Here is a 56,189-nt window from a genome sequence, read left to right on the forward strand (position 1 = left end):
CGGCATGGCAGGATTAGCCAAGAAGCTGGCCTAACCGGCACGGGGGGCGGTCGCCCGCCCCCCAGCCCGCCGTAGCAGGGGTGGCCCCCCACGTGGGGGATCACCGAGGCCACTCCCCGTATCCCGGGCGGATCGGGTCCATCCCGCGCGCGGGGAACTGACTGGGGCGTAGACGTGGCGACCGCGCTTGAGAGGGGGGCATCCCCGCGCGGGGAACTGACTTCCGTCGACGACGTCTAACAATCGGCCCCCGGGGCATCCCCGCGCGCGGGGAACTGACCTAGGGCACATGTTGCCCCTGTGCGAAGGGGAGGGGGCATCCCCGCGCGCGGGGAACTGACACTTCCCGAACAGCATATTTACCACTGGAAAGCGCCGAATTTCTTCACTTCTCGAAATTCCGACATAACGGACGCCCCTCGTATTCTCGGTTCGCTCCTCCAGCTTTGGTAGCCCCACGCAGCCCCACCGTACGAGACCCAGCCCTTCCCCCACGAAGAGCAACAGTGGGGGTGAACCGCGCGAGGCTATAGCCCCGGCAATCGCTCCGCGCGGGGAGTGGACTTCGTCGTACGTCGAAAGACTCGACGGGCTGAAGGACCACCCCGCGTGCGGGGGCCGGACGGGATCCTCGCCATCGTCGTCGTAGCCGGGAAGGGACCATCCCCGCGTGCGGGGACCGGACACTTCGCGACCAGCGAATTTACCGCTGACAAGCAGCGAATTTCTTCACGTCTCGAAATTCCGGCATAACGGACACATCCTCGATGGGGCGCCATCACACGGACCACAGTCCCACATTCGACCACACACCTGCCACAAAGCCACCCCCCTCGATTGACAACAGACAGTAGCGGGCATAACACACTGCGACGTCAACCGGGGGTCGGGGATGAGTGACGCGCTGTTGCGGACGGGTCGGTTCTTCACTCGGGTCGCCACGACTCCGGATCTGAGGGCGGAGTTCCGGACGGGTGGGCGGGAGGGGGACTCCTTCTACCGCAACCGGTGGAGCCACGACAAGGTCGTCCGCTCCACCCACGGCGTGAACTGCACCGGGTCCTGCTCGTGGAAGGTCTACGTCAAGGACGGCATCATCACCTGGGAGACCCAGGAGACCGACTACCCCTCCGTCGGGCCGGACCGTCCCGAGTACGAGCCGCGCGGGTGTCCGCGCGGCGCGGCGTTCTCCTGGTACACCTACTCGCCCACCCGCATCCGCTACCCCTACGCACGCGGCGTCCTGGTGGAGATGTTCCGCGAGGCACGACGACGCCTGGGCGACCCGGTGGCGGCCTGGGCCGACATCGTCGGCGACCCCGAGCGGCGCGCCCGCTACACCGCCCAACGCGGGCGAGGCGGCCTGGTGCGGATCGGGTGGGACGAAGCGGTCGACATGGTGGCCGCCGCGCACGTGCACACCATCAAGACCCACGGCCCCGACCGGATCGCCGGCTTCTCCCCGATCCCCGCCATGTCCATGGTGTCCTACGCCGCCGGGTCCCGGTTCCTCTCCATGCTCGGCGGCAGCATGCTGTCCTTCTACGACTGGTACGCCGACCTCCCGGTCGCCTCCCCGCAGGTGTTCGGCGACCAGACCGACGTCCCGGAGTCCGCCGACTGGTGGGACGCCGCCTACCTGATGCTGTGGGGCTCCAACGTCCCCGTCACCCGCACCCCCGACGCCCACTGGATGGCGGAGGCCCGGTATCGCGGCCAGAAGGTCGTCGTCATGTCCCCCGACTACGCCGACGCCACCAAGTTCGCCGATGACTGGGTCGCGCCCCACCCCGGGACGGACGGCGCCCTGGGGATGGCGATGGGCCACGTCATCCTCAAGGAGTGCTTCGTCGACCGCCAGGTCGACTACTTCACCCGCTACGCCAAACGCTTCACCGACCTGCCGTTCCTGGTCCGGTTGACCGAGCGGGACGGCGCATACGTCCCGGACCGGTTCCTGTCCGCGGCCGACGACGCACCCGGGCTGGGCGAGACCTCCGACGAGGCCCGGTGGCGGACCGTCGTCCTGGACTCCGCCTCCGACGCCCCGGTCGTCCCCAACGGGTCGATCGGCTTCCGTTGGGGCGAGGCCGACAAGGGCCGGTGGAACCTCGACCTCGGATCCACCGACCCCCAGCTCACCATGCTGCCCACCGAGGGCCACCCGGCCGAGACGGCGGAGGTGTTGTTGCCCCGGTTCGACGCCCCCGACGGCGCGGCCGGAACCCTCCGGCGGGGGGTACCCGTCCGCCGCCTCGGCTCCCACGTGGTCACCACCGTCTACGACCTGCTGCTGGCCCAGTACGGCGTCGGCCGCCCGGGGCTGCCCGGCGAGTGGCCGGAGTCCTACACCGACGTCTCCTCCCCCGCCACCCCCGCGTGGCAGGAGGAGATCACCTCCGTGCCCGCCGACACCGCCATCCGCATCGCCCGCGAGTTCGCCGACACCGCCGAACGCACCAACGGCCGCTGCATGATCATCATGGGCGCGGGGACCAACCACTGGTTCCACTCCGACACCATCTACCGCTCCTTCCTGGCCATGCTGATGCTCACCGGGTGCCAGGGCGTGAACGGCGGCGGCTGGGCCCACTACGTCGGACAGGAGAAGGTGCGGCCCTTCACCGGCTGGGCGCAGCTCGCCTTCGGCATGGACTGGACCCGCCCGCCCCGCCAGATCCCCGCCAGCCTGTACTTCTACCTGCACACCGGCCAGTGGCGCTACGACGGCTACCGGGCGGACGTCCTGTCGTCGCCCACCGGCCCCGGCATGTTCGAGGACCGCCACACCGCCGACCTGGCCCACGAGTCGGTCAGCCGGGGGTGGATGCCCTTCGCGCCCACCCTCAACCGCAACCCGTTGGACGTCGCCGACGCGATCCGCGAGTCGGGCGAGGACCCCACCGCCTTCGTCCAGCGAGGGCTGCAGGACGGCAGCCTGGGTTACGCCAGCGCCGACCCCGACGCGGAGGAGAACTGGCCCCGTGTGATGAGTGTGTGGCGGGCCAACCTCCTCGGCTCCTCCGCCAAGGGCAACGAGTACTTCCTCCGCCACTTCCTGGGCACCAACGCCACCCTGTCCGCCCAGGAGACACCGGAGGCGCAGCGCCCCGACGAGGTCCGATGGCGTAACGACGCCCCACACGGGAAACTCGACCTGCTGCTGTCGCTGGACTTCCGCATGACCTCCACGACCCTCATGTCCGACGTCGTGCTTCCCGCCGCCACCTGGTACGAGAAACACGACCTCTCCGCCACCGACATGCACCCCTTCGTGCACGCGTTCAACCCGGCGGTGGATCCCCCCTGGCAGACCCGCACCGACCTCCACGCCTTCCAGACCATCGCGCGGCGGTTCAGCGAACTCGCCCGCGACCACCTGGGCGTGCGCCACGACCTCGTCGCCACGGCGATGCAGCACGACACCCCCGGCGAGCTCGGGACCCCGCACGGCGCCGTCGGCTCCACCACACCGTCGTTCACGGTCGTGGAGCGCGACTACCCGGCCATCGCGGAGCGCATGACGTCCCTGGGCCCCAAGGCCGCGACCGCGGGACTCCCGGTGAAAGGGGTGACCTTCCATCCGGACCAGGAGGAGGAGTGGCTCCGCCAACGCTGCGGGGTGACGACCGAGGGCCGCCCGCTCCTGGACACCGACACCAAGTTCTGCGAGGCGATCCTCGCGCTGTCGGGAACCACCAACGGCCGGCTCGCCGCCCAGGGGTTCGCACAGCTCAGCGAACGCACCGGGCAGGACCTGAACAGCCTCGGGCAGACGGGGTTGGCGGCGGGTCGACTTCCCGACCACCCAGGCGCACCCCACTCCGGTCGGACCGTCGCCGGAGTGGTCGGGCATCGAGGCACCCAACCGCCGCTACTCCCCGTTCACCATCAACACCGAGCACCTGAAGCCCTGGCACACACTCACCGGGCGGATGCACTTCTTCGTGGACCACGTCTGGATGGCCGAGGTCGGTGAACAACTCCCGGTCTTCCGACCCCCGCTAGACATGCACCGCCTCTTCGGCGAACCCCGCATCGGCGAGAACGGGCAGGCGGAGCTGACGGTCCGCTACCTCACGCCGCACTCCAAGTGGTCCATCCACTCCGAGTACCAGGACAACCTCTTCATGCTCACGCTGTCCCGGGGCGGGCCGGTGGTGTGGATCAACGTCGACGACGCGGAGCGGATCGGCGTCCGGGACAACGAGTGGGTCGAGATGGCCAACCGCAACGGCGTCGTGCCGGCCCGCGCGGTCGTCTCCCACCGGATGCCGCGCGGCACCGTCTACTACCACCACGCCCAGGACCGACTCATCGACATGCCGCTCACCGAACGCACCCACCAGCGGGGCGGCATCCACAACTCCCTCACCCGGCTCCTGCTCAAGCCCACGCACCTCATCGGGGGTTACGCCCAGTTCTCCTATTTCTTCAACTACCTGGGCCCCACCGGTAACCAGCGCGACGAGGTCACCGTCATCCGCCGCCGTTCACAGGAAGTGACGTACTGACGATGAAGGTCATGGCGCAACTCGCGATGGTGATGAACCTCGACAAGTGCATCGGCTGCCACACCTGCTCGGTCACGTGCAAGCAGACGTGGACCAACCGGGAGGGCGTCGAGTACGTCTGGTTCAACAACGTGGAGACCCGTCCCGGGCAGGGCTACCCCCGCCGGTACGAGGACCAGGAACGGTGGCAGGGAGGCTGGGTCCGCACCCGTGGGGGACGGCTGCGCCCCCGGTCGGGCGGCCGGCTGCGCCGCCTGGCGTCCATCTTCGCCAACCCCCTGATGCCGAGCATCAAGGACTACTACGAACCCTGGACCTACGACTACGAGAACCTCACCTCCGCCCCCCTGTCGGAGGAGTTCCCGACCGCGAAGCCCTACTCCCTGATCACGGGGGAGCCCACCAAGGTGGAGTGGAGCGCGAACTGGGACGACGACCTCGGCGGCGGGCCGGAGCTGGCGCTCAACGACCCGGTGCTGTCGCGGGTCTCGGAGGACATCCGGCTGGAGTACGAACGCGCCTTCATGTTCTACCTGCCCCGGATCTGCGAGCACTGCCTCAACCCGAGCTGCGTCGCCGCCTGCCCTTCCGGCGCGATGTACAAGCGGGCCGAGGACGGGATCGTGCTCGTCGACCAGGACCGCTGCCGGGGCTGGCGCATGTGCGTCACGGGGTGCCCGTACAAGAAGGTGTACTTCAACCACAAGACCGGCAAGGCCGAGAAGTGCACGTTCTGCTATCCACGGGTCGAGGTCGGCATGCCCACCGTGTGCTCCGAGACCTGCGTGGGCCGGCTGCGCTACATCGGGGTGCTCCTCTACGACGTCGACCGCGTCTCCACCGCCGCCGCGACCGAGAACGAGAAGGACCTCTACGAGGCGCAGCTCGGGGTGTTCCTCGACCCGGACGACGACGAGGTCCGCGCGGCGGCGATCCGGGACGGCGTCCCCGAGAGCTGGGTCGACGCCGCGCGGCGCTCCCCCGTCCACGCGCTGGTCAACAAGTACCGGGTCGCCCTGCCCCTGCATCCGGAGTACCGCACCATGCCCATGGTCTGGTACATCCCGCCGCTGTCCCCCGTGGTGGACAAGCTGCGCGAGACCGGCCACGACGCCGAAGACTCCGGGAACCTGTTCGGCGCGATCGAGGCCCTGCGCATCCCCGTGTCCTACCTGGCCGGACTCTTCACGGCGGGGGACCCGAAGCCGGTCACCTGGGTACTGCGCCGCCTCGCGGCGATGCGCTCCTACATGCGCGACCAGACCCTCGGCGGCGAGCCCGATCCGGCGAAGCCGCGGGGCGTGGGGATGTCGCCGGAGGAGATGGAGGCGATGTACCGCCTGCTGGCGCTGGCCAAGTACGAGGACCGTTACGTCATCCCCGCGCAGGCCGAGGGGGACGCGGCGGCCCTGGAGGAGACGGCGTGCCCCGTGGACTACGGCGAGGGCGGCGACGAGTACTTCGGGGAGGCGTCCGGGGCGCCGCCCTCGGCCAGCGTGGAGGACTTCCACGCCCTCAAGGAGCGCCAGACCAGCCACGACGTGACCCACCCGACCAACCGCCGGGCCCGGGTCAATCTACTGAACTGGGACGGCAAGGGGCGCCCCGACGGGATGTTCCCGCCACGCGCCGAGGGGTCCACATGAGGAGCCGACGCAGGGCGGAGCGGCAACGCGTCACTTGGCAGGCGGTGTCGTTCCTGCTCTGCTACCCCGACGAACGGTTGTGGGAGCACCGGCCGCTGCTGCGTGACGCCCTGCCGTCCACCGTCCCGGCGAGCAGACCGCACCTCGCGGAGTTCCTCACCCACCTGGAGTCCACGGACCCCCGGTCGCTCGCGGAGCACTACGTCGCCACGTTCGACCTGCGGCGCCGCTGCTGCCTCTACCTCACCTACTACTCCGACGGGGACACCCGCCGCAGGGGCGAGGCACTCGCGGCGTTGAAGCAGCGCTACCGGGAGGCGGGCGTCGAGCTGAGTGAGGACGAGCTGCCGGACTTCCTGCCGGTGGTCGCCGAGTTCGCCGCCCTCCACGGCGGCGAGTCACTGCTGGTCGAGCATAGGGCCGGGATGGAGCTCCTGCGTATGGCGTTGGAGGACCGGGGCTCGCCCTACGCCGCCGTGGTGCGCGGGCTCTGCGCCAGCCTGCCGGGCAGCGCGCCACGCGACCAGGCCGAGGCCCGCCGTCTGGCCGCCGCCGGCCCGCCGGCCGAGAACGTGGGGCTGGAACCGTTCACCCCGGGAGGCGCCCGATGAGTGTGCTGGGTGTGATGCTGTGGGGCGTCGCCCCGTACCTGATGCTCCTACTGCTGGTGGGCGGGCTGATCTGGCGTCGCCGCTACGACCGCTTCGGCTGGACCACCCGCTCCTCCCAGCTCTATGAGTCCCGGCTGCTGCGGGTGGGCAGCCCGCTGTTCCACATCGGCATCCTCGTCGTCATCGTCGGGCACGTCATCGGGCTGGTGATCCCCGAGTCCTGGACCAGCGCCCTGGGGATGAGCAACGCGCAGTACCACGTGCTGGCGTTGGCGCTCGGCATCCCCGCCGGCGTCTGCACCCTGGGCGGCATCGCGCTGTTGATCTGGCGCCGCAGGTCCTCCGGGCCCGTCTTCAGCGCGACCACGGTGAACGACAAGGCCATGTACGTGGTGCTGGTGCTGGCGATCGCCACCGGGCTGGCCACCACGCTGGTCGCGGCGGGCGCGGCGTTCGGCGGAGCGTCGGAGACCAACTACCGCGAGACGGTCTCCCCCTGGTTCCGCAGCCTGTTCGTGCTGCGGCCCGACATCGACAGCATGGGCGCGGCGAGCCTCAACTACCAGATCCACACCCTGATCGGGATGGCCCTGATCGCCATCATGCCGTTCACCCGGCTCGTACACGCCTTCGCGGCGCCGTGGCAGTACCTGTTCCGGCCCTACGTCGTGTACCGCAGCCGAGCGCCGCGCGACTACCCACGCACCGCGGCGGAGCCCCGAGGCTGGGACCCGGTGTCGCGACGCCAGTGAGGCGACGGCGAATGATCAGGCGTGCTGGGGGTGCGCGCCGGAGCCCACCCGGATCCGGCCCACCACGTGCCGGAGCGCGCCGACCCCCACGACCGCCCAGACCACAAGCGCCGGCCAAACGAGCACGGCGCCGACGAGGCTGAGAAGCGGGAAACCGAGGACCGAACCGGCGATCATGCACGCGACCGCGGTCATCCCCAGCGGGAAGACGGTGGACCATCGCCGCACGTTGTAGCGCAGGCGCGGCCAGCGGATCTCGCACGCCACCAGCACCAGGTACCAGGCGAGAGCGACCGCGACCATCGCCCAGGTGAAGCCGGCGAGCACGGCGTGGGCGGGGACCGCGCCCCAGTAGTCCACGCGCTGCGCGCCCCACGCCACCCCGGTCAGTCGCGCCGCCGCCAGGGCGGAGATGGCGGTGGCGCCGCCCGCCACCCAGTGGTCGCCGGCCCCCACCCGGAGCTGGGCGAAGTCGAAACGCTGCAGCACCCAGACGTAGAGGACCAGGCCGAGCAGGAAGACCGCGATTCCGGGCCAGAGGACCCAGGGGGTTCCCCGGGCGGTCGCGAGCGCGGCGGCGAGGACCACGACGGACTGCGTCGACACGCATACCAGATAGGCCGCCCCCGGCAGCGCACGCCGCAGGTGGCCGAGCACGAGCACCAGCACCGGAACCCACAGCACGGCGGCGAGCGCCAACATCACCGCGCCGACCGGCAGCCAGCCCAGCATCACCACCCGCACGCCGAGGACCGCCGTACCCGCGACCCCGGTCAGCGCCGCCGGCGTCACCGCGTCGCGCAGCCACTTCTCCCAGTCCCGCCCCAGCCGAACGGCGAACACCGACGCGAGCCCCACCCACAGTGCCGCCGCGACCACCAACAGCACCAGCGACAGCCACTCGACGCCCACCAGGTGGAGCCCGATCGAGATGATCCCGGTCCCCATCACCTCCGCGCCCGACGCCGGGGTGACCGCCCGAACCTCCGCCACCGCCCGGCCCCGCGTGCCACCCGGTACATCTCCCATGGACGCCGCCCTTCGGACCAAAGCACTCGATGGCAGGTTCGTTACCGAACTCTGGTCAGCGCATTGCCAGGGCCGGGCAAAGAGCCCATCTCCACAGGCGGAGAGCGAAAACGCGTTCGACTTGCAAAAAACAAGTACATGATGGTTGAATGCAAGCATGCGAAGCTACGCGGACGCCTGCGGAATCACTCGGGCCCTCGACCTGGTCGGGGAGCGCTGGGCCATACCTGTGGTGCGCGAGCTGATGTTCGGCCCGCGTCGGTACTCGGACCTCGCCACCGCCCTCCCGGGGGTGAGTACGAACATCCTCGGGTCCCGCCTCAAGGAACTGACCGAGGCCGGCGTGGTCGAGAAGCGCCGGTTGCCCGCACCCGCGGCCTCCACCGTCTACGCGCTGACCCCCTGGGGCGAGGCTCTCGAACCCGTCCTGATCGCGCTGGGACGCTGGGCCGCCCACACACCGACCGACCTGGAGAACCACGCCTTCAGCGCCTCATCGTTCGCGCTGTCCCTGAAGACGACGTTCGACCCGGTCGCGGCCGCCGAGGTGAATGTCCGCCTGTGCCTGGAGATGGGGGAGGACGTGTTCGACGCCGAGGTCGGCGACGGAGCGTTCGCGATCCAGCGGTCCCCCGATCCGGCCCGGGCCTCCGCCTCCACGACGCGCGTCGTGGCCGAGCCGAAGACCCTCGCCGACCTCGTCTACGCGGATCTCGACCTGACCGAGGCGACGAGGAACGGCTCGCTACGCCTCGACGGGTCGGCCCGATCCGTCGACAGCTTCACCCGATGCTTCACCCTGCCCGAACGACAGAAGGAAGGAATTCGATGAGCGACGTCATCGCGGACATATCCATGTCCCTGGACGGCTACGTCACTGGTCCAGAACCAGGTCGTGAAAGCGGCCTCGGCCGCGACGGGGAGGCGATCCAGCGGTGGGTCTTCTCCTCCCACGAATCACCACAGGACCGCGCCATCCTCGAAGCGGCGGCCAAGGCACCCGGCGCGGTGATCATGGGCCGGAACACCTTCGACTTCGTCGACGGCCCGAACGGTTGGAACGCGGAGATCGGCTTCGGCTACGACCAGCCGACCCAGTCGTGGCCGCCGGTCTTCGTCGTCACGCACGCGGCCCCCGAAGCCCCCCGGCTCACGACGGGGTTCACCTTCGTCACCGACGGAATCGACGCGGCGCTGAAGGCGGCCCGTGACGCGGCCGGCGGACGCGAGGTCGTCGTCATGGGCGGAGCCAGCGTGATCGACCAGGCCCTCGCCGCCGGGCTCGTCAACCGCCTGCGCATCCACCTCTCGCCGGTCGTCATGGGGTCCGGCACCCGACTGTTCGACCTGGTCGACGAGCGAGTCCTCCTCAGCCAGAGCGACGTCGTCGTGACACCGAACGCCACCCACCTGACCTACGAGGTGAACTAATGGGACGCCTTATCGTCTACGAATTCTGCTCCATCGACGGCCGGTTCGACGGTCCCGCGGGCGAGGAGATGGACTGGGTCCAGCGGAACTTCAGCCTGGAGATCGAACAGGACCTGGCCAAGCAGTACACGCGGATCGGCGCCTTCCTGATGGGCCGGTCCACGTTCGACGCGCTCGCCTCGTACTGGCCGACGCCGGCCGCCGCGCACGAGCACCTCGTCGACGCGATGAACACCATTCCCAAGCTCGTCGTGTCCCACCGCCCCGACGTCGACGCCTGGCCCGGATCGCACCACCTCGGGCCCGACCCCCTGTCAGCGCTGCGCGAGGAGCTGGCGGCGCGTGGGGACATCATGCTCATCGGGAGCCACGACGTCGCGCGCCAGCTCGCCGACGCCGACCTCGTCGACGAGTACCGTCTCCTGGTTATCCCCGAGATCGTCGGTGGCGGCCGGGTGCTCTTCCCCGACTCCGGCCCGCCGAGTCGGTGGACCACGACGCGTTCGGAGCGGTTCGACACCGGCGCGGTCGCCCTGCACCTCTCGCGGCCACCGCGCGAGTGAGCGGCTCCCGCCGCGCGCCCTACTCGGGCAGCGCGAAGCGGGGCGACAGGGGCCCGTTGCCGGCGACGAGGTCGGCGGCGACTCCACCGATGAGGGGGGCGAACTTCGCGCCGTGGCCGGAACACGGCGAACATACGACGACGGGTCCCCGGCGGTCGAGGACGAAGTCCTCGTTGTCGGTGGAGGTGTACAGGCAGGTGGACTCGGCGAACGGTTGGCCGCTCAGGCCGGGGAGCCACTCCTCCACATAGTCGCGGACACGTTTGCGGGCCGCCGGGTTGACGACGCCGGTGCGTGAGTCGCCGGTCGTGGGGACCGCGTCCGGATCTCGGTACTCGGTGACCTTCCGGCCCCGGTCCGGGCCGCCGTCCCGACCGCCGGGGGTCGAGTAGTAGACCGGCGCGCCCCAGTGGATGGTGACCGGCCACTCCACTCGGGGATCCCGGCGCGGGAAGTGGAAGACGTTGTGCTGCGTCACCGTCATCCGTGGCAGCGGAACGAGGCCGCCAAGGAGGTCAGGGGCCCAGGGTCCGGCGGCGACCACCACACGTCGCGCCGTGAACGTGCCGCGGTCGGTCTCGATCCTCGCCCTGGCGTCCGGCCCGTCGTCGGGAACCGAGATCCGACGCACCTCCGTCTCGGCCTGGATCGTCACCCCCCGGTGGCGGGCACGGTCGAGGAACGCCGCCACCGCCGCGTCGGCGTCCACGGTTCCGGCGGCGGGGTGGAACAGCGCCGTGTGCTCGAAGCGGAGACCCGGCCACCGCTCGCCCGCGTCCCGGGGCGACAGCAGCTCGTGCTCCACGCCCTCGGCGCTGAGGGCTGCGGCGACGTCGCGGATCCGCTCCGGTGTTCCGTGGTCGACACCGCCGACCATCGACAGCAGCCGTTCCCCGGAGTCGTCCTCCAGCTCACGCCACAGGTCGATGGCCTTGGCGGCGAGCCGCACGTAGAAAGGATCCTCGTAGGCGTGGCGCACGATCCGCGCGCTGCCGTGCGAGCTGCCGTCGCGGTGCCCCAACTGGAAGCGTTCCAGGGCGAGAACCTCGTGTCCCCGCCGGGCGAGCTCCCACGCGGCCGCCGATCCCATGAGGCCGGTTCCGATGACCGCGACCTCGACGTCTCCCGACAGTCTCTGCGCGGACACGCCCCCACCCCACTCCCCGACTCGTCACCTCAGACTTATCACGACACATTGACCTGGCACGAGGCCAGGAAGGCAGGGAAAACCGTCCGGATCCGGCGCGGCTCGGGAGTTCGGCGACGAAATGCGACACAACGAGCGAGATGACCGACAATTTCCCCATGGACCTCGCTCTGCTACTGGCGTTCACCCTCGCGGTCCTGGTCGTGAGCGTCACTCCCGGGCCCGACCTCGTCTTCATCGGCGCGAACGCCCTCGCGTCCGGCCGGACCGTGGGAGTGGTCGCGGCGGCCGGAGTCAGTACGGGGCTCGCGGTGCACACGGTCGCCGTCGCGTTCGGGTTGGGGGCGCTCATCCACACGGCGCCGATGGTTCTGGACGCGGTGCGAATCGTTGGCGCCGGCGTCCTGATCGTCCTGGCCGTGGCGGCGCTCCGCTCGAGCAAGGAGGCGGACGGCGCGGCCTCCGAGGCGACGCCACCCGCGCGCTCGCTCACGCGGACGTTCGGCCTGGCGACCCTCACGAACCTGGCCAACCCGAAGGTGATCCTGTTCTTCCTCGCCTTCTTCCCCCAGTTCCTGACCGTCGGCCCGGGGAGCTGGCCGGTCACCGCGCAGCTCCTGGTGCTGGGAGCCGTCTACGTCGTTCTCTGCTTCGGGGTGACCGGGACGGTGGGGGCGCTGGTGGGCACGATGTCGGACCGGCTCACGCCGCGGACGGCGGCCCGACGCTGGCTCGGCCGCGCCGCCGCGGCGGTATTCGGTGGGCTCGCGGTCCGCCTCATCTGGGAAACCGCGTCCCCCTGACAATCGGGACCGCCCCCGGTACGGTCTTGCCCAAGAGTCCCGGCTCCCGCCGGCCTCGCCACACCCCACGGCTTGTCACCACAGCTCCGACGTTCGACCTGGGCCAGGAACAATGACTGACATCGCGCTGCACCCCAACGCACAGAACATCGCCGACATCCTCACGGTCAAGGGCCTGGCCGGGAGCCGTGTCCGCATGCTGCCCGAGCGGGCCGCGAGCGCGGCCGAGGCCGCCCGGCTGGTCGGCTGCGAGGTGGGTGCGATCGCCAACAGCCTCGTCTTCGACGCCGACGGCGAGGCCGTGCTCGTCCTGGCCAGCGGCGCGCACCGGGTCGACGCGGCGAAGGCGGCCAAGGCGCTGGAGGTCGCCGCGCTCCGGCGCGCCACCCCGGACTTCGTGCGGGAGGCGACCGGGCAGGTCATCGGTGGCGTCTCGCCAGTGGGTCACCCGGCACCACTGCGCACCCTCATCGACGAGGACCTCACCCAGTTCGAGCGGATCTGGGCCGCCGCCGGGCACCCGAACGCGGTCTTCTCGACGACCTACGCCGAACTCCTCGACATCACCGGCGCCACCCCCGCCGTCGTCGCCTGAGCGACCGCGCGGCCGACCCGAACGAGTACCGCCGGGGTGTCACACGGTAAGGCACCCCTCGACATGGGAATACTGCGAGGCATGAGCGAAGCCAACCGGGAACCGATCCTCTATGGACCCGAACACGTCCGTCGCTACCGGGAGACCAACGGCGCCGAGGGCCACCACTGGGTGCGCGGCACCACCGTCCTTCTCCTGACCACGACGGGCCGCAAGACCGGGGAGAAGCACACCACACCACTGATCTACCGCGAGATCGACGGGCGATACGTCATCGTCGCGTCCAACGGCGGCGCCGAGAATCACCCCGCGTGGTACCTGAACATCCAGGCCGACCCCGCGGTCGTGGCCCAGGTCGGGTCGGAGATGTTCCCCGCCCTGGCCAGCACGGCCAGCGACGCCGAACGCCCGATGCTCTGGTCGGAGATGACCGAGGTCTGGCCCGACTACGACGACTACCAGAAGACGACCGACCGGATCATCCCCGTCGTCGTCCTGGAGCCCAACACCTGACGGCGACCGCCGGCCGCGCGGGGGCGACGCCAGTCACCTGACCGATGTCTGGGCCCGGTGACGCTCCCTAGTCTGCCGTCATGACCACGAACAGCGGTGCGCCCCGAAAGACGCGCGTCGCCACCCAGCCACCGAACTTCGCCACTCCTAACGTGGGTGTGGTGATGTCCAGCGAGTGGCTGCTCGACACCCCGGAACGCCTGCGCGCTGCGGCCGACATGGTCGCGGCGTCGTGGCGTGCCGACGACTGGCCGGCGGGCGTCCTCTCCTACACCCTCCTGCTCGGCACCGACGGCTCCACATGCTCGACTCCCCCACCCCCGAAGAGGAACCCACCGGCGGTTCCGGCCTCGTCTCCGCCCACTTCCACATCAGCCCCGACGGCACCGAGCTCCTCAACCACGCCCAGTGGACCAACGACGCCGCCTACCGCACCGCCATGGGCCTCGCCGAAATCGACCCACTCCCGGACGGAGTCCAGCAGTTCACCCTGCACTCCACCCTGCTCCCCACACCCACCCCAAACGCGTGAACCCCACCAGCCGCCGCCGACACTGACCCACCCCCACCCGAGACCCTCGCCGAGGATCAACGCCGAACAAGAGCCCATCCCCGCATGCGGGGAGCGGACGCCGCCGACGAAGGGATGAAGCTGTACGACGGGCCATCCCGCGCGCGGGGAGCGGACGCCCGTGTGGGCGGAACGCCAGCACGAAGAGGAGGGACCATCCCCGTGTGCGGGGAGCGGACATGGGTGGTCTCGGCCGTGGTGCCTGGAGTGGGGGATCATCCCCGCGTGCGAGGAGCGGACCCCTGACCTATCCTGAGGGGGCGGGACCGGGGTACTGCTTTTACCCCGGTCCCTCCGCTAGCGGCGGCGGGATCATCCCCGCGCGCGGGGAGCAGACCTCCGGGGACAGCCCAGCGGCCCGTGCGACGCGGGATCATCCCCGCGCGCGGGGAGCAGACACTTGATGACCAGCGGACTTACCGCTGGCAAGCAGCGAAATTCTTCACTTCTCGAAACTCCGACATAACGGGCGCCATCCCGAACCCAATACACCGTTCACCGGATTGTCCCATCATGGTGCGGGGCACTAACGCCACACACCCATCCCCAGAACCACCACCCAACTAGCCCGAACCCCCCATGCGGCAAGCCGAGGGGAGCAGACATCCCGGAGGCGCTGAGGCGGGATGTTCCCCTCGCGGGGAGCGGACTACGGACCCAACGCCGAGGCGGCGATCGATGGGGGACCATCCCCGCGCGGGGAGCAGACTGCGCCACTGCGAAGACATCGGGACGGGGGTCAGGGTCATCCCCGCGCGCGGGCAGCGGACTCTGAGGCGGACGGTGACCTGAACGCGTGGGTGGGACCATCCCCGCGCGCGGGGCGTGGACACACTTGGTGACCAGCGGACTTACCGCTGGCAAGCAGCGAAATTCTTCACTTCTCGAACCTCTGACATAACGGACGCCACCACGAACCCAATAGACCGTTCACCGCATTGTCCCACCACCAGCGCCACACGACGAGCCGCGAGCGCTTCTCGGGCACCACTGTCACGGTCGGTGAACCCCGGTGCGGACGGCCGGACCACCTGCTGCTCCTGGGGAGGGTGCGTCCGGGCCATACCGTTCGGGACGGGCGCGGTCCACTGTTCGGTTGGGTGGATACGCTACGGAGACGGCCGCCCGGCGACATCGGTCATCTGACTGCGATCATCCACCGGGCACGGTGTGCGGTCGTCACCCCCAAAGGACCCCTCGGGCAGTGAGGAACCGACGATGGCTGAGCAGGGCCTGCCGGCGCGAACGGTGGAGCGGGCGATCGCGGAGGTCCTCGCCTGTCTCGATCCGAACGGGGCACCGACGTCCAGCCTGGGCCTCACCCCCGAGTTGGCGGAGTACCTGCGGCGGGCGGCCATGGACGCCTCGGGGTGGGGCCGGTTCACGGCGCGGGTGCTGGGGCGTCCCCGGTTCTCGCCCCAGGACCTCAAGGCCTGGCTGGGGCGGCTGGCGCGCGGAGGGACGGTGGACCTCGACGCGCGTGACGCCGAGAACGAATGGGACGTCGTCGCCACCATGTCCCCCCGAACCCGCACGGCGCTGCTCGACGGGATGGAGCCCGAGCGGTTCCACCAGGCCGTCCGGGTGGCGGCCGCGGTTCTGCAGAACACGTGGCTGGACGCGGACATGTACGCCCAGGACGAGTGGGGCGGACCCATGACCGAGGAGACCGAGCGGTCGCTGTTCGCCAACCTGCGCGCCCTGCGCGCGGTCGCGGGGGACCGTCTCGTCCAGCCGGAGGCCTGCGAACTGCTGCACTGGGTCGGCTACCACTACCGCGACTCGCCCCGCCACTCGCCCGCCGAGCACGTCGCCTACCTGGACGACCTGCTCACGACGACCGAGTCTCTCCTCGGCGCCGAGCACCACAGCACCCTGCGGATCCAGAGCGAGCTGGGCGAGGCGCACGGCCGCGCCGGAGACAACGAGGCCGCGAGCGCGCTGCACGAACGGGTCCTCACCAACCGCCGGACCACCTTGGGGCCCAACCACCCGGAGACCCTCGACGCGATGGGGCTCCTCGGTGGCTCCCGACGGGCCACCGGCCAACTCGACGAGGCGGCCGAGCTGCTCGAACGCGCCGTCAGCGGCCTGCGCGACAGCGCGGGGCCAACCGCGCTCGAACTCGACCGCCACCGCGACGCCCTGGTCGACACCTACCGCGACCTGGGACGGGCGGACGACGCCCTCGCCCTACGCCACGAGTACGTCGCCGCCGTCGAGAAGCGGTTCGGCGCCTCTCACCCCATGACGTTGGGGGCGCGCAACGAACTCGCGGCGACGTTCGCCGCGCTGCGACGCCGCCACGACGCGGAGCGCGAGTACCGAGCCGTCCTCGACATCGTGGCCGACCAGGATCGCCCCGCGACCAGCGCGGACCCGGAGCTCGTCACGGAGGCGCGGAAGGGTCTCGCCGAACTCGGCTGACGATAAGTTGATCACGTTCACGCGACGTCTCGTGCTTCGCGCTGGCCCCGGGCCGTACCGCGATGGCAGGGTGAACCCCTTGCCTGATCCGCCGGGACCGACGGGGGCGCGCGACGTGCCCTGACTGGCTCCGGGCGTGCCGGGCGACAGCGACGCCGAGGCGATCCAGGAGCACCATGAGCGTTAGCGACTCCGCCCCTCCCAAGGGCCCGATGCGCCTGCTACTCGGAACCCTGCAGGGCATCGAACGGGTGGGGAACAAACTCCCGCACCCCTTCTGGCTGTTCACCATCCTCGCCGGGTTCGTGGTCCTGCTCAGCGCGGTCCTGGAGTGGGCCGGCGCCTTCGCGGTCTCCCCGGAGGACGGGGAACGGATCGAGGTCCAGAGCCTCGTCTCCCGCGAGGGCGTCCACATGATGTTGACGGACGCGGTGGAGAACTTCGCGACCTTCCCCCCGTTCGCGCTCATCATCACGGTGATGTTGGGCGTCGCGGTGGCCGAGCGCGGTGGGCTGCTGAACGCGATGCTGCGGGGCAGTGTCGTCCGTGTGCCCCCGAAGTACCTGACGTTCATGCTGGCCTTCACCGGCGTCTCGGCGAGTGTCGCCTCGGACGCGGCGTACGTGGTGCTGCTGCCGCTGGGCGCGCTCGCGTTCCAGGCGGTGGGCCGTAGCCCGATCCTCGGACTGATCGTGGCGTTCGGCTCGGTGTCGGCCGGCTACGACGCGTCCATCTTCGTCACCGCGACCGACGTCATCTTCGCCGGGCTCAGCAGCGACGCGGCCCGGCTCATCACCGACGGCTACACGGTCTCGCCTCTGGCGAACTATTTCTTCAACGTGGTGTCCGCGATCGTCCTGGCCCTGATGATCACCCTGGTGACGGAGTTCGTGCTCACCCGCCGCACCCAGAACATGGTGGCCGACGGCGAGGGGGTGGACAACACCCTCGGGGAGATGCAACTCCGGCCGGAGGAACGGCGAGGTCTGCTCGTCACCGGCATCGTGTTCCTCGTCTTCGTCGGCGTGGTCGTCGCGCTGCTCGTCCCCTCGAACTCCTGGTTCCGCGGCGAGGACGGGGGTGTGATCTCCTCGCCCATCATCACCGGCATCGCTCCGGTACTGGGCCTGTTGTTCCTCGTGACCGGCTACGCCTACGGCCGCACGGTGGGCACCTTCACCCGCGCCCGCGAGGTCCCCGCCGCCATGGCCTCCGGTGTGCGGGAGCTCGCCCCCGTCATCGTGCTGTTCTTCGCCGCCGCCCAGTTCCTCGCCTACTTCGGCTGGAGCAACATGGGGACGGTGCTCGCGATCCGGGGCGCGGACGTACTGGGCTCGGCCGGCGTCCCGTCGTTGGTGTTGCTGCTGGCGTTCGTCCTGCTCGCCACCGTCATGAACATGTTCATCACCAGCGGATCGGCACAGTGGGCACTGATCGCTCCGGTGTTCGTGCCCATGTTCATGCTCCTGAACATCTCGCCGGAGACCACCCAGGCCGCCTACCGGATCGCGGACTCCAGCACCAACCTGATCAGCCCGATGAGCCCCTACTTCGTCATGGCCCTCGGCTTCCTACAGCGCTACCGCAAGGACGCCGGCATCGGGACCCTGATCTCCTTGACACTGCCCATCTCCATCACGGTGCTGTTGAGCTGGAGTGCCGTGTTCGTCTTGTGGTGGCTGTTCGGCCTCCCGCTCGGCCCCGGCGTGCCGATCCGCTGAGCCCGTTCCCGCGTCCGACCCCGACCCCACACACTCGGCACCGACTGGGCGGCGGCACACCGACCGCCCACCGAAGGAGAACCGGATGACCGCGACCGCGATCGCCAAGCTGGCCGAACGGGACCTCGCCCTGATCCTCGGGGACATCGCGTGGATCGTGAACCACGAGACGCCGAGCAAGAACAAACCGCTACTCGACACCGGACTGGCGGCGATCGAGTCCTGGATCCACAGCCGGCTCGGGGATCCCAGCCATCGGGAGCGGCACGACGGCGGCGAGGACGGCGACGTGCTCGAGCTGCGCTACCCGGGCACCGCGAACGGCTCGGTGCTGCTCCTCGGCCACTACGACACCGTGTGGCCCGAGGGAACCCTCGAGGAGTGGCCGGTCTCCACCGACGGCAAGCGGATGAGCGGTCCCGGTGTGTTGGACATGAAGGCCGGAGTGGTGCAGGGAGTATGGGCCGTGCACGCGCTGCGCGAGCTCGGCCTGCCACACCCGGAGATCCGGATCCTCCTCAACGGCGACGAGGAGGTGGGATCGCACGCCTCCCGCCCGCACATCGAGGCGGCGAGCGCCGACGTGGACGCCACGCTCGTCCTCGAGCCCAGCCGCGCCGGCCAGGTCAAGACCGGGCGCGCCGGGATGGGGTTCGTGGACGTCAGCGTCCACGGGGTGGAGTCCCACGCCGGCCTGGATCCGACGGCGGGCGCCAGCGCGGTGCACGCCCTCGCCGAGATCGTCCCCCAGCTCACGGCGATGGCAGCTCCAGAGCTGGGCACGACCGTGAACGTCGGGGTGCTCGACGGCGGCACCCAGCGCAACGTGATCGCCGGTCACGCGCGCTGCGCCGTCGACGTCCGGGTGAAGGTCCCCGAGGAGATGTCCCGCGTCGACGCCGCGCTCGGCACGCTCACGGTGTCGGACCCACGGGTGAAGGTGGTCGTGGACACCGAGTGGAACCGTCCCCCGATGACCCCGAACCCGCCGTCGGCGGCCCTGTTCGGCCAGGCGCGGGAGGTCGCCGAGGAGCTCGGCTTCACGCTGGGCGAGACGTTCGTCGGCGGGGCGAGCGACGCCAACTTCGTGTCCGCGCTGGGGCGCGGCGTCCTGTGCGGCCTGGGCGCGGTCGGCGAGGGCCCCCACGCCCGGACCGAGTACATCGTCCCGAAGAGCGTCCCCACCCAGATCGCCCTCGTCGCCGGACTCCTCAACCGGCTGGGTGAGTGACCCCCGTTACTCCGTTGGAGCAGGCCACCACGCGTGCTCCAGGTTCTCCCGGATCTTACGGTCCTTCGTCACCAACACGCTGGAAGTCGAGGCGGCGTGTGCGGCAAGCAGGCGGTCGAAAGGGTCCCTTGTCCACTGAAGCGAAAGCGCCTCAGAAAAAACGGACATGGATGAAGGGTCCGTGAATGTGAGTTCCAATCGGGGCGCCAGATAATTGATGATTTCCTGAGAAGGGACATTCAACCGTCCGATCTCGTATAGGTACTGCAGCTCGAGGTTCACCACCGGCGATAGGCCGATCTCCTCAACATCCAGGCGCTTGAGAACCGCGTCGGGAACGAGCACGAGTGGGTCCTTGTACAGCCAGACAACCACATGTGTATCGAGGAGGATCACGACTCGGGCTCCCATTCTCCGGACCAGTCGAGGTGCACGAAGTCTTCAGGATCCCCCGCGAACGCTCCAGGATGAGACTCAAGCCGATCGACCTTGGAACCGAAGTGCCCGGGGATTATGTAGAGGGTCTGACCACCGCGCTCGATTTCCAACGGGGCACCAGTCGTCAGGACCTCATCCAGTAACTGGTATACGTTGCGCCTCAGTTCCGATGCCGTCACTGCCATGGGACACTCCCTCTCCGCGTACGTACGTCAAGCATATCCGAACGTACGAGCCGGGCTCTCCCACTCGATGTGGTGGGTGTAGAGCCAGTGGTCCTCGCGGGCCTGGCCGCGGGCGACGAGGTTGAGGACGAAGGGGTAGGTGAGGTCGCGGACGATCCGACCGAAGGAGCCGACGGCTTTCTGGTCGCCGCTGCGCTTGCCGAAGGCGACGACCTTCTCGACACGGTCGCGCCGTGTGGCCTCATACGTGGTGAACGCGTCCTCGATGCTGGCGCTGTCCCGGAGGCACTGTGCCAGCACGACGGCGTCCTCCATCGCCATTGACGCGCCCTGGCCCGAGGCGGGGGACATGGCGTGGACGGAGTCGCCGACGAGGACGGTCCTACCGCTGTGCCACGTGGGCACGGTCGGAAGGTCGTAGGTGTTCCATCCGGCGAGCACGTCCTCGGTGGCCCTGATGATCCTCTTGGCCGGCGAGCGGTCCCGGGCGACGAGCCCGATCAGGTTTTCCCGCCACTCCTCCGAGGAGATGGCGGCCAGTTCCTCCCGGCTGAGTTCCCGGGGCGCCGGGGTGTTGGCGAACCACCACACCTCGCCGTTGGGGTTCTTGGTCCAACTGAAGAAGCAGTCGTGCCCGAACATCATCTGCATCACGCCGACCTCGCCGGGGACGTCGACGCCCTGGGCGAAGCCACCCGCGTTACCGAGGCCGAGGTAGCGGGGCTGGGGGGCCTCCGGGTCGATCAGTTCCCTGGTGCGCGACCGGACGCCGTCCGCGCCGACCAGCAGGTCACCGACCTCCTCGGTTCCGTCCGCGAAGATCGCCCGAACGCCGTCGGCCTCGGTGCGCGTGTCCACGAGTCGCTTGCCGTATTGGACGTTCACGCCCGCCTGGAGCGCGGCGTCGGCCAGCGCCGCGTAGAGGTCGGAGCGACGCATGGTCTGGGTGGTGGTGCCGCCGCGCCCGTTCCCCAGTGGCAGCCGGCCCCAGTGTCGACCGGTCCCCGAGTAGAAGTCCATGGCGGGGGTCGCGAACCCGAGCCCGTCCACCACGTGTCCGAGGTCAACCGCGCGTAGGGCGTCGACGCCGTTCGCGGCGAGCCCCAGGAACGCCCCGACGCCGTGGGCTCCGCGGGGGAACGACTCGGAGAGCGTCACGTCCATGCCCAGGCGGCGCAGCGCCACCGCCGTGACCGGTCCGGCGATTCCGCCTCCGACGATGAGTGCCTTCGTCATCTCGCACCTCCATGCGCTTAGTTATTTTATAACTATATATATAATGACTAAGACGTCAAGCTGGTTTCCTGGGAAGGATCCCGGCGGTCGGGACGCGGAGAGGGGGCGACCATGGGCGCGGCCACGCGTGGGCGGAAGCGTTCCGGGCTGGCGGTGCAGCTACTGCTGCTCCTCGTGGAGGCGCCGATGCACGCCTATCGGATGCAACAGCTCATCCGGGAACGAAACAAGGACGAGGTCGTCAACATCGCCCAGCGCAACAGCATCTACCAGACGCTGGACCGCCTGGCGCGAGACGAGCTGATCACGGTGCTCGACACCGAACGCCAACACAACCGCCCGGACCGCACCATCTACTCGATCACCCCCGAGGGGCGCGACGTCCTCCACGACTGGCTGGGCACCATGCTGTCCACCCCGGCGCGCGAGTTCCCCGAGTTCCCGGTCGCGCTGGCCTCCTTGCCAGCCCTGGAGCCACGCGAGGTCGAGGACTTCCTGCGGACGCGAGTCGAGCACCTGGACGGCGAACTCGCCCGGTTCGACGCCGAGCGCGCGGCCACCCAGACCATGGGCCTCCCACGCCTGTTCACGCTGGAGGACGAGTACCGTCGGGCCGTGCTCGAGACCGAACGGCACTGGGTGGCCGGCGTCCTCGAGGACCTCGCCGAAGGGCGGCTCACCTGGAGCGGCGAGTGGCTCCGGGCGGTCGCCGAGGCCCAGGACGCCTCCCACCCGCAGGGCACCCCGAACGCTCCGGACGACACCAGCGTCACCGACGGCCGCTGACGGCCCCACCACGCTCCCCACCCCGGACACCACTGCGAGCGTCATCACAGTGCGGGCCGGACCGCGCGCGAAACCCCGACGGGAGAGGAAAATCGGGAAAAGGTCCGGTCCACCCACACCCGACGCTGTGCGTCCCATGACCGAGTCGCAACATTTCTCTGTCATGCTCTCGCTGCAGAATTGAGACGGTGGCCAGGGGCACCGAGAGCAGGGTGGACATGACGTCAGACAAGGCAGCATCCTCGCGGTCGTTTCCCGCACGGATAGCGATCGGCACCGACAACTTCTTCCGGATCAGCGAACGCGGTTCCTCCGTCAGCCGCGAGATCCGTGGTGGTGTGGTCACCTTCTTCGCGATGGCCTACATCATCGTGCTCAACCCGCTCATCCTCGGCACCGTCCCGGACGCGGAGGGGCAGTTCCTCGGCGGCGGGACCGAGCCCAACCTCGGCATGATCGCGGCGGCGACGGCACTCGTGGCCGGCGTCGTCACCATCCTCATGGGGATCGTGGCGAACTTCCCCATCGCGCTCGCCACCGGGCTGGGGCTGAACGCGTTCGTCGCGTTCGGCGTCGCGAGCCACATGACCTGGGCGGACGCCATGGGTCTCGTGGTCCTCGAGGGCGTGCTCATGCTCATCCTCGTCCTCACCGGGTTCCGGCGCGCCGTCTTCAACGCGGTCCCCCGGGGTCTGAAGACCGGCATCAGTGTCGGCATCGGCCTTTTCATCGCCTTCATCGGGCTGAGCAACGGCGGGTTCATCAACTCGACCCTCATCCCCAGTCCGCCCGTGGAACTCGGCACGGGCGGATCGCTGGCCGGCTGGCCGGTCGCGGTCTTCACCCTGGGCCTGATCGCGATGATCGTCCTGTACACGCTGAAGGTCCGTGGCGCCATCCTGTGGGCGATCATCGGCACCACCGTCCTCGCCGTCACCCTGGAACAGGTCCTGAAGATCGGTCCGGCGAGCGACGACAACCCGCTCGGCTGGAACCTGAACGCCCCCCAGCTACCGGACACCCTCTTCACCGTTCCGGACTTCTCACTGCTCGGGCACTTCAACCTGCTCGGTTCCTGGGAGAACGTCGGCCTCATCCTCGTCATCCTGCTGGTCTTCACGCTGCTGCTGAGCGACTTCTTCGACACCATGGGGACGATGGTGGCGGTCGGCGCCGAGGGGAACCTGCTGGACCAGCACGGCAACCCGATCAACGCGCAGCGGATCCTCGTCGTGGACTCCATCGGCACCCTCGCCGGCGGCGCCGGTGGCGTCTCCACCGCCACGTCATACATCGAGTCCGCGACCGGGGTCGGCGACGGCGCCCGCACCGGCCTGGCCAGCGTCGTCACGGGGCTGTGCTTCCTGCTCGCGACACTGCTGTCCCCCATCGTGCAGATGGTCCCCAACGAGGCCGCCGCCCCCGCCCTGGTGTTGGTCGGGTTCCTCATGATGACGCAGGTGGGCGGGATCGACTGGCGGGACCCGGAGATCGCGCTGCCGGCGTTCCTGACCATGGCGTTGATGCCGCTCGCCTACTCCATCAGCGTCGGCCTCGGGGCCGGATTCATCGCCTACACCGTGATGAAGGTCGCCCGCCGCAAGTGGCGCGAGATCCACCCCCTGATGTGGGTGGTCGCCCTCGCCTTCGTGGTCTACTTTGCGCACGGACCCCTGCAACAGCTCATCGGCGGCTAGGCCGAAATCGGCGCGTGCCGGCGGATGTCGACCGACGGCGGTGTGGACCGTGCCCCCCTCTCCCATATGCCTGGAGGGGAGAGGGGGGACACGGCGTTTCCTAGCGGACGAACCGCGCGATGGGGTTGGTGAGTTCGCCGTGGAACTGCAACGACGCCGAGGGGTCGGGGTCGTCCAGGTCCACCATCTGGCGGTTGTCGCGCAGTTGCAGCCGGTTCAGGCACGAGAGCTGGAAGGTGGCGGCGAAGAGGTCGTCCCGGACGAACCGGTCCGCGAGCTGCGGCATGGAGTCCTGGTAGTCCCGGACGCACTCGGCGACGGTCCGCCAGAAGGTGTCCTCGTCCAACAGCTCCTCCTCGCACAGGATCGCGTTCAGGAACCGCAGGAAGCAGTCGAACACGTCGGTGAGGATTGACAGCGTCCGCAGGTGGGCGGGCACGTCGATGGCGATCCGCTCAACACCCGACGGGAGCACGGCGTCGGGGTCCAGCACGCCGACCTCCTCCCCGATGTCCTTCATGAACACCCGGGCGGGGACGCCGTCCCGCAGGACCAGCACCAGGTTCTCGCCGTGCGGCATGAACACGAGGTCGTGGGCGTAGAAGCAGTGCAGGACCGGGACCAGGTAGGCGTCGAGGTAGCGCCGGATCCACTCCCCGGGCTCCAGGCCCGACTCGGCGACGTATGCGCCGACGACGGAACGACCCTCCGGGTCGACGTGCAGCAGTGACGCCATCGTCGCCAGCCGCTCCCCGTCGCGCGTGAAGGAGAGCGGGCTCTCCCGCCACAGCGCGGCGAGCATTTTGCGGTACGGGGACCCCTTCCCCGTGGCCGCGAGGTACTGACGGTGGTGGTACCCGATCGCCGCCCGTTCCCGCAGGACGGAGAACCCGCGTTCGCGCAGGAACCCGTCCTCCGACACCACCGAGGCCACCCAGTCGTTGATCGCCGGGGTGTCGCGCATGTACTCGGCGGACAGGCCGCGCAGGAACCCCATGTTGAGCACGGACATGGCGGTCTTCACGTAGTGCCGGCGCGGGTTCGCGACGTTGAACAGGGTGCGCACGGACTGCTGGGGCTGGTACTCGTCGTCTCCCTCCCCCAGGTACACGAGGTCCTGGCGCGCCACCTCCCCGGCGAAGGCCACCGCGAGCTTGTTGGACCACTGCCAGGGGTGGACGGGGATGAGGTGGTAGTCCACCGGGTCGACCCCCAGCGCCGTCAACCGACGGAGGAACCGGCGCCGCGTCGCCTCGTCCAGCTCGGCCCGGATCAGCTCGCCGTGGTCCACGCCCGCGCCGACCGCGACGGTGCACCGTTCCCGCCGCGCCGCCAGCCAGGCCAGCCGCATCCGGGGAGCGGCCTCCGGCGCGTAGGCGTGGTACTCCGAGGCGTCGATCCCGATCCGCCCGTTGTTGGCGACGAAGCAGGGATGGCCCTCGGTCATCCCCGCCTCGATGGTCTGGAAGTCCGCCGCCGCGAGCTCCGCGCTCGGCCGGGCCCGGGTGAGCTTGTAGGCGTAGCCGGCGAGGGTCGCGGTGATCTCCTCCAGGTAGACGGGCAGCACGTCGTCACTCAGCCCCAGTGCCTCGCGGAGGTCCAGCACGAGGTCCACCGCGTCCGGGGCCTCGGTGCTCCCTCCACGCACCCGGGTGACGCTCGCGGCGTCCACGCTCCAGTGGTCCAGCGCCAGGACCCGCGCCGCGTAACGGTACTCGGTCACTCCGTCGTCTCCACGGAGGACGTACTGGCCCGGTGCCGCGGCTTCGGGCGTGACCAGCCGCTCGTGCGCGAACTCGGCCAGCATCTTGCGGACCAGGTGCCGGTTGGCGCGCTCCCAGTTCCTGGGGGTGAGGTGGGCGGTCGCCTGGTGGACGGTCGAGCCCAGGAGGTCGGCGTCGGGTGCGGTGCGAATGCTCATGCGTTGGTTCCTCGCCAGTCGCGGGCGGCCCGGTACTGCTCGCGGGTGCAGAAGCTGAGCAGGGCCGTCTTCGTGGGCAGGGTGAGGGCGCGGTCGACCTCGAAGCCGACGGCGGCGTTGAGGACGCGGACACGGTGGTTCCGGGCGTCGGGTTCGACGACGACGCGGTGGACCGAGGCGTCGGCGAAGAGGAAGTCCATCACCGTGGTGATGACGGCGCGGGTGAAGCCGGTGCGTGGGTCGCTGGTGGGTGCGACGAGGAAGTGCATACCGACGTCCCCCGGTCGCGCGTCGTACCAGCCGACGAGTTCCCGGTGCGCGGGGTCGTAGCGCTCGGTCAGGAACGCCGGGTACTCCGTTCCGTCCGCCGTGTGCAGACCGAGGTAGGCGGCTCGGTGGGGGTCCGCGGCGATGGCGTGGTACTCGCGTTCGACGTCCGCCAGGGTCGCGGATCCCATCTCCCAGAAGGCGGATTTCGGATGGGTGAGCCACCGGTGCAGGGTCCGGAGGTCGTGCTCGAGGTCCACCGGTCGCAGCGTGAAGGCGCCCAGGGAGGGGTCGACGGTGGTGTGCCGGGTGGGTGTCATCGGATCGGCACCTCCCGGTGTGGGTGGGCCGGCGCGGGCTCCGCCTGGGGCGGTTGGGGCGGGGGGACCCCCGGAGCGGCCTCCTCGGGAACACCGAACTCCTGGAACGCGATCGCCCGCTCCACCGGGTAGACCTCGCGGCCCGCCAGCGCGCGGATGATCCAGGAGTTGCGGTGGGCGCCCATCCCCAGGTCAGGCGCGACGAGGCCGTGCGTGTGCAGCTCCGCGTTCTGCACGAAGATCTCCCCACCGCCGTGGTCGACGGTGTGGTCGCGCGCCACGTCGAACCGGCCGGAGGAGTCCCACCGGATCCGGTCCGCGATCGGGGCGAGGAACTCGGGGACCGTGTGGCGGTAGCCCGTCGCCAGGATCAGGCCCTGGGTGTCGTGGGTGAACCGCCGCTCCTGCTCCCGTTGACGCAGCGCCAGCCGGAACCGGCCGGGCTGGGTATCGGTGTCGACGCCGGTGACCTCGCTGTTCGTCATCAACCGCGCCGTGCGGCCGGAACCACGACTCTTCACGTAGAGGGTCTCGAAGATCTCGTCGATGAGGGTGGAGTCGATGCCCTTGTACAGCGACGCCTGGGCGGCGATCAGCGCGTCCCGCTGGGCGGGGGCGAGGGCGTGGAAGTAGTCGGTGTACTCCGGGGAGGTCATCTCCAGCGTGAGCTTGGTGTACTCCAACGGGTAGAAGCGCGGCGCGCGGGTCACCCAGGTCAGCGCGTAGCCGTGGTCGTCGACCCCTCGGAGCAGGTCCAGGAAGATCTCGGCCGCGCTCTGGCCGCTGCCGACGACGGTGAGGCTGTCGGCGGCACGCAGCTCGTCCCTGCGCCCCAGGTACTGGCCGCTGTGGACGGCGAGCCCCTCCAGTCCGCGGCAGGCCTCGGGGACGTAGGGCGGGGTTCCGGTGCCGAGCACCAACCGGTGTGCTCGGTGGGTGTGGGTCTCCCCGGTGTGGAGATGACGGCTGTGCACCGAGTAGGCATCGCCGTCGTGGGTGATCTCCGTGACGCGGTGTCCGAACCGGACGGCGGGGAGCTGGTCGGCCACCCAGCGGCAGTACTCGTTGTACTCCACGCGCAGGGGGAAGAAGGACTCGCGGATGTAGAAGGAGTACAGGCGCCCGGTGTGCTTGAGGAAGTTGAGGAAGCTGTACCGCGAGGTCGGGTCGGCCAGGGTGACGAGGTCCGCGAGGAAGGGCGTCTGAAGGTGGGTTCCCTCCAGCAGCATGCCGGGATGCCAGTCGAAGGTGGGGTTCTCGTCGAGGAAGACGCCGTCGAGGTCGTCGATGGGGTCGGTGAGAGCGGCGAGGCCGAGGTTGAAGGGGCCAACCCCGACCGCGACGAAGTCATGCGGTGTGGACACGTCCGGGCTCTTTCGTGTGGTCGGCCTTGCTCAGGGGGTCGTGGTGAGTTCCGCGTACTCGGCGGCACGCGCGTGCTCGGCGACGAGGTCCAGTACCGCGGCCACGTCCTGGACGGTGGTCTCCGGGTTGAGCAGGGTGAGTTTCAGGAAGCGGCGCCCGTCCACCGTGGTCGCGGCCACCATGGCGCGGCCGGAGGAGAGCAGGGAGTCCCGCGCGCCGTCGTTGACGCGGTCCCACAGCCAGGGCTCGCTGTCGTCGTTGAGCCGGTAGCGGAAGACGAGGGTGCTGAGCCGTGGCTGGTTCACGACCTCGAAGCGCGGGTCGGCGGCCAGGAGCTCCCACGCCTCGGCCGCGCGGTCCACGACCTCGTCGAACAGGGCACCGACCCCGTCCGCGCCGAGTACCCGCAGCGTCAGCCACAGTTTCAGGGCGTCGAAGCGTCGGGTGGTCTGGATGCTGTTGTCGACCAGGTTGGGGGTGTGGTCCCGGGCGGTGTGGGCCGGGTTCAGGTAGTCGGCGTGGTGGGTGACGTGCCGCAGGGTGGCGCGGTCCCGTACGAGGACGGCGCTGGAGCTGACGGGCTGGAAGAACGACTTGTGGAAGTCGATCGTCACCGAGTCCGCGCTCTCCACCCCGGCGAGCAGGTGTGACCGGCGCGAGACCAGCAGCCCGCAGCCGTAGGCGGCGTCGACGTGGAGCCACACCATTCGGGACCGGCAGAGGTCCGCGATCTCCCCCAGGGGGTCGATGGAGCCGAAGTCGGTGGTGCCCGCCGTCGCGACCACGGCCATCGGGATGAGCCCCGCCTCGCGGCAGCGGGCGATCTCCCCGGCCAGGTGGTCTACGCGCATTCGACGCTCGTCGTCGCAGGGCACCGCGATGACGGAGTCCGGCGCGAGCCCCAGCAGCGAGGCCGACGTCCGCACGCTGAAGTGGGCGCACTCCGAGGCGAACACCCGAAGGCGCGGGAGCGGATCGTCGCCGGGTCCGAGGTGGCGCGCGCGGGCCTCCTCCCGGGCCAACAGCAGCGCCTGCAGGTTGGACTGGGTGCCGCCGCTGGTGAAGACACCGTCCGCGTTCGCTCCGAAACCGACCCGGCGGGCGCTCCAGTCGATCAGACGCCGCTCGATGAGCGTCGCTCCCACACTCTGGTCCCAGGTGTCCAGGGACGAGTTGACCGTACTCAGCAGGGTTTCCGCCGCCACGGCCGGAATGACGACGGGGCAGTTGAGGTGGGCCATGTAGCGCGGATGGTGGAAGTACACGGCGTCGCGGAGGTAGAGGCTCTCCACCTCGTCCAGGGCCTCGGACATGTCGCCGAGGGGGCGTTCGAGGTCGACCCGGTTGACGTCCGCGGCGAGGTCGGGTGCCGTGATCCCCGAGGTGGGTTGGTCGACCTTGGGGATCCACTGGGCCAGACGCCCCACGACCTCGGTGACCGACGTCTGGTAGCTGTCGGCGGTTCGTTCGTTGAGCAGGTGTCCTCGCGGGGACGGCCGCTGCGGTGCTGGTGCCTCGTCCACATGCCTGAGGGGGCTCATCGATGTCCTAACTAAGGAAAGGCTAACCAAACCCAAGTGAGGCTAACCTATCTCCACGCTCGGTGTACAGAGGGGCGCCGAGAGTTCTCCAGCGAGCGTGTGACGGCCTGTCCCGCCGCGCGCGGCTCGGTACCGGCCGGGCTGCCGATTACGTTCGTGCATCGGTGCGCGGGCCTAGACCCATCGGATTCCGGGAGCGTTACGCTGTTGCCGCATCGGGTCCACCGCGACGGAGGAGAGCCCATGGCCGACTCGCACGAGCTGACGTTCGCCGGCACCCGGGAGACCATCACGGCCCGCAATTGGCCGAATCCCGAGGCGCGGTACACCGTCGTGCTGGTGCACGGATACGGCGAACACATCGGCCGCTACGAGCACGTGGCCGACGCCCTGGCGACGCACGGTGCCGTGGTCTACGGCCTGGACCACATGGGCCACGGCAAGTCGGGCGGGGACCGTGTGGTGATCAAGGACTTCGAGGACGTGGTCACCGACGTGCACACCCTCGTGGAGACCACTCGGGCGGAGTACCCCGATCTCCCCACGGTGGTGATCGGCCACTCGATGGGCGGGATGATCGCCGCCCGCTACGCGCAGCGCTACGGCGACGGTCTCGCGGCGCTCGTCCTCTCCGGACCGGTCATCGGCTCGTGGTCCGTCGTGGACCAGCTAAGCCGCCTGCCCGAGATCCCCGACACCCCGATCGACCCGTCGACGCTGTCCCGGGACACCGCCGTCGGCACGGCCTACGCCGCGGACCCCCTCGTCTGGCACGGCCCGTTCAAGCGGCCGACGGTGGACGCCTTCCTCGCCATGATGGCCACGATCACCGCCGGGGGCTCACTCGGCGAGCTGCCCACCCTCTGGGTGCACGGCGACGCCGACGAGGTCGTCCCCCTCTCGGGCAGTCGCCCAGGGGTCGAGGCGATCGAGGGCTCCAACCTCACCGAGATCATCGTCCCGGGCGCCCGGCACGAGGTCTTCAACGAGACCAACAAGGACGAGGTCCTCGCCGACGTCACCCACTTCCTCGACCGCGTCCTGCGCTCCACCTAACCCCCCGCCCCACCCCGCCTCTTCCCCCACGAGGATTTCTCCACTTCCATCAGGTGGGTGTGCACATTCACCTGTTACAGCAGGGGCAACTCCACCCATGCCGGGGGCCAGGATCGCGGCTACGCGTTCTCCCGGTGGAACCGTCGCACGGAGATCGTGACCAGCAGGGCGGCTACGACGAGGGTGACCGAGGTCCCGACCAGGGCGTCGGCCCCGAGGAACTCGCCCGCGGTGAGGGCGCGGGCCGCGTTCACGGTGTAGGTGACCGGGTTGAGGTGGCTGAGGAACTCCAGCCATCCGGGGGCCAGCTCCATCGGCAGGAGGATCCCGGCCAGCAGCATCAGGGGCAGGTTGAGGCTGTTGGTGATGGCGGAGACGCCGTTCTCGTTGCGGACCGCCAGCCCCAGGGCCACGCAGATCGAGGCGACTCCCACGGTGAACACGCCGACCAGGACCAGGGTGAGTGCCAGTCCCACCCAGTCGGGTCGTATCCCGAGCAGCCAGCCGAGCGCCACGACGATCACACCCTGCGCGGACACGGCGGCGCCCTCGGGCAGGACCCGCCCCAGCAGCAGGGAGGCCCTCGGCGCCGGAGTGACGCGATGTCGTTCCACAGCCCCGGCACGTAGCTCGGCGACGATGCCGAAGCCCGCACTCATGCCGGAGAACAAGCCGAGCAGGACCAGGATGCCGGGCACGAACATCAGCCAGGGGTCGATCCCGAACGGCTCGGAGAACCGCTCGACGATCGGTCCGAAGAAGAGCAGGTAGAGAGCCGGCTGGGCCAGCGCGATGAAGAGCCAGCCGGGGACACGGACGGCCCGGGCCACGTTGTGCCGCATGAGGAGCGGAGTGGTCAGGTACATGGGAGGTTCCCTTCGGTTCAGGCCACGACGGGGTCGGTGGAGCCGACGCCATGGCCGGTCTCTCGCAGGCTGCGCCCGGTGACCTGGAGGAAGACGTCGTCGAGGCTGGGGGTCTTGATCGACAGGGACTTCGGGGGGACCTGCGCGGCCTCCAGCGCGCGGAGCACCGGAAGGATCACCGCCTCGCCGGACTCGACGGCGAGGATCACCTGGTCGCCGTCGATCCAGGTCTCCCGAGGAGCCGCCTCCCGCGCCGCGACGTCGCGCGCGAACCCGGCGTCGCCATCGACCGTGAACGTCACCATGTCGCCGGCCAGTCGCCCCTTGAGCTCGGCTGGTGTCCCGGAGACCGCGAGCGTCCCGTGGTCCATGATCATCACCCGGTCACACAGGGCGTCGGCCTCCTCCAGGTAGTGCGTCGTGAGCACCACGCTGGTCCCGGCTGCGCGCAGCCCACGAACGTGCTGCCACAGGTTCGCCCGACTCTGCGGGTCCAGACCCGTGGTCGGTTCGTCCAGGAACAACAGGGTGGGTCCGTGGACAAGACCGGCGGCGATGTCCACGCGACGCCGCTGGCCGCCGGACAGGGATCCGTACGTCCGCCGGTCGAGCCCTTCCAGCTCCATCCGCCTCAGCAGATCCGCGACCCGCGCGTGGGCATCGGCCCTACCGATCCCGAACAGGCGCGCCTGCAGCACCAGCTCCTCGCCGACCAGCGACTCATCCAGCGCACTGCCGTCCTGTCCCACGTAGCCGATCCGGCGCCGGATCTCCGCCGGGTCCTTCCGGAGGTCACGCCCCAGCACGCTCCCGGACCCACCTGTGGGTCGCAGCAGGGTGGTGAGCATCCGCATCGTCGTGCTCTTGCCGGCGCCGTTTGGCCCCAACAGCCCGACGATCTCCCCGGCGGGCACCGTGAGATCCAGCTCTCGAACGGCCTCGACCGCCCCGGACCTGGTGCGAAACGTACGACTCAGCCCCTGAGTCTCGATCACTGCGCTGTGGTTCATGTCCTTGATTATTCTAACTAGAATAATCAACGTCAACCTTAGTCAAGAGCGCCACGGAGTCGGTCTCCATTGAGGCCCCGCCTTGGGTGATGGCCCAGGTGCGACGGGAGAAACGATGGCCGGCGTGACGCGTTCGGCTGACTGGGGCGGTCCGCCACAGAGCCCCAGGCACTGGTGGGCCTACGCACGCCACGCCGGGACGGCTCGCGAGATGAGGCGGTTACGCCGGGTGCACGGCGGGGTGGATCACGTTCGTGGGGTCCCAACGCGCCGGGGAACCCCTCTCAGCCGACACCCCGCACACGGTCGATGGCGTCGGCAGTCCGGCCCGGACCACCCCGACCCGCCACGCACGGGCGGAGAGTCACCCGCCCACGACACCGTTGCACGCGCCCGTGGAAAGGGATCGCGGAAGCCGGACTCACGCGTCACCGGCACTCGACCCCGGGCCAGGTCACCCCCCGTCGACCAAGGACGAGCGGAGGGGACACACGCGGCGTGGCCACAGGTCCGACGTAGGCACTACCGAGCTACGACAAGGATTCGGAGGGGTCTACTTATCCCTGGGGAGGTAGCCGGACCACATCTTGTCGAGCTCCCCAGAGCTCACCCGCTCGAGCAGCCCATGTGTCCATTCCAGTTCTGCCTGGAGCAGCATCTTGGTCAGGCGCTTGCTCTCGGCGACGTGGAAGAGGACCGTGCCGTAGGTGGGGTCGGGCTTCTCCAGGACCTGGCGGATGCCCTCCTCGCAGAAGGCGACGTCGGCCTCCAGCTTGGAGATGCGACCACGCAGCGCGGACTCCAGTTCCTCCCGGGACAGGCCCGGCAGGAACGCGGTCCCCACCAGGATGGGGTGGTTCGGCATCTCACTGCGCCACAGGTTCTCCAGCAGCAGCTTGGTGAACTCGCCATCTCCGGTCTCCGTGACGCGATAGGTGGTGCGCTCCGGACGCCGGCCCTCACGGTCGGAACCGGAGACCTCGATCAGCCGGTCGTTCTCCAGGGTCTTCAACGCGTTGTAGATCGACCCGGGCGACACGTTCGCCCACTGGTCCGCTCCCCAGGACAGCAGTTCACGGCGAACGTCGTAGCCGTGCACCGGCTGGAGGAGGAGAACGACGCCGAGCACGAGGAGGCGAGTCGAGGAGCGGGCCATGGACGAGATTCTAGGCGTCGCGCTCCGGGGCACTCACGGACGCGCGACGCCGGTCGCGGGGCCCCTCACCCCTCGTTGGCACGGAGGAGGGCCGGGACGGCCTCAACGATGGGATCCCGAATCACGGCCACCGCGCGGTCGTCGTAGGGCGTGGGGTCGGCGTTGACGACGATCAGGTCGGCGCCGTGGTCCATCGCTACGTCGCACAGCCCCGCCGCGGGGTTGACGGTCAGCGTGGTGCCGATCGCGAGGAACACGTCGCACTCGGCGGCGGCCATCGCCGCCGCCTCCAGGACGTGGGTCTTCAGGGTCTGCCCGAAGGAGATCGTGTCCACTTTCTGGATGCCGCCGCACTCCGGACAGGCCGGGTCGGGCTCGGAGTCCAGGCGGGGCAACACGTCCCGTGTCGGCGTGCGCAGGCCACACGCCATGCACAGCACCCAATGCAGGGTTCCGTGCACCTCGATGACACGTTCCGCGGGCATACCGGCGGCCTGGTGGAGTCCGTCGATGTTCTGTGTGACCAGGCCGGACAGGCGCCCGGCGGCGTCCATGTCCGCGATCGCGCGGTGCGCGGCGTTGGGGGTGGCCTCCCACGCCGGGTTGTCCCGCCGCATCCGCCACACCTCACGCCGGACGTCCGGCTCGGACATGTAGGTGTCGTAGTCGAACAGGCGGGTGGCGTCGGGAGACCGCGTCCACACCCCGTTGGGGCCCCGGAAGTCGGGGATGCCGGAGTCGGTGGAGATCCCCGCCCCCGTGAGGATCCCCACTCGCCGCGCGGAACGAACCCGTGTCTCGACGTCCGTCGCCACGGTCCAACCTCCCAGCCGTCAGAGCCTACGATCGCGCGCCAGCCGTCGCTGCCGGCACGCCAGAGTGTGTCCGCCGGGAGTGACAACCGGCAACCCAATATCGCTCGACGGTACGGGTCACGGCGACGTGCCATCACCATCACCGCAGGCACCCGCACTAGAGTTCCTCGGGAGGCAATTCGCTGAAGAGGAGTCGACTGTGACCCACGCGCGCATCGGAGTCATCGGCCTGGCCGTCATGGGCAGCAACCTCGCCCGGAACCTGGCCCGGCACGGCCACCCGGTCGCCCTCTACAACCGCACGACGGAACGAACGCGGGAATTGGTGGCCCAGCACGGCGACGAGGGCACCTTCGTCCCGGCGGAGACTCCCGAGGAGTTCGTCGCCTCCCTGGAGCGGCCCCGACGCCTCGTGGTCATGGTGAAGGCGGGTGCGCCGACCGACGCCGTCATCGACCAGTTCGCCGCCCTGCTGGAGGAGGGCGACGTGATCATCGACGGCGGCAACGCCCACTTCGAGGACACCCGCCGCCGCGAGGCCGCGCTGACCGAACGTGGCCTGCACTTCGTCGGCACCGGGATCTCCGGCGGCGAGGAGGGCGCCCTGAACGGGCCGAGCATCATGCCGGGCGGGTCGCCCGAGGCCTACGCGTCGCTCGCCCCGATGCTGGAGGACATCGCCGCGAAGGCCGACGACGGCCAGCCGTGCGTCACGCACGTGGGCCCCGACGGCGCCGGACACTTCGTGAAGATGGTGCACAACGGCATCGAGTACGCCGACATGCAGCTCATCGCCGAAGCCTACGACCTGTTGCGCCAGGCCGGGGGGATGCGCCCCGCCGAGATCGCCGACGTGTTCTCCCAGTGGAACACCGGACGGCTGCGGTCCTACCTCGTCGAGATCACCGCCGAGGTGCTGCGGCACACCGACCCGGAGACGGGACAGCCGTTCGTGGAGATCGTCGCCGACCAGGCGGAGCAGAAGGGCACCGGCCGTTGGACGGTGGAGGTCGCTCTGGAGCTGGGTGTCCCCGTCACGGGGATCGCCGAGGCGGTGTTCTCCCGCTCCCTCTCCGCCCACACCGACCTGCGGTCCGCCGCCCGTGACTTCCCCGGCCCCACGCCCGAACCGTTCAGCGAGTCCGCCGCGCACGACCTCGCCCGCGCGGTCGAGGAGGCGCTGTACGCGTCGAAGATCGTGGCCTACGCCCAGGGATTCCACCAGGTCGCCGCCGGGAGCGCCGAGTACGGGTGGGACATCGACCTCGGGGCGGTCGCCGCGATCTGGCGGGCGGGCTGCATCATCCGGGCCGACTTCCTGGACGACATCCGCGCCGCCTACGCCGAGGACCCCCAACTCGCGACCCTGCTCGCCGCCCCCCGGTTCGCCGCCGCGGTGGAGGGCGCGCAGCGCGCCTGGCGTCTCGTGGTGAGCCTCGCCGCCGAGCACGGCATCCCCGCTCCCGGTTTCTCCGCCGCGCTCGCCTACTACGACGCCCTCCGCGCCGACCGCCTCCCCGCGGCCCTCATCCAGGCCCAACGCGACTTCTTCGGCGCCCACACCTACCGCCGCACCGACCGCCCCGGCGTCTTCCACACCCTGTGGAGCGAGGGACGCACGGAGGAACTCATGGGGGAGTGAGGGCCCGTCGAGGCGTGCCCTCACGGCGACGCCCAGGGATCGTTCAGTCCGGCCATTCCGCCCGCAGATTGAGCAGGTAGTCCTCGGCGTAGACTCCGGGAAGGATTCCGGCGGTGCGCTCTACCGCCTCCCGACTCCCGGGCGCGGCCCCGTCGGAGACGTGACGTGGTCCGGGTGTTTCAGGCTCAGCACCCCACCCGTCACGGGTCAGCGCCATGAGCTCATCGGTGGTCAGTGCGATGTCACCCGAACCCGCGAGGCGGTCGACGTCGCGCTGTGACAGGCCGGGAGCCTTCGCCACAGGAACCAGCCGCGCCGCGGCACCGTCGAGCACGAATTCCACCTCGTCTCCCGCGCGCAGGCCGAGCTGGTCCCGCACATGGGCGGGAATCGTCACCCGCCCATCCCCACTTATCCGCATACGCTCACGGTAGACGTGACGGGCACTGGCCGTTCAGGATTTGTCGGAGCCCAACCGATTCACCCCTTCGCATCCACCCCCACGGTGGCCATGATCGCCGCGAGGAACTCCCGTAGTACCGCCCGGGCCCGCTCGGAGTTCATCTGCTCGGGGGTGTACACGAGCTGGGTGGACAGTCCGTCGACGAAGACGCCCAGGTGCTCGGCCCACGTCTCCAGCCACGGGTCGTCGCTGGGCTCGCCCAGGACCTCGGGGGGCTCGAGACCTCCGAGTCCCCCGACGAGTTGGCGGTAGAGGCCCCGGGTCTCGGCGTTGAGCCGGGTGGCCACCTCCCGGTCGCGGGCGGACTCTCCGCCGAAGGCCAACCACAACTGGAACTCCGCGTTGCGCTGGTCGTCCAGGGGGAGCAGCTCCTCCGCGAACCCCGCGACCCGCTCGATCACGGTCGACTCCGTCGCCGGACGCTCCGCGCGGGCGTGGACCCGCTCCCGGACCCGGATCGCCGACTGCTCGATCGCGAAGGTCAGGAGCTCCCCACGCGTGGCGAAGTAGTGCCGTAACGCGCCGGTGGACCAGCCGGCCTCCGCCGCCACGGTGCGGATCGACACCGCGGCGGGCCCCTGGTCCCCCACCACCCGCCACAGCGCGGCGGCGATGTCGTGCCTGCGCTGCTCATGGTCCACGATCTTCGGCATGTTCCCTTTATAGCACGACCGTGTTATTTTATTTAGCACAAGCGTGCTGAAAAGAGGTGTCCCATGACTCCCGGCCTGACACTCACCATCGGTGGGCTGGCGGTACTCGACATGCTGAGTCCCGCCACCATCGGCATCAGCCTGTACGTTCTCCTCAGCGGCAACCGGCGCCTCGCCGCGCCGATGTTCGTCTTCCTGGGCACGGTCGCGGGCTTCTACTTCACGGTGGGGGTCGCGCTGATGCTCGGCTTGGACATCGCGGTGCGATACCTCGGCGACGTCGTCAACAGTCCCGTCGGCCTGTGGGCCCAGCTCGCCCTCGGGGTCGGGATACTGGTCGCCGCCTTCGTCGTTCCCGGCCGACTGAGCAACGCGCCCCGGCGCCCCCGGAACCTTCGGCTGGGCGTGATGGCCGCGCTGGGGGTCACCACCGGCCTACTGGAGGTCGGTACGGCCCTGCCCTACCTGGGAGCCATCGGCATCATGACCTCGGCCGAGCTCTCCCCCGGCGTGTGGGTCCCGATACTGGCCGGCTACAACCTGCTGATGGTGCTCCCGCCGATCATTCTGTTCGCCGGCTACACCCTGTTCGGCGCCCGTATCCGCCCCCGCCTGGACCGCTGGCGCGACAAGATCGAGTCCTCCGGCCGAGAGGCCTTCGGCTGGATCCTCGGCATCGCCGGCTTCCTCCTCGCCCGCTACGCCGCCAACGAGCTCGGCCTGTTCACCTCACTCGACGGCCTGGGGATCAGCATCGGAATCTAGCGCCGGAGCACCTCCTCTTCTCCCCCGACCACCCCGTCACCCCCCATCAGGACTTCTCCATCGTCACCAGAATTTCCGCTGCTATAGCGGGGGAAGGTGCACACACCACTCTGCGGAACGCGAGCTTGAGTCGCGCCGTAGGGTCCCCACATGACCGGATTCGTCATCGTCGTCGTCCTCGGGTCCGCGCTGATCCACGCCGTGTGGAACGCCCTCCTGCACGCGATCACCGACCGGATGCTGGGGTTCGCCCTCGCGGGTCTGGGCGGCATCGTCACGGGCGCGCTCCTCATTCCCTTCGTCGGCCTGCCCAACCCCGCCGCGTGGCCCTACCTGATCACCTCGATCGTGTTGCACATCGCCTACATGAGCTTCCTGATGCTCTCGTTCCGGTTGGGCGACTTCGGACAGGTGTATCCCCTCGCCCGCGGGGTCGCTCCCTGGGCGGTCACGATCGCGGCCGCGATCCTCCTCAACGAATCCTTGGGCCTCGGCCAGCTCCTGGCCATCGGAATCATCTCCGCGGGTCTGCTGAGCCTCACGTTCTCTGGCGGTCTCCCCGGTAGGCACCAGCTGCCGGCGATCGGCGCCGCGTTGGTCACCGGCCTCCTGATCGCGACCTACACGATGGTCGACGGGGTGGGAATCCGGCTCGCCGACGGAGTCCTCGCCTACACCGCCTGGTTGATCTTCAGCCACTCGACCTGTTTCCTCACCATCGTGCTCCTCATCCGCAGGAGATCCCTCTTCACCCAGATGCGCACCGTCTGGTGGCGGGGAATGCTGGCCGGCGCGTTGTCGCTCACCGCCGCCGCGATGGTTCTGTGGGCCCAGTCCGTAACCGCGTTGGGGCCGATCGCCGCCCTTCGGGAAGCGAGCATCATCTTCGCCGCCCTGATCGGCACCGTGTGCTTCCACGAACCGTTCGGGCGGTTCCGGTTACTCGCCGCCGTCACCGTCACGGCCGGCATCGTCCTGCTCGCGGTATCGGGCTGATCCCACAAGGCGCGGACATTGCCCGCTGGTGAACGCCGGTCAACGCTGACCCGACGTTGGTGTTACCCCCGGTGGCCTACCGGCGACATCACAGGCGTAGGGTCTGCCGGGTGACTGGACTTGTCGTCGTCGCGGTACTGGCTTCCGCTGCCATTCACGCGTCCTGGAACGCCCTGCTGCATGCGATCACCGACCGGATGCTGGGGTTCGCTCTCGCGAGCCTTGGTGGCATCGTGGCCGGTGGGATCCTCATCCCCTTCGTCGGGCTCCCCCACGCCGACTCCCTGCCCTACCTGATCGCCTCGATCGTGCTGCATGTGGGCTACATGGCGTTCCTGATGCTGTCGTTCCGGCTGGGGGACTTCGGACAGGTGTATCCGATCGCCCGCGGGGTGGCCCCCTGGGCGGTAGCGCTCGCGGCGGCGTTCTTCCTCGGCGAGACGATGGGGCCCCTGCAGCTTCTGGCCATCGGGGTGGTCTCCGTCGGACTGCTCAGCCTCACCTTCGCGGGCGGACTCCCCACCAAAGCACAACTGCCCGCCATCGCCGCGGCCCTGGCCACCGGGCTGGTGATCGCGACCTACACCCTCGTCGACGGAGCGGGCGTCCGGTTGGCCGACGGATCGATGGCCTACGCGACCTGGCTGATCTTCGGCCACTCCGTCGGGTTCCTCGGCCTCGCGCTCCTGATCCGTCGCCGGAAACTCTTCCGCCAGATGCGCGGCGTGTGGTGGAAGGGAATGCTCGCCGGCGCCCTGTCCCTCGTCGCCTACGCGCTGGTGCTCTGGGCGCAGACCGTCTCCGCCCTCGGCGCGGTGGCCGCCCTGCGCGAGACGAGCATCATCTTCGGCGCCCTCATCGGCACGCTGTTCTTCCGCGAGTCCTTCGGCCGCTTCCGCGTCGTCGCCGCCGCCACCGTCACGGCCGGCATCATCCTGCTGACCGTGACGGGCTGACCACGCGCTAACCCCGCTGACCGCCATAGCGACGGAACTCGTCCGTCGCGAGCTGGATCTCGTCCAAAAGCGCGGGCAGCGGCACCACGTCGCCGAACCGGAACGGCCGTTGCTGCCGATACACCCCGGCCACCGGCTCGGTGTGCAGGATGATGTCCCCAGAGCGCGGATCGACCAGCAGGTAGACAGGAATCCGCCACTCGGCGTAGACCTCCGGCAACTCGCGGACGTCCTTGTTCGGGCAACTAACCGAGACGACCTCCGCCACCAGGTCGATCTCCGCCGCAGGAACCATCGGCCGGTCCTCATCGAGCGCCGCCTCAGTCGTGACGATGAGGTCGGGGATGACGTAGTCACCTTCGTGGATGTCGGGGGCAATGCCTGTGCCGCTCACTGAAGGTACTCGTTCCCCCGAAAGCCCGAGAAGTTGGTAACAGATACGGTCAGCGATTCTGTTGTGAATCGGCACTGGTGCAGGCGTCACGTGTATTTGTCCCCTGAGGATTTCAACTGCGGACCCTTCGGGAACCACAAGATCATCGGCGACTGACCTGAGGTCCGTCACCGTGGGACGCGAGTGTGTACGCACATCCATAAGCATAGGAGTTCCCTTCGACGGAGCACATACTCTGACAGGCCCCGATCCGCTCCGGCGGGAATTCCCGGATTCTGGGGATATCCGCCCCGGCCGGGCCGGCCGCTGGGGCCGGCCCGAAACGCCGGAGCTGAGGTCAGAACCTCCGCAGGAAGGTCTCGACGGAGGTGGCCAGGGCCACGGGGGTCTCGTCCATCGCGTAGTGGCCGGCGTTGCCCATGACCTCGATCTCCGCCTTCGGGTACCACTCCGCGAAGGTGCCGCGCATGACGGCCTCGCCGAGGGCCGGGTCGTGTTCACCGGCGATGGCCTTAACGGGGACCGTGCTTCCCACGACGCGTTCGTGGAAGTCGACGCGGGCCCAGGAGTGGAGGTAGGCGGCGAAGGCGGTGGGGTCGCTGTGCTCCAGGGAGTGGCGCACCATCGCGTCCAGCCACACGTCGGTGTGCCGGTTCCCGGTCGTGAGGTCGATGATGGCCCGCCGGTTCTCCGGCTTCTCCGCCGCGCCGGAGAACAGGGCCCACCCGTCGTCGTCGAAGGGGACCGGGCCCGCGGGCACCGGAGACACTCCCACCATCGCCCGGACGCGATCGGGCGCCGTGGCGTACACCTCCTGCATGAACTTGCCGCCCATCGAGTGTCCGAGCAGCGAGAACCGGGCGGTTCCTCGGCTGTCGGCCAGCTCGAGCACGTCCGCCGCGACCTCCGCCGGGCTGTACTCCCCGGCGACGCCCCGGCGCGATCCGTACCCCCGACAGTTCACGAACACGTAGGTGAACTCGTCCCCGTCCAGGTGCGGTTCCAGAGCGCCCCAGGCCTCGGCCGATCCGAACCAGCCGTGCAGCCCGAACACCACGTGCCCGCCGCCACCCACCTGCCGGTAGCTCTCACTCACCGCGCCTCCTGAGACGTAGGTAACAACAGGTCCGCATCGTCGCACAGACCGTCGGTCCAGAACAGGCCCCGGCCACGGCTCCCACGGCCTGAGGAGCGGTCACGCCGACCGGCCGAGGCCACATCCTGCCCGTATGTCATCATTGAAGGCGGCAAAACGACGGCGTGCCGAGGAAGCCGGTGTGACTCCGGCGCGGTCCCGCCACTGTGAGTTGGGGAGTCCTTCCCGACATGGCCACTGTCCCCTCGGGGGATGGGAAGGCCGGGAAGGGCAGCGACCCGCGAGCCAGGACACTCACCGCCGTCGTCCTCACGAGCCGGGGCGGATTTCCCCGAGAGAGGTCGGACTGACGCATGGCGTCGCACGGTGACATCCCGCGTCCGCCGACGCGAGCGTCACGCCGCACCACGATGGCGGCACTCTTTCGTTCCTCGGGAGCCCGTCGCGCAGATTCCACGGAGACACCCCGATGAAGCATGCCCGCCTTCCCCTGATCACTCTGTTCGGTCTCGCCGTGGTGGCGACCGGCTGTGGCGCGCCCACCGGGGACGACGCCGCAGAGGACACCACGTCCGCCGACTGCGTCGAGGACCACGACCCCGACACCGACTACTTCCCGGACAAGCTCTCCATCGACCACGCGGAGAACCTGTCCATCGAGTACGCCAACGACCACCAAGTCGTCACGATCGATGAGCCCTCTCCCGGCGCCGAGGCCGAGAGCTACGTGCTGCTGCGCTGTGGCGCGCCGGAGCCGGAGCTGGACGGCGAGCTCGCCGACGCCCCGGTGATCGAGGTACCGGTGCGGAGCGTCTTCAGCGCCTCGACCACGCACCTGTCGCTCTTCACCTACCTGGACCAGACCGACGTCGTCACGGGCGTCGCCGACGGTGGCGTGGTCAACGACGAGGAGATCCGCGAAGGTGTGGAGTCCGGCGACGTCGTCGACTACGCCGGCGGCGGTGCTCTCGACCAGGAACTGGTCATCGCCGAGGCCCCCGACCTGCTGATGACCGGGGGAGCCGAGGAAAGCGAGTACCAGACCCTGCGCGACGCCGACATCCCCGTCGTCGCCAACGCCGAGTGGCTGGAGAACTCCCCCCTGGGACGCGCGGAGTGGGTCAAGCTCGCCGCCGCGCTCACCGGCACGGAGGAGGAAGCCACCGAGCTCTTCGACCAGATCGCCACCGACTACGAGTCCGTCACCGACCAGGTGTCCGACGCCGACCCGGTGGACGTGGTGCCGGGCCAGATGTTCGACGGGGTGTGGAACGTCGTCGGCGGAGGCTCCTACGTCGGTCGGCTCCTGGCCGACGCGGGTGGCACCCACCCCTGGGACGACACCGAGGAGACCGGCAGCATCGAGATGGACCTGGAGGAGGTCCTGTCCGAGGTCCAGGACGCCGAGGTGTGGATCTCCAGCGAGCACTGGGACACCTACGACGACATGACCGCCGACGACGAACGCTACGCCGAGTTCACCGCGTTCGAGGAGCGGGCGGTCTGGACGAACAACAACAACGTCGGCCCCGGCGGAAACCGGTACTGGGACGAGGCCGTGCTGCGACCCGACCAGGTCCTCGCCGACCTCGCCACCATCCTGCACCCGGAGCTGATGGACGACCACGAGCTGGTCTACTACCGGACCCTGGACGACTGATGTCCACCGCCGCTCCCGTCCGGCGACCGCCCCGGGACGAGTCCGTCCCGGCTCCACGGGGCCGGGACGGGGGCGCGCTGCGCGTCACCGTGGTGGCGGGCCTGCTGTGCGTCACACTGCTCCTCGGGGTGACGCTCGCCCTCACCGTCGGCTCCACCCCACTCACGGTCGGGCAGGTCTCCTCCGCGCTGTTCGGGCTGGGCGGCGTCGACCACCAGGTGGTCACCATCGTGTGGGAGGTACGGGTACCCCGCGCCGTCACCGCCCTACTGGCGGGGGCCGCCCTCGGGGTCGCCGGCGCGCAGATGCAGACGCTGCTGCGCAACCCCCTGGCCGAGCCCTACATCCTGGGGGTCAGCGCGGGAGCCAGCCTGGGCGTGGCCGCCGTCGTCCTCGGCGCGGGGTCCGCCGGCGGCGCGTTCGTGTCGATCGGCGGAGCGTACGGCCGCGCCGGCCTCGTGGTGGCTTCCGCGCTGGGCGCGGGCGCGGTGTTGGCGCTCGTGCTCGTCCTCGCCCGCTGGACCAAATCCGTCGTCACGCTGCTGATCATCGGCGTGATGGTGGGCTCCGGGGTCACGTCGTTCGTGAGCCTGCTGATGTCGCTCAGTGATCCGGAACGGATGCAGCGCTTCGTCCTGTGGGGACTGGGAAACTTCTCCGCGACGACGTGGCCGGACCTGGCGTGGTTCGCGCCCATCGTCGCGGTCGGGATCCTGGCCGCGTTGACGCTGATGAAGCCGCTGAACGCCCTGCTGCTCGGCGAGACCTACGCCCAGACCATGGGTGTCCCGGTCCGTCTGGTGCGCTGGCTGGTGATCCTGTGCGCGTCCGTGCTCGCCGGCACCGTGACCGCCTTCTGCGGACCGGTGGCGTTCCTCGGCCTGGCCATCCCCCACCTGACCCGCATCGCCCTGGGCACGACCAACCACCGGGTTCTTCTTCCCGGCACCGCCCTGATGGGCGCGTGCGTGGCCGTCCTGTGCGGCACGGTCGCCGTGCTCCCCGGTGTGGGCGGTGTCCTTCCCCTCAACGTGGTCACCAGCCTGATCGGAGCCCCCATCGTCATCGGCGTACTCATCCGATCTCGGGCCGCGCAACAGGGGGTGGGCGTGTGACCGTCCCGGCCTTCTCCACAGGGGCTCGCCCCCACCCCGGGCGAGCTTCCCATGCCGTCACCGATCGCGGAAACACCAGACCGTCGCCGGCCGACCCCAACTCCGCGGACACCGCCCGCACCGTCGGAGCAAGCCCGACCAGCCTCACCAACCGAACCCGCGCAGGGGACGACCCGGAGCAGCGGACCACGTGCGGGCCACTCGGCCGATCGCTCTCCGCACCCAGGACCGGCGTCTCCCCCGGGAGGGCCTCATGACGGAGATCCCGACCGACGGACTGGCCGTCGACCAGCTCAGCGTTGGCTACGGTTCGGGGCGGCGACGGCGCACCGTCCTGTCGGACGTCAACGCCCTGGCGCGCCCCGGCGACCTCACCGTGCTGCTAGGACCGAACGGAACCGGGAAGAGCACCCTGCTGCGTGCCCTGGCGGGCCTCGCCGCCCCGTTCGCCGGACGCTGCCTGGTCAACGGAACGGACGTCACGCGTCTGCGCGGGGCCGACCGTGCCCGCCTGCTCGCCACGGTCCTGACGCAGAGGGACATCCCGGGGCTGCTCCGGGCACGGGAGGTCGTCGCCCTGGGCCGCCACCCCTACACCAGCGTGACCGGTCGGCTCAGCCCGGAGGACCAGCGGGCGGTCGACTGGGCGCTGGACGCGGTGGGGGCGGAGCCGCTCGCCGGGCGGCGCGTCGGGGAACTGTCGGACGGGGAACGCCAGCGGGTCCTCACGGCCCGGGCGTTGGCACAGGCCCCTGATGTGCTCCTGCTGGACGAGCCGACGGCGTTCCTCGACGTCGCCGGCAAGGTGGCGCTCCACGGACTGCTGCTGCGACTGGCCCGCGACAACGGACTCGTCGTCGTGATGTGCACGCACGACCTGGAACTCGCGCTGCGGGTGGCGGACCACGTGTGGCTGCTGGCGGCAGGGGGACTGCGCGGAGGCTCGCCGGAGGAGCTCGCGCGTCGGGGCGACCTCTCCGAGGTCTTCGACGGGGCGGACCTCACCTTCGACACCGAGCGGTGGGTGTTCCAGCCCCGCGGCCTTCCCTCGCACGCCACCGCGTGGCGCGAGGACTCAGCCCGCAGCTGAGTACCGGCGCTGGGCCCGCTCCCGCGCCCGCTCGGCGTCGGCTTCGCGGGACCGAGGCGGAGCGGTGGTGACCAGCGAGTCCAACAGTTCGGACGTCGCCTCGGCGACCGCCGCCACCGCCCGGTCGAACGCCTCACGGTTCGCGGCCGACGGCGCGCTGGAGCCACTCACCTTACGCACGTACTGCAGCGCGGCGGCGTGCACCTCGTCCGTGGTGGCCGGCGGCTCGTAGTTGTGGAGACGGTGGATGTTTCGGCACATACCTTGACGCTACCGCGCACCAGTGACGCGCGACAGCGTGTCACCCCCGGGCATCGTCGCTGGTCGGCGTGACGACGGCGGGTTCCGTGGCCGAAACGCCCCGGGCGCGCTGATCGTAGCGGTCCGCCATGGAACGCAGACTGAGGCTGAGGGCGGCGTCACAGGCGAGGGCCAACAGTGCCGGCGGGGCGTCGGCCAACTCGTCGAGCAGCGCGGCCCCGGAGGTCACCACCTCGTGGGCCAGCCCCGGATAGTGCTCAGCGCTGGCCAGCACGATCTCCATGTGCTGAGCGACGACGTGCCGCGCGATGCCGAGCTGTCGCCACGGCCGGTGGCCCAGCTTGCGTGCCTCGTCGTTCTCCAGAGACGCGACGCACCGCCGGAGGCTACGCCACGCGTCCTCCAGATTGCCGCAGCGCAGTTCCAGCTCGCTGAGCCGGCACAGCGCACTCCCGGTACCGTAGGGGCGGTTGTTGTCCCGCGCGACCAGTAGCCGCTGCACTCCAGCGGCTTCGGCGAACTCCCCGATCCGGGAGAGTTCGTACTGCAGGAACCGCAGCAGCCCCGTGTCGGGGGGACCGGTCTGCAGCATCCGCAGGAGGAACGCCTTCGCCTCGGCGGCCATGCCCTGGACGCGGGCCCGTCGCGCCCACTCCGCCTCGGTCTCCTCCTCGATGCGCTTCGGGAAGGCGACGTCGCCGATCTCCTTGACCCACCGGCGGATTCCCGCCGGATCCCACACCGGTTCTCGGCCCGGCCGGGACAGGTCGCCCAGGGGGATCCCGGACAGCGCGAACCAGGTGTCGAAGTTGGCGAACCGCGCCTCGTAGATGCGTTTGAGGTCGGTGGAGTCGATCCAGCGAACGACCAGGTACACCGCGAGGCGGAGCTCGTCGGAGATCCCCTGGAGATGCGCGGCCTGGTGGTTGATCGTCTCCTGCTCCAGCAGGTGCCGCAGCAGGTCGAGGTCCTCGGGGCGCCGGTCGTACTGGGCCGCCCACAACACCGCGGCCCGCCGCACACCGTTGCCGTCGACCGGGTATCCCTCGACGCCGTCGGCCTCTTCGTAGTTCAGCTCCGACCACAGCGAAGGATCCGAACGCATCTTCTCCAGATCCGCTCGACCTGGTGCGAGAACCTGGTCAGGGTCGGCGGTTTCCATGCTCCCCCACGTCCCAATGTCGCCGGATACCAGGAGAAACTCTACAGACACCCACAAGGCCCCGTGCACCGGACATCACCGTCAACGGTCCCACCCACGGGCCGAACCTCGACAACGAGCCGACCTCGCGCGAACGCGTTCACGCGGACGACTACCCGCGATACCCGTACCGCCGATGCTGGACGGTGACAACGTGGACGACGACCGTGTCGTCGCGAATCACGTACCCGACGCGATGCTCGCCTCCTCTGGTGCGCCGCGCCGGAGCGAGAGACGGATTGAGCGGGGCGCCACCCGATGGAGGTTCTCGAGCAGCGGCCCCCGGATGAAATCCCCCGCGGCGGTCGCCGCCTTCTCTGGCCGGCGTTGGGCGACATCTCGACGGGCCCGTATCGACCCCTGAAGGCGATCGTGGGTCACGCCCGCCCCGCCTCACGCAAGGCTGCGTCGATCTCGTCCTCGGTGAACGTGTGGCCAGCGGCCAGGTCGGCCATACCCTCCCGTATGCCCTCCATCAGCTCCGGGTGGGCAAGGATGTCAATGGTCTCCCGCATCGCCTCGAAGTCCTCGAGGGAGACAAGGACGGCCACGGGCGTTCCGTTGCGGGTGATCGTGGCCCGTTCGTGGGTGCTCACGGCGGCGTCAACGATGCGTGAGAGTTTCGCTCGTGCGTCCTCGATGGTCACTACTGTCATGTGCACGGTTACGGCCAACCATCAGGTCCGGGACGTCACCCCCCGATCTCGTCCTCGGCGAGGTCGATCCCGGCTTGTTGGGCGAGTCGGATGGGAGCGCGGGGGTCGGCGGCGCCGAAGGTGGTGAGGAGGCGGCGGGCGGCGCGTGCCTGGGTATGGGTGAGCTTCAGGAGCCGCTCGACGACGGCGGCGGTGTCGGTGACGCGGAGGGTCTCGGCGACGGAGGAGAAGTCCTCACCGGTGGCGGCGTCGGCGGCCGCGAGGACGAGATTGAGGAAGCCGTGTGGCCCGGGACCCGCTTCGGACGGGGTACGCACGGCCGTGTGGTGGAGTCCCGCCGCCGCGCGTGTCTCACCGCCCACCCGCGCCACCGAGCACAGCGCGCCCGCCAGGTCGTCGTCGGTGGGGTACTCGCCCTCGGCGTCCGGTCCGCACCACAACTTCACCGCCACCGGTCGGGCGTGGTCCCGTTCGGCGATGGCCGCGGCCATCACACCGGACTGCCGGATGTGCGCCGGCAGCATGCACAGGGAGACCTCGAAGGGAATCCGGGCCCCTTCCAGTCCGCCGAGGGCGAGCGCCAGCGCTCCGGCGGGATCGCTGGTCTCCAAGGCGTAGACGGGGCATTCGAGTGCGACCAGGCGCAACCGTGGCTCCGCGGCGATCTCGGCCACGGCCGGGGCCACCCCGTCGATCCCCTCGTTGACGATCAGCACCAGGTCGATGGCGTCGTCGGGGCGCAGGACCTCCCGCACCTCGCCCAGGCGCGTCGACGGGCACAGCAGGCGGTGGGTGAGCATCGGGTTCGCCGCTGCCCGGTCCGCACGGTGGCGCGTGACAACTTCCTCCGCCGGTCGAGCACCCGGTGGAAAGAGTCCACCATCGTCGACCAAGCGATGAAGCACGTTGGAACCCACGAAAGTCTCTCCCCGCACGTTCACCGTCGCCGGCTGTCCGGGATCACGAGCGATCCCGTGGACACCCCTGCGCCACCATCGACGCGGTGCCCTGTTTGATGAACAATGTTCGCGGTGACCGATTCACTCATTAATCGCACCGCACCTCCAGACACCACGATGCTTGTACCTGACCGGAACTGGACGCGTTTTGCCCACCGTAATCCGCGTGGCGGACCGCCGGATCGTCCGACATAACCCACCCGAAATGGTAATGCGACGAAGACCACGACAACCACCGCTGATCATATTTCCTGTGCCCCGGACCCACTCCCCACGAAGATCCACACTTCGAGGGCCTGAATACGCTGACCATCCACCTCCCCAACGGCGAATTCCGGAATTCAACTAACGGTGGGACAACCGCACCCGTAGTGATCAAAGGATTGACCACCAAGGGGGTCCTGAGAGTAACGCGAACAACGGGTTCTGGAAAGCGCATATGGACCGCGACGCGGTTCTCCGCCCGTATTACCTCTACTCTGGCCCCATGACCGTTGATCCCTCTACTCCGAGCGGGCCCGACTATCTCTCCTTCGTGAACTACGCGGTGGAGGAGGCCACCACGCGTCTTCCCGGCGTCGACCCGGTCTCCATGCGGCTCGGACTCACGCTGCACCGCCTGACGAGCACACTGGTCTACGACTGGGAGTCGACCGTGCACCGCCCCCGTGGCTGGAGTTGGAGCGGCTTCCGGCTGCTGTTCGTCCTGTGGCTCGCGGGGCCGTTAGAGGCCAAGCGCACGGCGGACCTGTCCGGCATGAGTCGCGCCGCGGTCTCGGCGGTCGCCAACACGCTCGAACGCGACGGCTTGGTGACCCGGCGGCAGTCCGACCAGGACCGGCGCTCCGTACTCATGGATCTGACCCCGGTTGGCAAGGAGTCGCTGGCTCTCGCCTACGCCGAGCACAACCGACGGGAACAGGCGTGGGCGAACGCGTTGACGTCCACGGAACAGCAGCAGCTCATCGTGCTGCTAGAGAAGGTGGCGGCGAGCCGCACCGTCGTCGGCGCCCGACGGCGCGTCTAGGGACCAACCTCCTGGCCCACGGCCTGGGGCACCGCGTCGGTCCCTGTCCCCGACGGAATCGGAACGTCGGCGGTCGCGTACGGGATCTCCGCGTACATGGTGCGATGCGCCCCGTCGGTTCGCGTCCACCAGCGAGCGCTCAACGTCTCCACCAGGAACAGCCCGTGCCCGGACTCCACTCCCGGCCCGGACCGACGGGCCCGCGGCTCCGAGACGTCACTGCCATCATCGGTGACCTCGAGCCGGAGCAGGCTCGCCCCGATCCGTAGGCGCGCGTGCACGCCTCCGCCGGGCAGACCGCTGCGACTGTGTCTGATGGCGTTGTTCATGAGTTCCGCGAACACCTGCTCGGCCCGAAAGAGCGGCTCAGGTCCCAACGCGGCGGACCGAAGCTCGCCGGTCAGCCAGTGCCGCGCCTCCTGAGCGCTCGCGGCGTGTCCGGGAAACGAGACCTCACACCCCATACCCGCACCTCCCGACGTCCCTCTGCCGTGACACTCACGCCACGGACAGCACGATAGGGGGCCGCGGCCGCCACCGTGGGGAAACCGGCGATTCGCGCGATTACCCCACGTCCTCCGCACCGAATTGCTCCCGCCACTCCGCGACGTCGTCGTCGGTGATCTTGCGGAAGAGCACGTTCGGGACGGAGAACGCCTGACCCGCGGGCAACCAGGCAAGCTCCCGCACCTCGTCGTCGCTCGGCCAGACCGGCTGCTGGTCCTCGCCCTCGGTATACCCATCCTCGGTCCACAGCCCACGCAACACCGCGGCGGCGTCGGGGATGATCGGGGCGGAGAGGAGCCCGAAGAGGTAGATGAGGTTCATCGAGGTGCGCAGGGTGAGCGCGGCGGCGTCGGCGTCGGTGCGGATCTGCACCCACGGCTCCTTGCGCTCCAGGTAGGAGTTGGCGGCACTCCACGCCGCCCGGAGGGCCTGCGACGCCTTGCGGAACTGCATCGCCTCCAGTGCGGCGGCGTAGTCCTGGATGTGACCGACGAGCTCCTCGGCGAGCTCGATCTCCGCCGGTCCTGGCTCGCCGCCCGCGGGCACCGTCGGCCCGAAGCGCTTCTTGCTGAAGCTCAGCACGCGGTTCACGAAGTTGCCGAGTGTGTCGGCCAGGTCCTTGTTGGTCTGGGCCGCGAAAAGTTCCCAGGTGAAGCTGGAGTCCTGCCCCTCAGGGGCGTTGGCCATGAGGAAGTAGCGCCAGTAGTCGGGCGGGAGCAGGTCCAAGGCCTGGTCGGTGAAGATCCCGTGCCCCTGGCTCGTGGAGAACTTGCCGCCGTAGTAGTTGAGCCAGTTGAAGCCCTTGATGTAGTCGGTGAGCTTCCAGTCCTCGCCACTGGCGAAGATCGTGCCGGGGAACATGATGGCGTGGAACGGGATGTTGTCCTTCGCCATGAACTGGGTGTAGGTCACGTCGTCGCCCTCGGTCCACCACGACGACCAGTCCCGGCGTGCGGGGTCCACGTCGGCCCACTCCTTGGTCGCCCCGATGTACTCGATCGGCGCGTCGAACCAGACGTAGTAGACCTTGCCCTCGAAGCCGGGGCGGTCGACCGGCACTCCCCACTCCAGGTCGCGGGTGATCCCCCGGTCCTCCAGCCCCTCGTTCAACCACTTGAGCGCGATGGACGTGGTGAGCACCGGCCAGTCCGTCTTGGACTCGATCCAGGTCCGTAGCTGGTCGGCGAGCTTGGACTGCAGGAAGTACAGGTGCGCGCTGTCGCGCACCTCGATGTCGGGACTACCGCTGATCGCGGACCGTGGCTCGATCAGTTGTGTGGGGTCGAGCAGGCGGGTGCAGTTCTCGCACTGGTCTCCGCGCGCCCGCTCGTATCCGCAGTACGGGCAGGTGCCCACGACGTAGCGGTCGGGGAGGAACCGGCCGTCGGTCACCGAGTACACCTGCTTGACGGTGCGTTCCTCGATGTAACCGCGTTCCGCCAGGCGACGCCCGAAGTGCTGGGTCAGCTCCCGGTTCTGCTCCGAGGAGCTACGGCCGAAGTGGTCGAAGGACAGGCGGAAACCGGCGTAGATCTCCCGTTGCACCTCGTACTGCTGCCGACAGAACTCCGCGACCGGGAGACCGGCGTCGCGGGCGGCGAGCTCCGCCGGGGTCCCGTGCTCGTCGGTGGCGCAGATATAGAGGACGTCGTGCCCGCGTTGCCGCAGGTACCGTGCGTAGACGTCGGCGGGCAGCATGGACCCGACAAGGTTCCCCAGGTGCTTGATCCCATTGATGTAGGGAAGCGCGCTGGTGATGAGATGCCTTGCCATAGCCCGTCCTCCGACATGTCCTCGGTGTACAGGACTTCAGGCTACCGGGATCGGATCACGCTCTCCCCCGGCTTCTCCCCGCCTCGGGGCACCGCGGACGAGGAACGAGAGACGCGACCCCGCCGTCCCGAGCCCGGCGAGTGGAGTGGCGTTAGGCCTTGCGCGCGATCGCCGCCACGTGGGTCCGGGCGTAGGGCTTGAGGTCCTCGACCGCGGGCACGGCGCGGTCTGGCTCCTCGGGATACCACCGCTGGGGGTAGTCCAACCCCGGAGGGACGAGCTCCATCCCGAGGAAGTGCTCCCGTGTCTCCTCGAGGGTCCGCGCCCACCCGCTGCCCAGTGCCTCCTGACACGCTTGGGAGAGCTTGACCTGCTCGGGGTACCCGGTGTCCGGCCACGACGTGATGAAGAGGAAACTCCCGGGAGCCAGTGGCTCCATCAGTTCGGCGATGAGGCGGTTGGGCTCGTCCTCGTCACTGAAGTACATCAACAACCTGATGATCATCAGCGCGACCGGTCGGTCCAGGTCCAGGGTGTTCCGAACGTCGGGGTGGTTGATGATCCCCTGTGGGTCGCGGAGGTCCGCGTTGACCACCGTCGTGGAGCTGTTGTCGGCGAGCATCGCGCGGCCGTGCGCGAGAACGATGGGATCGTTGTCGACGTAGATCACGCGGGCGTTCGGGTTGATCGCCTGCGCGACCTCGTGGGTGTTCTCCCGGCTGGGCAGGCCACTGCCGATGTCCAGGAACTGGTCCACCCCGGCGGTCCGGGCCAAGTAGCGCACCCCACGCGCCAGGGCGTGGCGGTTGTCCCAGGCCGACGCGCGGGCGGTGGGGATGTACTGCGTGAAGATCTTCGCGGCCTCTCGGTCCACCGCGAAGTTGTCCTTGCCCCCGAGGATCGCGTCGTAGGTGCGGGCGATCGTCGGAACGTCCATCGTGACCCCGGGGGGAGGCCATCGAGAGGCGTCGTAGGACATCATTTCCCGCTCCTCTCGCGGCGTCGCGAAATCTCAGGCGATCGTAGCGAGGAAACCTCCCGCACGGCGATGATCCGGAAAAATGGACCCCCGATTCCCGGTGTCCGGGCACGGCCACGCACGCGGCGGTGGCGCGCCTCCTTGGTGGCCGGCGACCACGTCAGGATCATGGACCACCATGTGGAGCGATCTTGTCGACGTGGCCATCCCCCTGTCCGAGAAGGTCGCACGGACGGTCCTCGTCTACGTCGCGATCCTCGTCCTGTTGCGGATCGCGGGGAAACGGAACCTCGCGGAGTTCAACACCTTCGACCTCGTCGTCATGCTGCTCCTGGCGAACGTCGTACAGAACGCGGTCATCGGTCCCGACTACTCCCTGCTCGGCGGCCTGATCGGCGCCGGCGTCCTCGTCGCCGTCAACGCGGTCCTTGTCCGCCTCGCCACCGTCGTCCCGGGGCTGCGCAACCTGTTCGAGGGGCACGCCGTCGTCCTCGCCCAGGGCGGCAAGATGCGGACTCGCACGCTGCGGTGGATGGGTATCCGCCCGGCGGAGATCGCCGTCGCGATCCGTCGCCAGGGTGGTCACCATATCCGCGACACCGAGAGCGTGGTCCTCGAACCTGGAGGCGTGGTCATCGTCCAGCTCAAGGAGGGCATCGAGCGCGCGACCCACGCCGACCTGGTGGAACTGAACGAGCGACTGGCCCGGATCGAGCGGGCCCTCGCGCACCGATCGTCGTGAGAGCCCACCGCGCCACACCCGCCGACGGCGGATGGCTCAGCCGGCGTCCCCGTCGGGGCGCGCGGGCGGGGTCAGTCCAGCCGCGGCGTAGGCGCTCTCCTCTTCCAGGGTCTCGTTGCGCAACAGCGCCTCGGCGATCGAGTCCAGCCGGTCCCGATTCTCCGTCAGGAGGTCACGCGCCTGGACGTGGCACTCCTCGATGATGCGGCGCACCTCGGTGTCCAGCCGGTCCAGGGTGGCGGGCGCGGACTGGGTGGGGGTGAGCTCGTCGCTCGACAGCACCGTGACCGGCCCGATCTCCACCGACATGCCCCACCGGCCCACCATCTGACGGGCGATCGACGTGGCCTGCTCGAGGTCGTTCTCCGCTCCGGTGGAGATGACGCCGAACACGACCTCCTCGGCCGCCATTCCGCCCAGCGCGCCGACGATCCGGCCCCGTAGATAGGGCTCCTCGTAGCCGTAGCGGTCCTGTTCGGGGGTGGCCAGGGTCGCGCCGAGGGACCGACCGCGCGGAATGATGGAGATCTTGCGCACGGGGTCAGCTCCGGGCTGCACCATGCCCAGCAGCGCGTGGCCGGATTCGTGGTAGGCGGTTCGGCGGCGCTCCTCGGCCGGCATGACCACCGACCGCGCGGTGCCCAGTTGGACCTTCTCCAACGCGTCGGCGAAGTCCGTGGTGGCCACACGCTCCCGCCCGTGCTTGGCGGCGAGCAGCGCCGCCTCGTTCACCAGGTTGGCGAGGTCCGCCCCGGTCATTCCGGGTGTCTGCCGCGCCACGTCGTCGAGGTGGACGTCCTCGGCGAGCGGAACCGACCGGGTGTGGACCTCGAGGATGGCCGCCCGGCCCACCGAGTCCGGCGGGTTGACGGTGACGGTGCGGTCGAACCGGCCCGGCCGCAGCAACGCCGGGTCCAGGACGTCGGGTCGGTTCGTGGCGGCGATGACGACGATGCCCTCGGTCCCGGTGAAGCCGTCCATCTCGGTCAGGATCTGGTTCAGGGTCTGTTCGCGTTCGTCACTGCCACCCAGGGAACGCCCGCCGCGTTGCCGACCGATCGTGTCGATCTCGTCGATGAAGATGATGGCGGGGGCGACCTTCCGGGCCTCGGCGAACATCTCACGGATGCGGCTCGCGCCAACGCCGACGATCATCTCGATGAACTCGGCCGCGCTCGCCGAGAAGAACGGGACCCGCGCCTCACCGGCGACGGCCCTGGCGAGGAGCGTCTTGCCGGTGCCGGGCTGGCCGGTCAGCAGCACACCGCGGGGAAGTTTCGCCCCGACCCGGCGGTACTTCTCGGGTTCGGTGAGGTAGTCGACGACCTCGGTCAGCTCGGCCTTGACCTCGTCGATGCCGGCGACGTCGGCGAAGGTCGTCCGGATCTGTCCCGCCTGCACCGGCGTGGTGACCTTGGTGGACCCCAGTCCGGCGAGGCCACCGAGCCCGCCTCCCTGCATCATGCGACTGCCGCGCCGCATGATCCAGATCCACACACCGACGATCAGGATCCAGGGCAGCAGCGCCCAGAACAGGTTGCCGAGGAGCCCCCGCTGTTGGGCGACGGGCTCGGCGCGCACGGTGACACCCGCGTCCACCATCTGGGCGAAGATGTCGTCGCCGGCGAACACCGGGCGTTCGGTGCGGAACCGGTGGTAGGTCTGGCTCGAGTCTCCCGGCACCTTCTGCGCCTTGTCGACGGTGCCCTCGATGGATTCGCCCGTCGCGTAGACGTCCTTGACGTTGCCGTTGGCGACCTGCTCGGTGAAGTCGGTGTAGGGGATGGTGGCCAGGTCGTCGTTCTGGTCGTTCCACCACACGACACCGAACAGGATCAGGTACCCGACGAGCAGGACCAACGCGATGCGTGGCCAGCGCGACCGCGGTGCCCCACCGGACTGGTCCGGCCCGCCGGTCTCTCCCTCGGGCAGCCCTTCGGTACGCCAGAAGGGCGAACGGTCGCTCTTCTTCCCGCCGTCCGACGACTCGCGCTTGGAGCTCGTCCCCTTGTCCCGCCCCACAACCCCCCGATACCCATCAACTACGGAGAGTAAGACAACCGTAGGGGAACGTCACCGATTCCTCTGCCTCGGCGGGGACCTGGTCAGGTGCGGTTGCCGGAGAGCGCGAGCGTTCCCCCGAGGCCGATCATCATCACCCCGCCGCCGGCTCCCATGAGCGAAAGCCGCTTCGGGTCCCGGGCGAACCAGGAGCGGGCGGCTCCCGCCGTGAGCGCCCACACGGAGTCACAGACGAGCGCGATGGCGAAGAAGATCAGGCCGAGGACGGCGAGCTGCGCCGGGATGGCCCCCGCCTCGTAGGAGACGAACTGCGGGAGCACGGCGACGAAGAACACGATCGTCTTCGGGTTGGACACACCCACCAGGAACCCCTGGCCCAACAGTCGCGACGACGACATCCGACGTTCCACGGGCGCGTCGGCCTCCGTGGTGGTGTCGCGGTGCCGGATCGCCTGGACTCCGAGAAAGATGATGTAGGCGGCGCCGGCCATCTTGATCGCCGTGAAGACCACCACGCTCTCCGCGACGACCGTGCCCACGCCCAACGCGACGCAGGTGATCGCCGGGAGCATGCCCAGCGCGTTGCCCAGGACGCTCAGCAGCCCGCCACGGCGGCCGAGCGAGAGGGAACGGCCGATGACGAACAGGACGCTCGGGCCGGGGATCAGGATCAACGCGACGGCCGCGAGGGCGAAGGCCGCGGCGTTGGTGGCGGGTGGCATGCGGGCTCCGAGGGGACTGGCGGGACGGGGTACGGGAAGTCTACTTTCCTCCCCTTACAGGTGGTCAACGCGGTTTTGTGCGTGCCTGGGGGAGCGCCCTCAGGCACGCACGAACCCGCCCCGGCGCGCCCGTGGAGCCGGCCCGGACGACGATCGGTGACCGCCCCTCGACCCGGCTCCGTCGCCCCGGGCGTTCTCAGGCCGAGAGGTACTCGCGGGCCCGCTCGCCGGACCGATGGACGAGGTCCCGCAACGTGTCGACGTCGACGGCCGCGACCGGGGGCGCCGGGAGTTCGG

53 protein-coding genes, 1 pseudogene and 1 riboswitch (2 of these 55 running past the window's edge) are annotated in these 56,189 nt (G+C 69.5%); of the genes and pseudogenes, 27 read left to right on the forward strand and 27 right to left on the reverse strand.

Annotated elements, in window-relative coordinates; translation table 11 throughout:
- From J4H86_RS14205 to narI, 5 genes and pseudogenes are all read left to right on the forward strand, one after another.
- A protein-coding gene (locus tag J4H86_RS14205) for an SAM-dependent methyltransferase (RefSeq protein WP_236537799.1) crosses the window boundary here: on the forward strand, window positions 1-34 show its 3' portion. Its footprint begins 788 nt before the window's first position; 34 of the gene's 822 nt are visible here — the last part of the coding sequence; the start codon falls outside the window, past its left edge; the stop codon is at window positions 32-34.
- 858 nt (window positions 35-892) lie between these two features.
- Window positions 893-4,514, forward strand: a pseudogene (locus J4H86_RS14210) (nitrate reductase subunit alpha).
- 2 nt (window positions 4,515-4,516) lie between these two features.
- Entirely contained in the window at window positions 4,517-6,160 is a 1,644-nt protein-coding gene (gene narH / locus J4H86_RS14215) for a nitrate reductase subunit beta (protein ID WP_236537802.1), read from the forward strand.
- Complete coding sequence (gene narJ, locus J4H86_RS14220; RefSeq protein ID WP_236537803.1) at window positions 6,157-6,771, forward strand: nitrate reductase molybdenum cofactor assembly chaperone; 615 nt, start codon at window positions 6,157-6,159, stop codon at window positions 6,769-6,771. The genes narH and narJ overlap by 4 nt, the downstream gene beginning before the upstream one ends.
- The gene (gene narI, locus J4H86_RS14225) at window positions 6,768-7,523 is read left to right on the forward strand and encodes a respiratory nitrate reductase subunit gamma (RefSeq protein ID WP_236537805.1); all 756 of its coding nucleotides are present in this window, start codon (window positions 6,768-6,770) and stop codon (window positions 7,521-7,523) included. The genes narJ and narI overlap by 4 nt, the downstream gene beginning before the upstream one ends.
- A gap of 15 nt (window positions 7,524-7,538) precedes the next feature.
- Here narI and J4H86_RS14230 read toward each other — a convergent pair whose 3' ends face one another.
- Entirely contained in the window at window positions 7,539-8,552 is a 1,014-nt protein-coding gene (locus J4H86_RS14230; protein WP_236537810.1) for an SLAC1 family transporter, read from the reverse strand.
- Between the two features lie 157 nt (window positions 8,553-8,709).
- Here J4H86_RS14230 and J4H86_RS14235 point away from each other — a divergent pair, with 157 nt between their 5' ends.
- Genes J4H86_RS14235 through J4H86_RS14245 form a run of 3 tightly spaced genes read left to right on the forward strand, consistent with a single transcriptional unit; the run spans window position 8,710 to window position 10,546 of the window.
- Window positions 8,710-9,384: a winged helix-turn-helix transcriptional regulator gene (locus J4H86_RS14235; RefSeq protein WP_236537817.1), complete on the forward strand. Its 675-nt coding sequence runs from the start codon at window positions 8,710-8,712 to the stop codon at window positions 9,382-9,384.
- Complete coding sequence (locus J4H86_RS14240) at window positions 9,381-9,983, forward strand: dihydrofolate reductase family protein (protein WP_236537819.1); 603 nt, start codon at window positions 9,381-9,383, stop codon at window positions 9,981-9,983. Before J4H86_RS14235 ends, J4H86_RS14240 begins: the two co-directional genes overlap by 4 nt.
- Window positions 9,983-10,546, forward strand: a complete 564-nt coding sequence (locus J4H86_RS14245) for a dihydrofolate reductase family protein (protein WP_236537821.1) — start codon at window positions 9,983-9,985, stop codon at window positions 10,544-10,546. The genes J4H86_RS14240 and J4H86_RS14245 overlap by 1 nt, the downstream gene beginning before the upstream one ends.
- A 19-nt stretch (window positions 10,547-10,565) precedes the next feature.
- Here the strand turns inward: J4H86_RS14245 and J4H86_RS14250 are convergent, their stop codons facing one another.
- Window positions 10,566-11,693 (reverse strand): FAD-dependent oxidoreductase, encoded by a 1,128-nt coding sequence (locus J4H86_RS14250; protein WP_236537823.1) that lies wholly within the window; start codon window positions 11,691-11,693, stop codon window positions 10,566-10,568.
- Window positions 11,694-11,833: 140 nt separating this feature from the next.
- Between J4H86_RS14250 and J4H86_RS14255 the strand changes: the two genes are divergently transcribed.
- From J4H86_RS14255 to J4H86_RS14285, 7 genes are all read left to right on the forward strand, one after another.
- The gene (locus J4H86_RS14255) at window positions 11,834-12,496 is read left to right on the forward strand and encodes a LysE family translocator (protein WP_236537824.1); all 663 of its coding nucleotides are present in this window, start codon (window positions 11,834-11,836) and stop codon (window positions 12,494-12,496) included.
- Between the two features lie 112 nt (window positions 12,497-12,608).
- Entirely contained in the window at window positions 12,609-13,091 is a 483-nt protein-coding gene (locus J4H86_RS14260; RefSeq protein WP_236537826.1) for a YbaK/EbsC family protein, read from the forward strand.
- Between the two features lie 81 nt (window positions 13,092-13,172).
- Window positions 13,173-13,604 (forward strand): nitroreductase family deazaflavin-dependent oxidoreductase, encoded by a 432-nt coding sequence (locus J4H86_RS14265; RefSeq protein ID WP_330932414.1) that lies wholly within the window; start codon window positions 13,173-13,175, stop codon window positions 13,602-13,604.
- A 301-nt stretch (window positions 13,605-13,905) separates the two neighbouring features.
- The gene (locus tag J4H86_RS14270; protein WP_236537834.1) at window positions 13,906-14,136 is read left to right on the forward strand and encodes a hypothetical protein; all 231 of its coding nucleotides are present in this window, start codon (window positions 13,906-13,908) and stop codon (window positions 14,134-14,136) included.
- Window positions 14,137-15,393: 1,257 nt separating this feature from the next.
- Window positions 15,394-16,602 (forward strand): tetratricopeptide repeat protein, encoded by a 1,209-nt coding sequence (locus tag J4H86_RS14275; RefSeq protein WP_236537835.1) that lies wholly within the window; start codon window positions 15,394-15,396, stop codon window positions 16,600-16,602.
- Window positions 16,603-16,778: 176 nt separating this feature from the next.
- Window positions 16,779-18,323, forward strand: coding sequence for an AbgT family transporter (locus J4H86_RS14280; RefSeq protein ID WP_394356373.1), 1,545 nt, complete (start codon window positions 16,779-16,781; stop codon window positions 18,321-18,323).
- An 85-nt stretch (window positions 18,324-18,408) separates the two neighbouring features.
- Window positions 18,409-19,554: a M20 family metallopeptidase gene (locus tag J4H86_RS14285; protein ID WP_236537844.1), complete on the forward strand. Its 1,146-nt coding sequence runs from the start codon at window positions 18,409-18,411 to the stop codon at window positions 19,552-19,554.
- A 6-nt stretch (window positions 19,555-19,560) separates the two neighbouring features.
- Here J4H86_RS14285 and J4H86_RS14290 read toward each other — a convergent pair whose 3' ends face one another.
- The 3 genes from J4H86_RS14290 to J4H86_RS14300 are packed head-to-tail and all read right to left on the reverse strand — an operon-like array spanning window position 19,561 to window position 21,413.
- Complete coding sequence (locus tag J4H86_RS14290; RefSeq protein WP_236537851.1) at window positions 19,561-19,950, reverse strand: type II toxin-antitoxin system VapC family toxin; 390 nt, start codon at window positions 19,948-19,950, stop codon at window positions 19,561-19,563.
- Complete coding sequence (locus J4H86_RS14295) at window positions 19,947-20,177, reverse strand: type II toxin-antitoxin system Phd/YefM family antitoxin (RefSeq protein WP_236537853.1); 231 nt, start codon at window positions 20,175-20,177, stop codon at window positions 19,947-19,949. The genes J4H86_RS14290 and J4H86_RS14295 overlap by 4 nt, the downstream gene beginning before the upstream one ends.
- 27 nt (window positions 20,178-20,204) lie before the next feature.
- Window positions 20,205-21,413 (reverse strand): FAD-dependent monooxygenase, encoded by a 1,209-nt coding sequence (locus tag J4H86_RS14300; protein WP_236537854.1) that lies wholly within the window; start codon window positions 21,411-21,413, stop codon window positions 20,205-20,207.
- A 111-nt stretch (window positions 21,414-21,524) separates the two neighbouring features.
- Between J4H86_RS14300 and J4H86_RS14305 the strand changes: the two genes are divergently transcribed.
- Both J4H86_RS14305 and J4H86_RS14310 read left to right on the forward strand, forming a co-directional pair.
- On the forward strand, window positions 21,525-22,199 hold the full coding sequence (locus J4H86_RS14305; RefSeq protein ID WP_236537855.1) for a PadR family transcriptional regulator: 675 nt from the start codon (window positions 21,525-21,527) through the stop codon (window positions 22,197-22,199).
- A gap of 218 nt (window positions 22,200-22,417) precedes the next feature.
- Window positions 22,418-23,896: an NCS2 family permease gene (locus J4H86_RS14310; RefSeq protein ID WP_236537857.1), complete on the forward strand. Its 1,479-nt coding sequence runs from the start codon at window positions 22,418-22,420 to the stop codon at window positions 23,894-23,896.
- A 100-nt stretch (window positions 23,897-23,996) separates the two neighbouring features.
- Here J4H86_RS14310 and J4H86_RS14315 read toward each other — a convergent pair whose 3' ends face one another.
- From J4H86_RS14315 to J4H86_RS14330, 4 genes are read right to left on the reverse strand one after another with little or no spacing between them, the layout of a single operon-like run.
- Window positions 23,997-25,817 (reverse strand): IucA/IucC family protein, encoded by a 1,821-nt coding sequence (locus tag J4H86_RS14315; RefSeq protein ID WP_236537858.1) that lies wholly within the window; start codon window positions 25,815-25,817, stop codon window positions 23,997-23,999.
- On the reverse strand, window positions 25,814-26,404 hold the full coding sequence (locus J4H86_RS14320) for a GNAT family N-acetyltransferase (RefSeq protein ID WP_236537860.1): 591 nt from the start codon (window positions 26,402-26,404) through the stop codon (window positions 25,814-25,816). Before J4H86_RS14320 ends, J4H86_RS14315 begins: the two co-directional genes overlap by 4 nt.
- The gene (locus J4H86_RS14325; RefSeq protein WP_236537861.1) at window positions 26,401-27,768 is read right to left on the reverse strand and encodes a lysine N(6)-hydroxylase/L-ornithine N(5)-oxygenase family protein; all 1,368 of its coding nucleotides are present in this window, start codon (window positions 27,766-27,768) and stop codon (window positions 26,401-26,403) included. Before J4H86_RS14325 ends, J4H86_RS14320 begins: the two co-directional genes overlap by 4 nt.
- Window positions 27,769-27,798: 30 nt before the next feature.
- Window positions 27,799-29,310 carry a pyridoxal phosphate-dependent decarboxylase family protein gene (locus tag J4H86_RS14330; protein ID WP_236537863.1) on the reverse strand — a complete coding sequence of 504 codons (1,512 nt, stop codon included), beginning with the start codon at window positions 29,308-29,310 and terminating at the stop codon, window positions 27,799-27,801.
- Between the two features lie 243 nt (window positions 29,311-29,553).
- Here J4H86_RS14330 and J4H86_RS14335 point away from each other — a divergent pair, with 243 nt between their 5' ends.
- Window positions 29,554-30,366: an alpha/beta hydrolase gene (locus J4H86_RS14335; protein ID WP_236537865.1), complete on the forward strand. Its 813-nt coding sequence runs from the start codon at window positions 29,554-29,556 to the stop codon at window positions 30,364-30,366.
- Between the two features lie 119 nt (window positions 30,367-30,485).
- Here the strand turns inward: J4H86_RS14335 and J4H86_RS14340 are convergent, their stop codons facing one another.
- From J4H86_RS14340 to J4H86_RS14355, 4 genes are all read right to left on the reverse strand, one after another.
- On the reverse strand, window positions 30,486-31,232 hold the full coding sequence (locus J4H86_RS14340) for an ABC transporter permease (protein ID WP_236537870.1): 747 nt from the start codon (window positions 31,230-31,232) through the stop codon (window positions 30,486-30,488).
- A 17-nt stretch (window positions 31,233-31,249) separates the two neighbouring features.
- On the reverse strand, window positions 31,250-32,242 hold the full coding sequence (locus J4H86_RS14345; RefSeq protein WP_236537872.1) for an ABC transporter ATP-binding protein: 993 nt from the start codon (window positions 32,240-32,242) through the stop codon (window positions 31,250-31,252).
- Between the two features lie 553 nt (window positions 32,243-32,795).
- Entirely contained in the window at window positions 32,796-33,398 is a 603-nt protein-coding gene (locus tag J4H86_RS14350; protein WP_236537874.1) for a PadR family transcriptional regulator, read from the reverse strand.
- A 65-nt stretch (window positions 33,399-33,463) separates the two neighbouring features.
- A complete protein-coding gene (locus tag J4H86_RS14355) occupies window positions 33,464-34,213 on the reverse strand; it encodes an SIR2 family NAD-dependent protein deacylase (protein WP_236537876.1) in 750 nt (249 codons plus the stop codon).
- 199 nt (window positions 34,214-34,412) lie between these two features.
- On the opposite strand from J4H86_RS14355, the gene gndA reads away from it, so the two are divergent.
- Window positions 34,413-35,855, forward strand: coding sequence for an NADP-dependent phosphogluconate dehydrogenase (gndA, locus tag J4H86_RS14360; RefSeq protein ID WP_236537878.1), 1,443 nt, complete (start codon window positions 34,413-34,415; stop codon window positions 35,853-35,855).
- A gap of 43 nt (window positions 35,856-35,898) precedes the next feature.
- On the opposite strand, the gene J4H86_RS14365 is transcribed toward gndA, so the two are convergent.
- Window positions 35,899-36,276, reverse strand: coding sequence for an AbrB/MazE/SpoVT family DNA-binding domain-containing protein (locus J4H86_RS14365; protein ID WP_269134466.1), 378 nt, complete (start codon window positions 36,274-36,276; stop codon window positions 35,899-35,901).
- Between the two features lie 59 nt (window positions 36,277-36,335).
- Window positions 36,336-36,971, reverse strand: coding sequence for a TetR/AcrR family transcriptional regulator (locus J4H86_RS14370; RefSeq protein WP_236537882.1), 636 nt, complete (start codon window positions 36,969-36,971; stop codon window positions 36,336-36,338).
- A gap of 63 nt (window positions 36,972-37,034) precedes the next feature.
- On the opposite strand from J4H86_RS14370, the gene J4H86_RS14375 reads away from it, so the two are divergent.
- The 3 genes from J4H86_RS14375 (at window position 37,035) to J4H86_RS14385 (ending at window position 39,688) form a co-directional block, all read left to right on the forward strand.
- Window positions 37,035-37,736, forward strand: a complete 702-nt coding sequence (locus tag J4H86_RS14375) for a GAP family protein (protein WP_236537884.1) — start codon at window positions 37,035-37,037, stop codon at window positions 37,734-37,736.
- Between the two features lie 150 nt (window positions 37,737-37,886).
- Window positions 37,887-38,732: a DMT family transporter gene (locus J4H86_RS14380; protein ID WP_236537886.1), complete on the forward strand. Its 846-nt coding sequence runs from the start codon at window positions 37,887-37,889 to the stop codon at window positions 38,730-38,732.
- Between the two features lie 110 nt (window positions 38,733-38,842).
- Entirely contained in the window at window positions 38,843-39,688 is an 846-nt protein-coding gene (locus J4H86_RS14385; protein ID WP_236537889.1) for a DMT family transporter, read from the forward strand.
- 7 nt (window positions 39,689-39,695) lie between these two features.
- On the opposite strand, the gene J4H86_RS14390 is transcribed toward J4H86_RS14385, so the two are convergent.
- Window positions 39,696-40,289 carry a Uma2 family endonuclease gene (locus J4H86_RS14390; RefSeq protein ID WP_330932415.1) on the reverse strand — a complete coding sequence of 198 codons (594 nt, stop codon included), beginning with the start codon at window positions 40,287-40,289 and terminating at the stop codon, window positions 39,696-39,698.
- Window positions 40,290-40,419: 130 nt separating this feature from the next.
- Window positions 40,420-41,178, reverse strand: a complete 759-nt coding sequence (locus J4H86_RS14395; protein WP_236537891.1) for an alpha/beta fold hydrolase — start codon at window positions 41,176-41,178, stop codon at window positions 40,420-40,422.
- Window positions 41,179-41,310: 132 nt separating this feature from the next.
- Window positions 41,311-41,494: riboswitch (cobalamin riboswitch) on the forward strand.
- A gap of 153 nt (window positions 41,495-41,647) precedes the next feature.
- On the opposite strand from J4H86_RS14395, the gene J4H86_RS14400 reads away from it, so the two are divergent.
- From J4H86_RS14400 to J4H86_RS14410, 3 genes are all read left to right on the forward strand, one after another.
- Window positions 41,648-42,838 (forward strand): ABC transporter substrate-binding protein, encoded by a 1,191-nt coding sequence (locus J4H86_RS14400; RefSeq protein WP_236537892.1) that lies wholly within the window; start codon window positions 41,648-41,650, stop codon window positions 42,836-42,838.
- A complete protein-coding gene (locus J4H86_RS14405; protein WP_236537894.1) occupies window positions 42,838-43,953 on the forward strand; it encodes a FecCD family ABC transporter permease in 1,116 nt (371 codons plus the stop codon). Before J4H86_RS14400 ends, J4H86_RS14405 begins: the two co-directional genes overlap by 1 nt.
- Window positions 43,954-44,206: 253 nt before the next feature.
- On the forward strand, window positions 44,207-45,043 hold the full coding sequence (locus J4H86_RS14410; RefSeq protein ID WP_236537896.1) for an ABC transporter ATP-binding protein: 837 nt from the start codon (window positions 44,207-44,209) through the stop codon (window positions 45,041-45,043).
- On the opposite strand, the gene J4H86_RS14415 is transcribed toward J4H86_RS14410, so the two are convergent.
- From J4H86_RS14415 to J4H86_RS14430, 4 genes are all read right to left on the reverse strand, one after another.
- Entirely contained in the window at window positions 45,029-45,304 is a 276-nt protein-coding gene (locus tag J4H86_RS14415) for a DUF2277 domain-containing protein (RefSeq protein WP_236537897.1), read from the reverse strand. The two genes, J4H86_RS14410 and J4H86_RS14415, sit on opposite strands and share 15 nt — an antisense overlap.
- 40 nt (window positions 45,305-45,344) lie before the next feature.
- Window positions 45,345-46,466: a hypothetical protein gene (locus J4H86_RS14420; RefSeq protein ID WP_236537899.1), complete on the reverse strand. Its 1,122-nt coding sequence runs from the start codon at window positions 46,464-46,466 to the stop codon at window positions 45,345-45,347.
- A 416-nt stretch (window positions 46,467-46,882) separates the two neighbouring features.
- Window positions 46,883-47,161, reverse strand: coding sequence for a type II toxin-antitoxin system Phd/YefM family antitoxin (locus J4H86_RS14425; protein WP_236537901.1), 279 nt, complete (start codon window positions 47,159-47,161; stop codon window positions 46,883-46,885).
- A 35-nt stretch (window positions 47,162-47,196) separates the two neighbouring features.
- Window positions 47,197-47,961, reverse strand: a complete 765-nt coding sequence (locus tag J4H86_RS14430) for a hypothetical protein (RefSeq protein ID WP_236537903.1) — start codon at window positions 47,959-47,961, stop codon at window positions 47,197-47,199.
- 646 nt (window positions 47,962-48,607) lie between these two features.
- On the opposite strand from J4H86_RS14430, the gene J4H86_RS14435 reads away from it, so the two are divergent.
- Entirely contained in the window at window positions 48,608-49,147 is a 540-nt protein-coding gene (locus J4H86_RS14435; RefSeq protein WP_236537904.1) for a MarR family winged helix-turn-helix transcriptional regulator, read from the forward strand.
- Here J4H86_RS14435 and J4H86_RS14440 read toward each other — a convergent pair.
- The 3 genes from J4H86_RS14440 to J4H86_RS14450 form a co-directional block, all read right to left on the reverse strand.
- Window positions 49,144-49,611: an ATP-binding protein gene (locus J4H86_RS14440; protein WP_236537906.1), complete on the reverse strand. Its 468-nt coding sequence runs from the start codon at window positions 49,609-49,611 to the stop codon at window positions 49,144-49,146. The genes J4H86_RS14435 and J4H86_RS14440 overlap by 4 nt on opposite strands.
- Before the next feature lie 100 nt (window positions 49,612-49,711).
- Window positions 49,712-51,427: a methionine--tRNA ligase gene (gene metG / locus J4H86_RS14445; RefSeq protein WP_236537908.1), complete on the reverse strand. Its 1,716-nt coding sequence runs from the start codon at window positions 51,425-51,427 to the stop codon at window positions 49,712-49,714.
- Between the two features lie 151 nt (window positions 51,428-51,578).
- The gene (locus J4H86_RS14450; RefSeq protein ID WP_236537909.1) at window positions 51,579-52,409 is read right to left on the reverse strand and encodes an SAM-dependent methyltransferase; all 831 of its coding nucleotides are present in this window, start codon (window positions 52,407-52,409) and stop codon (window positions 51,579-51,581) included.
- Window positions 52,410-52,584: 175 nt separating this feature from the next.
- Between J4H86_RS14450 and J4H86_RS14455 the strand changes: the two genes are divergently transcribed.
- A complete protein-coding gene (locus J4H86_RS14455) occupies window positions 52,585-53,148 on the forward strand; it encodes a DUF421 domain-containing protein (RefSeq protein WP_236537911.1) in 564 nt (187 codons plus the stop codon).
- A 36-nt stretch (window positions 53,149-53,184) separates the two neighbouring features.
- On the opposite strand, the gene ftsH is transcribed toward J4H86_RS14455, so the two are convergent.
- The 3 genes from ftsH to J4H86_RS14470 all read right to left on the reverse strand — a co-directional run.
- Window positions 53,185-55,170 (reverse strand): ATP-dependent zinc metalloprotease FtsH, encoded by a 1,986-nt coding sequence (ftsH, locus tag J4H86_RS14460; RefSeq protein ID WP_236537913.1) that lies wholly within the window; start codon window positions 55,168-55,170, stop codon window positions 53,185-53,187.
- Window positions 55,171-55,253: 83 nt separating this feature from the next.
- A complete protein-coding gene (locus J4H86_RS14465) occupies window positions 55,254-55,892 on the reverse strand; it encodes a LysE family translocator (protein WP_236537915.1) in 639 nt (212 codons plus the stop codon).
- Between the two features lie 196 nt (window positions 55,893-56,088).
- Window positions 56,089-56,189, reverse strand: the 3' portion of a protein-coding gene (locus J4H86_RS14470) for an SWIM zinc finger family protein (protein WP_236537916.1). The gene runs 724 nt beyond the window's last position; the window shows 101 of its 825 coding nt (coding positions 725-825); the start codon falls outside the window, past its right edge; its stop codon occupies window positions 56,089-56,091.

It is taken from the genome of Spiractinospora alimapuensis (assembly GCF_018437505.1).
GTDB lineage: Bacteria > Actinomycetota > Actinomycetes > Streptosporangiales > Streptosporangiaceae > Spiractinospora > Spiractinospora alimapuensis.

Excerpts from the sequence above, each read along its gene's own strand:
- J4H86_RS14435 (WP_236537904.1), top strand. The coding sequence starts at position 48,608 with ATGACCGTTGATCCCTCTACTCCGAGCGGGCCCGACTATCTCTCCTTC.
- narH (WP_236537802.1), top strand. The coding sequence starts at position 4,517 with ATGAAGGTCATGGCGCAACTCGCGATGGTGATGAACCTCGACAAGTGC.
- J4H86_RS14300 (WP_236537854.1), bottom strand. The coding sequence starts at position 21,413 with ATGACGAAGGCACTCATCGTCGGAGGCGGAATCGCCGGACCGGTCACG.
- J4H86_RS14430 (WP_236537903.1), bottom strand. The coding sequence starts at position 47,961 with ATGCTCACCCACCGCCTGCTGTGCCCGTCGACGCGCCTGGGCGAGGTG.
- J4H86_RS14245 (WP_236537821.1), top strand. The coding sequence starts at position 9,983 with ATGGGACGCCTTATCGTCTACGAATTCTGCTCCATCGACGGCCGGTTC.
- J4H86_RS14230 (WP_236537810.1), bottom strand. The coding sequence starts at position 8,552 with ATGGGAGATGTACCGGGTGGCACGCGGGGCCGGGCGGTGGCGGAGGTT.
- J4H86_RS14365 (WP_269134466.1), bottom strand. The coding sequence starts at position 36,276 with ATGCGGATAAGTGGGGATGGGCGGGTGACGATTCCCGCCCATGTGCGG.
- J4H86_RS14320 (WP_236537860.1), bottom strand. The coding sequence starts at position 26,404 with ATGACACCCACCCGGCACACCACCGTCGACCCCTCCCTGGGCGCCTTC.
- narJ (WP_236537803.1), top strand. The coding sequence starts at position 6,157 with ATGAGGAGCCGACGCAGGGCGGAGCGGCAACGCGTCACTTGGCAGGCG.
- J4H86_RS14420 (WP_236537899.1), bottom strand. The coding sequence starts at position 46,466 with ATGGAAACCGCCGACCCTGACCAGGTTCTCGCACCAGGTCGAGCGGAT.
- J4H86_RS14275 (WP_236537835.1), top strand. The coding sequence starts at position 15,394 with ATGGCTGAGCAGGGCCTGCCGGCGCGAACGGTGGAGCGGGCGATCGCG.
- J4H86_RS14400 (WP_236537892.1), top strand. The coding sequence starts at position 41,648 with ATGAAGCATGCCCGCCTTCCCCTGATCACTCTGTTCGGTCTCGCCGTG.
- J4H86_RS14305 (WP_236537855.1), top strand. The coding sequence starts at position 21,525 with ATGGGCGCGGCCACGCGTGGGCGGAAGCGTTCCGGGCTGGCGGTGCAG.
- J4H86_RS14235 (WP_236537817.1), top strand. The coding sequence starts at position 8,710 with ATGCGAAGCTACGCGGACGCCTGCGGAATCACTCGGGCCCTCGACCTG.
- J4H86_RS14335 (WP_236537865.1), top strand. The coding sequence starts at position 29,554 with ATGGCCGACTCGCACGAGCTGACGTTCGCCGGCACCCGGGAGACCATC.
- J4H86_RS14425 (WP_236537901.1), bottom strand. The coding sequence starts at position 47,161 with ATGACAGTAGTGACCATCGAGGACGCACGAGCGAAACTCTCACGCATC.
- J4H86_RS14415 (WP_236537897.1), bottom strand. The coding sequence starts at position 45,304 with ATGTGCCGAAACATCCACCGTCTCCACAACTACGAGCCGCCGGCCACC.
- J4H86_RS14380 (WP_236537886.1), top strand. The coding sequence starts at position 37,887 with ATGACCGGATTCGTCATCGTCGTCGTCCTCGGGTCCGCGCTGATCCAC.
- J4H86_RS14340 (WP_236537870.1), bottom strand. The coding sequence starts at position 31,232 with ATGTACCTGACCACTCCGCTCCTCATGCGGCACAACGTGGCCCGGGCC.
- metG (WP_236537908.1), bottom strand. The coding sequence starts at position 51,427 with ATGGCAAGGCATCTCATCACCAGCGCGCTTCCCTACATCAATGGGATC.
- J4H86_RS14330 (WP_236537863.1), bottom strand. The coding sequence starts at position 29,310 with ATGAGCCCCCTCAGGCATGTGGACGAGGCACCAGCACCGCAGCGGCCG.
- J4H86_RS14255 (WP_236537824.1), top strand. The coding sequence starts at position 11,834 with ATGACCGACAATTTCCCCATGGACCTCGCTCTGCTACTGGCGTTCACC.
- J4H86_RS14345 (WP_236537872.1), bottom strand. The coding sequence starts at position 32,242 with ATGAACCACAGCGCAGTGATCGAGACTCAGGGGCTGAGTCGTACGTTT.
- J4H86_RS14265 (WP_330932414.1), top strand. The coding sequence starts at position 13,173 with ATGAGCGAAGCCAACCGGGAACCGATCCTCTATGGACCCGAACACGTC.
- J4H86_RS14375 (WP_236537884.1), top strand. The coding sequence starts at position 37,035 with ATGACTCCCGGCCTGACACTCACCATCGGTGGGCTGGCGGTACTCGAC.
- J4H86_RS14455 (WP_236537911.1), top strand. The coding sequence starts at position 52,585 with ATGTGGAGCGATCTTGTCGACGTGGCCATCCCCCTGTCCGAGAAGGTC.
- J4H86_RS14240 (WP_236537819.1), top strand. The coding sequence starts at position 9,381 with ATGAGCGACGTCATCGCGGACATATCCATGTCCCTGGACGGCTACGTC.
- J4H86_RS14315 (WP_236537858.1), bottom strand. The coding sequence starts at position 25,817 with ATGAGCATTCGCACCGCACCCGACGCCGACCTCCTGGGCTCGACCGTC.
- J4H86_RS14310 (WP_236537857.1), top strand. The coding sequence starts at position 22,418 with ATGACGTCAGACAAGGCAGCATCCTCGCGGTCGTTTCCCGCACGGATA.
- J4H86_RS14270 (WP_236537834.1), top strand. The coding sequence starts at position 13,906 with ATGCTCGACTCCCCCACCCCCGAAGAGGAACCCACCGGCGGTTCCGGC.
- J4H86_RS14440 (WP_236537906.1), bottom strand. The coding sequence starts at position 49,611 with ATGGGGTGTGAGGTCTCGTTTCCCGGACACGCCGCGAGCGCTCAGGAG.
- J4H86_RS14280 (WP_394356373.1), top strand. The coding sequence starts at position 16,779 with ATGAGCGTTAGCGACTCCGCCCCTCCCAAGGGCCCGATGCGCCTGCTA.
- narI (WP_236537805.1), top strand. The coding sequence starts at position 6,768 with ATGAGTGTGCTGGGTGTGATGCTGTGGGGCGTCGCCCCGTACCTGATG.
- J4H86_RS14390 (WP_330932415.1), bottom strand. The coding sequence starts at position 40,289 with ATGCTTATGGATGTGCGTACACACTCGCGTCCCACGGTGACGGACCTC.
- J4H86_RS14260 (WP_236537826.1), top strand. The coding sequence starts at position 12,609 with ATGACTGACATCGCGCTGCACCCCAACGCACAGAACATCGCCGACATC.
- J4H86_RS14370 (WP_236537882.1), bottom strand. The coding sequence starts at position 36,971 with ATGCCGAAGATCGTGGACCATGAGCAGCGCAGGCACGACATCGCCGCC.
- J4H86_RS14465 (WP_236537915.1), bottom strand. The coding sequence starts at position 55,892 with ATGCCACCCGCCACCAACGCCGCGGCCTTCGCCCTCGCGGCCGTCGCG.
- J4H86_RS14450 (WP_236537909.1), bottom strand. The coding sequence starts at position 52,409 with ATGATGTCCTACGACGCCTCTCGATGGCCTCCCCCCGGGGTCACGATG.
- J4H86_RS14295 (WP_236537853.1), bottom strand. The coding sequence starts at position 20,177 with ATGGCAGTGACGGCATCGGAACTGAGGCGCAACGTATACCAGTTACTG.
- J4H86_RS14350 (WP_236537874.1), bottom strand. The coding sequence starts at position 33,398 with ATGGCCCGCTCCTCGACTCGCCTCCTCGTGCTCGGCGTCGTTCTCCTC.
- J4H86_RS14405 (WP_236537894.1), top strand. The coding sequence starts at position 42,838 with ATGTCCACCGCCGCTCCCGTCCGGCGACCGCCCCGGGACGAGTCCGTC.
- J4H86_RS14410 (WP_236537896.1), top strand. The coding sequence starts at position 44,207 with ATGACGGAGATCCCGACCGACGGACTGGCCGTCGACCAGCTCAGCGTT.
- J4H86_RS14285 (WP_236537844.1), top strand. The coding sequence starts at position 18,409 with ATGACCGCGACCGCGATCGCCAAGCTGGCCGAACGGGACCTCGCCCTG.